Annotated in this window: 54 protein-coding genes and 1 pseudogene (1 of these 55 only partly in view); 28 read left to right on the top strand and 27 right to left on the bottom strand. The window is 36.4% G+C overall.

What is annotated here, in order from left to right; genetic code table 11:
• Together AC52CF_RS06065 and AC52CF_RS06070 are read left to right on the top strand one after the other, a co-directional pair.
• Nucleotides 1–805: the 3' portion of a sulfite exporter TauE/SafE family protein gene (locus tag AC52CF_RS06065; protein ID WP_076396750.1), read on the top strand. Its footprint begins 26 nt before the window's first position; 805 of the gene's 831 nt are visible here — the last part of the coding sequence; the start codon falls outside the window, past its left edge; its stop codon occupies nt 803–805.
• Nucleotides 805–1,188 (top strand): DUF1634 domain-containing protein, encoded by a 384-nt coding sequence (locus AC52CF_RS06070; RefSeq protein ID WP_214590408.1) that lies wholly within the window; start codon nt 805–807, stop codon nt 1,186–1,188. The genes AC52CF_RS06065 and AC52CF_RS06070 overlap by 1 nt, the downstream gene beginning before the upstream one ends.
• Before the next feature lie 2 nt (nt 1,189–1,190).
• On the opposite strand, the pseudogene bla reads toward AC52CF_RS06070, so the two are convergent.
• The 3 genes and pseudogenes from bla to AC52CF_RS06085 form a co-directional block, all read right to left on the bottom strand.
• Nucleotides 1,191–2,055, bottom strand: a pseudogene (gene bla / locus AC52CF_RS06075) (subclass B3 metallo-beta-lactamase).
• 16 nt (nt 2,056–2,071) lie between these two features.
• Nucleotides 2,072–2,449 (bottom strand): SMU1112c/YaeR family gloxylase I-like metalloprotein, encoded by a 378-nt coding sequence (gene gloA2, locus AC52CF_RS06080; RefSeq protein ID WP_214590406.1) that lies wholly within the window; start codon nt 2,447–2,449, stop codon nt 2,072–2,074.
• On the bottom strand, nt 2,449–2,892 hold the full coding sequence (locus tag AC52CF_RS06085; protein WP_375181900.1) for a nuclear transport factor 2 family protein: 444 nt from the start codon (nt 2,890–2,892) through the stop codon (nt 2,449–2,451). Before AC52CF_RS06085 ends, gloA2 begins: the two co-directional genes overlap by 1 nt.
• Before the next feature lie 138 nt (nt 2,893–3,030).
• Here AC52CF_RS06085 and AC52CF_RS06090 point away from each other — a divergent pair, with 138 nt between their 5' ends.
• Nucleotides 3,031–4,116, top strand: coding sequence for an endonuclease/exonuclease/phosphatase family protein (locus tag AC52CF_RS06090; protein WP_214590404.1), 1,086 nt, complete (start codon nt 3,031–3,033; stop codon nt 4,114–4,116).
• 174 nt (nt 4,117–4,290) lie between these two features.
• Here AC52CF_RS06090 and ahcY read toward each other — a convergent pair whose 3' ends face one another.
• On the bottom strand, nt 4,291–5,604 hold the full coding sequence (gene ahcY / locus AC52CF_RS06095) for an adenosylhomocysteinase (protein WP_214590403.1): 1,314 nt from the start codon (nt 5,602–5,604) through the stop codon (nt 4,291–4,293).
• Between the two features lie 243 nt (nt 5,605–5,847).
• Here ahcY and AC52CF_RS06100 point away from each other — a divergent pair, with 243 nt between their 5' ends.
• A complete protein-coding gene (locus AC52CF_RS06100; protein ID WP_214590402.1) occupies nt 5,848–6,462 on the top strand; it encodes a 4'-phosphopantetheinyl transferase family protein in 615 nt (204 codons plus the stop codon).
• On the opposite strand, the gene AC52CF_RS06105 is transcribed toward AC52CF_RS06100, so the two are convergent.
• From AC52CF_RS06105 to porU, 3 genes are all read right to left on the bottom strand, one after another.
• A complete protein-coding gene (locus tag AC52CF_RS06105) occupies nt 6,443–8,725 on the bottom strand; it encodes an FUSC family protein (protein WP_214590401.1) in 2,283 nt (760 codons plus the stop codon). The genes AC52CF_RS06100 and AC52CF_RS06105 overlap by 20 nt on opposite strands.
• Before the next feature lie 483 nt (nt 8,726–9,208).
• Nucleotides 9,209–10,372: a type IX secretion system outer membrane channel protein PorV gene (porV, locus tag AC52CF_RS06110; RefSeq protein ID WP_214590400.1), complete on the bottom strand. Its 1,164-nt coding sequence runs from the start codon at nt 10,370–10,372 to the stop codon at nt 9,209–9,211.
• A 60-nt stretch (nt 10,373–10,432) separates the two neighbouring features.
• Nucleotides 10,433–14,329, bottom strand: coding sequence for a type IX secretion system sortase PorU (gene porU / locus AC52CF_RS06115; RefSeq protein ID WP_496517949.1), 3,897 nt, complete (start codon nt 14,327–14,329; stop codon nt 10,433–10,435).
• Between the two features lie 164 nt (nt 14,330–14,493).
• On the opposite strand from porU, the gene gldJ reads away from it, so the two are divergent.
• Both gldJ and AC52CF_RS06125 read left to right on the top strand, forming a co-directional pair.
• The gene (gene gldJ / locus AC52CF_RS06120) at nt 14,494–16,089 is read left to right on the top strand and encodes a gliding motility lipoprotein GldJ (RefSeq protein WP_214590398.1); all 1,596 of its coding nucleotides are present in this window, start codon (nt 14,494–14,496) and stop codon (nt 16,087–16,089) included.
• A 64-nt stretch (nt 16,090–16,153) separates the two neighbouring features.
• Complete coding sequence (locus AC52CF_RS06125) at nt 16,154–17,425, top strand: UDP-N-acetylmuramoyl-tripeptide--D-alanyl-D-alanine ligase (protein ID WP_214590397.1); 1,272 nt, start codon at nt 16,154–16,156, stop codon at nt 17,423–17,425.
• Here the strand turns inward: AC52CF_RS06125 and AC52CF_RS06130 are convergent.
• Nucleotides 17,418–18,029 (bottom strand): NUDIX hydrolase, encoded by a 612-nt coding sequence (locus AC52CF_RS06130; RefSeq protein WP_214590396.1) that lies wholly within the window; start codon nt 18,027–18,029, stop codon nt 17,418–17,420. The genes AC52CF_RS06125 and AC52CF_RS06130 overlap by 8 nt on opposite strands.
• Nucleotides 18,030–18,069: 40 nt before the next feature.
• Here AC52CF_RS06130 and AC52CF_RS06135 point away from each other — a divergent pair, with 40 nt between their 5' ends.
• On the top strand, nt 18,070–18,459 hold the full coding sequence (locus AC52CF_RS06135) for an SRPBCC family protein (protein ID WP_214590395.1): 390 nt from the start codon (nt 18,070–18,072) through the stop codon (nt 18,457–18,459).
• 35 nt (nt 18,460–18,494) lie between these two features.
• Here the strand turns inward: AC52CF_RS06135 and AC52CF_RS06140 are convergent, their stop codons facing one another.
• The 3 genes from AC52CF_RS06140 to bamG are packed head-to-tail and all read right to left on the bottom strand — an operon-like array spanning nt 18,495 to nt 21,421.
• On the bottom strand, nt 18,495–19,538 hold the full coding sequence (locus tag AC52CF_RS06140; protein WP_214591110.1) for an anhydro-N-acetylmuramic acid kinase: 1,044 nt from the start codon (nt 19,536–19,538) through the stop codon (nt 18,495–18,497).
• A 4-nt stretch (nt 19,539–19,542) separates the two neighbouring features.
• Entirely contained in the window at nt 19,543–20,136 is a 594-nt protein-coding gene (gene lptC / locus AC52CF_RS06145) for an LPS export ABC transporter periplasmic protein LptC (RefSeq protein WP_214590394.1), read from the bottom strand.
• A gap of 1 nt (nt 20,137) precedes the next feature.
• Nucleotides 20,138–21,421, bottom strand: a complete 1,284-nt coding sequence (bamG, locus tag AC52CF_RS06150) for a BamG family beta-barrel-assembly machinery protein (RefSeq protein ID WP_290261078.1) — start codon at nt 21,419–21,421, stop codon at nt 20,138–20,140.
• A gap of 255 nt (nt 21,422–21,676) precedes the next feature.
• Here bamG and AC52CF_RS06155 point away from each other — a divergent pair, with 255 nt between their 5' ends.
• On the top strand, nt 21,677–22,792 hold the full coding sequence (locus AC52CF_RS06155; RefSeq protein WP_290261075.1) for a DNA polymerase III subunit: 1,116 nt from the start codon (nt 21,677–21,679) through the stop codon (nt 22,790–22,792).
• A 37-nt stretch (nt 22,793–22,829) separates the two neighbouring features.
• Here the strand turns inward: AC52CF_RS06155 and AC52CF_RS06160 are convergent, their stop codons facing one another.
• On the bottom strand, nt 22,830–23,057 hold the full coding sequence (locus AC52CF_RS06160) for a hypothetical protein (RefSeq protein WP_214590391.1): 228 nt from the start codon (nt 23,055–23,057) through the stop codon (nt 22,830–22,832).
• Between the two features lie 157 nt (nt 23,058–23,214).
• Here AC52CF_RS06160 and AC52CF_RS06165 point away from each other — a divergent pair, with 157 nt between their 5' ends.
• The 5 genes from AC52CF_RS06165 to AC52CF_RS06185 all read left to right on the top strand — a co-directional run bounded on the left by AC52CF_RS06165 (nt 23,215) and on the right by AC52CF_RS06185 (nt 28,472).
• Nucleotides 23,215–23,841, top strand: a complete 627-nt coding sequence (locus AC52CF_RS06165) for a TetR/AcrR family transcriptional regulator (RefSeq protein ID WP_290261072.1) — start codon at nt 23,215–23,217, stop codon at nt 23,839–23,841.
• The gene (locus AC52CF_RS06170; RefSeq protein ID WP_290261070.1) at nt 23,825–25,135 is read left to right on the top strand and encodes a TolC family protein; all 1,311 of its coding nucleotides are present in this window, start codon (nt 23,825–23,827) and stop codon (nt 25,133–25,135) included. The genes AC52CF_RS06165 and AC52CF_RS06170 overlap by 17 nt, the downstream gene beginning before the upstream one ends.
• Before the next feature lie 20 nt (nt 25,136–25,155).
• On the top strand, nt 25,156–26,259 hold the full coding sequence (locus AC52CF_RS06175; protein WP_214590389.1) for an HlyD family secretion protein: 1,104 nt from the start codon (nt 25,156–25,158) through the stop codon (nt 26,257–26,259).
• A 121-nt stretch (nt 26,260–26,380) separates the two neighbouring features.
• Nucleotides 26,381–26,575 carry a hypothetical protein gene (locus AC52CF_RS06180; protein WP_214590388.1) on the top strand — a complete coding sequence of 65 codons (195 nt, stop codon included), beginning with the start codon at nt 26,381–26,383 and terminating at the stop codon, nt 26,573–26,575.
• A gap of 322 nt (nt 26,576–26,897) precedes the next feature.
• On the top strand, nt 26,898–28,472 hold the full coding sequence (locus AC52CF_RS06185) for a DHA2 family efflux MFS transporter permease subunit (RefSeq protein WP_214590387.1): 1,575 nt from the start codon (nt 26,898–26,900) through the stop codon (nt 28,470–28,472).
• Nucleotides 28,473–28,538: 66 nt separating this feature from the next.
• Here AC52CF_RS06185 and AC52CF_RS06190 read toward each other — a convergent pair whose 3' ends face one another.
• A complete protein-coding gene (locus AC52CF_RS06190) occupies nt 28,539–29,438 on the bottom strand; it encodes a vWA domain-containing protein (protein ID WP_375181533.1) in 900 nt (299 codons plus the stop codon).
• Nucleotides 29,439–29,496: 58 nt separating this feature from the next.
• Between AC52CF_RS06190 and AC52CF_RS06195 the strand changes: the two genes are divergently transcribed.
• Complete coding sequence (locus AC52CF_RS06195) at nt 29,497–30,048, top strand: DNA-3-methyladenine glycosylase I (protein WP_375191083.1); 552 nt, start codon at nt 29,497–29,499, stop codon at nt 30,046–30,048.
• Between the two features lie 21 nt (nt 30,049–30,069).
• Here the strand turns inward: AC52CF_RS06195 and AC52CF_RS06200 are convergent, their stop codons facing one another.
• From AC52CF_RS06200 to AC52CF_RS06220, 5 genes are all read right to left on the bottom strand, one after another.
• Nucleotides 30,070–30,480 carry a glyoxalase gene (locus AC52CF_RS06200; protein ID WP_250902173.1) on the bottom strand — a complete coding sequence of 137 codons (411 nt, stop codon included), beginning with the start codon at nt 30,478–30,480 and terminating at the stop codon, nt 30,070–30,072.
• Nucleotides 30,481–30,641: 161 nt separating this feature from the next.
• Entirely contained in the window at nt 30,642–31,913 is a 1,272-nt protein-coding gene (locus tag AC52CF_RS06205; RefSeq protein WP_214590384.1) for a hypothetical protein, read from the bottom strand.
• Nucleotides 31,914–31,932: 19 nt separating this feature from the next.
• A complete protein-coding gene (locus AC52CF_RS06210; protein WP_214590383.1) occupies nt 31,933–32,235 on the bottom strand; it encodes a hypothetical protein in 303 nt (100 codons plus the stop codon).
• 113 nt (nt 32,236–32,348) lie between these two features.
• Nucleotides 32,349–33,935 (bottom strand): patatin-like phospholipase family protein, encoded by a 1,587-nt coding sequence (locus AC52CF_RS06215; RefSeq protein WP_214590382.1) that lies wholly within the window; start codon nt 33,933–33,935, stop codon nt 32,349–32,351.
• Between the two features lie 405 nt (nt 33,936–34,340).
• Nucleotides 34,341–35,240 carry a magnesium transporter CorA family protein gene (locus AC52CF_RS06220; protein WP_214590381.1) on the bottom strand — a complete coding sequence of 300 codons (900 nt, stop codon included), beginning with the start codon at nt 35,238–35,240 and terminating at the stop codon, nt 34,341–34,343.
• Between the two features lie 71 nt (nt 35,241–35,311).
• Between AC52CF_RS06220 and AC52CF_RS06225 the strand changes: the two genes are divergently transcribed.
• A complete protein-coding gene (locus tag AC52CF_RS06225; protein ID WP_087711319.1) occupies nt 35,312–36,334 on the top strand; it encodes a 3-oxoacyl-ACP synthase III family protein in 1,023 nt (340 codons plus the stop codon).
• 198 nt (nt 36,335–36,532) lie between these two features.
• Entirely contained in the window at nt 36,533–37,816 is a 1,284-nt protein-coding gene (locus AC52CF_RS06230; RefSeq protein WP_290261057.1) for a phage tail-like protein, read from the top strand.
• A gap of 352 nt (nt 37,817–38,168) precedes the next feature.
• On the opposite strand, the gene AC52CF_RS06235 is transcribed toward AC52CF_RS06230, so the two are convergent.
• A complete protein-coding gene (locus tag AC52CF_RS06235; RefSeq protein ID WP_235130061.1) occupies nt 38,169–38,555 on the bottom strand; it encodes a helix-turn-helix domain-containing protein in 387 nt (128 codons plus the stop codon).
• A gap of 176 nt (nt 38,556–38,731) precedes the next feature.
• Between AC52CF_RS06235 and AC52CF_RS06240 the strand changes: the two genes are divergently transcribed.
• Nucleotides 38,732–39,055 carry a hypothetical protein gene (locus AC52CF_RS06240; protein ID WP_235130062.1) on the top strand — a complete coding sequence of 108 codons (324 nt, stop codon included), beginning with the start codon at nt 38,732–38,734 and terminating at the stop codon, nt 39,053–39,055.
• A gap of 68 nt (nt 39,056–39,123) precedes the next feature.
• Nucleotides 39,124–39,915 (top strand): GLPGLI family protein, encoded by a 792-nt coding sequence (locus tag AC52CF_RS06245; protein WP_496517950.1) that lies wholly within the window; start codon nt 39,124–39,126, stop codon nt 39,913–39,915.
• A gap of 58 nt (nt 39,916–39,973) precedes the next feature.
• Here the strand turns inward: AC52CF_RS06245 and AC52CF_RS06250 are convergent, their stop codons facing one another.
• On the bottom strand, nt 39,974–41,143 hold the full coding sequence (locus AC52CF_RS06250; RefSeq protein WP_290261030.1) for a thioredoxin family protein: 1,170 nt from the start codon (nt 41,141–41,143) through the stop codon (nt 39,974–39,976).
• Nucleotides 41,144–41,423: 280 nt separating this feature from the next.
• Here AC52CF_RS06250 and AC52CF_RS06255 point away from each other — a divergent pair, with 280 nt between their 5' ends.
• Both AC52CF_RS06255 and AC52CF_RS06260 read left to right on the top strand, forming a co-directional pair.
• A complete protein-coding gene (locus AC52CF_RS06255; RefSeq protein WP_496517951.1) occupies nt 41,424–42,158 on the top strand; it encodes a helix-turn-helix domain-containing protein in 735 nt (244 codons plus the stop codon).
• A gap of 249 nt (nt 42,159–42,407) precedes the next feature.
• Nucleotides 42,408–43,298 (top strand): phage tail-like protein, encoded by an 891-nt coding sequence (locus tag AC52CF_RS06260; protein WP_214590376.1) that lies wholly within the window; start codon nt 42,408–42,410, stop codon nt 43,296–43,298.
• A gap of 92 nt (nt 43,299–43,390) precedes the next feature.
• On the opposite strand, the gene AC52CF_RS06265 is transcribed toward AC52CF_RS06260, so the two are convergent.
• The 7 genes from AC52CF_RS06265 to AC52CF_RS06295 form a co-directional block, all read right to left on the bottom strand.
• Nucleotides 43,391–43,597, bottom strand: a complete 207-nt coding sequence (locus tag AC52CF_RS06265) for a hypothetical protein (RefSeq protein WP_496517952.1) — start codon at nt 43,595–43,597, stop codon at nt 43,391–43,393.
• A 167-nt stretch (nt 43,598–43,764) separates the two neighbouring features.
• A complete protein-coding gene (locus tag AC52CF_RS06270) occupies nt 43,765–43,974 on the bottom strand; it encodes a cytochrome C551 (protein ID WP_214590374.1) in 210 nt (69 codons plus the stop codon).
• 208 nt (nt 43,975–44,182) lie between these two features.
• Nucleotides 44,183–45,808 (bottom strand): L-glutamate gamma-semialdehyde dehydrogenase, encoded by a 1,626-nt coding sequence (gene pruA, locus AC52CF_RS06275; protein ID WP_214590373.1) that lies wholly within the window; start codon nt 45,806–45,808, stop codon nt 44,183–44,185.
• 142 nt (nt 45,809–45,950) lie between these two features.
• On the bottom strand, nt 45,951–46,337 hold the full coding sequence (locus AC52CF_RS06280) for a hypothetical protein (protein ID WP_214590372.1): 387 nt from the start codon (nt 46,335–46,337) through the stop codon (nt 45,951–45,953).
• 77 nt (nt 46,338–46,414) lie between these two features.
• Nucleotides 46,415–47,518, bottom strand: coding sequence for a DNA topoisomerase IB (locus tag AC52CF_RS06285; protein ID WP_214590371.1), 1,104 nt, complete (start codon nt 47,516–47,518; stop codon nt 46,415–46,417).
• A 12-nt stretch (nt 47,519–47,530) separates the two neighbouring features.
• Nucleotides 47,531–47,698, bottom strand: coding sequence for a phosphatidate cytidylyltransferase (locus AC52CF_RS06290; RefSeq protein WP_214590370.1), 168 nt, complete (start codon nt 47,696–47,698; stop codon nt 47,531–47,533).
• A gap of 29 nt (nt 47,699–47,727) precedes the next feature.
• Nucleotides 47,728–48,165 (bottom strand): DUF6526 family protein, encoded by a 438-nt coding sequence (locus AC52CF_RS06295; protein ID WP_214590369.1) that lies wholly within the window; start codon nt 48,163–48,165, stop codon nt 47,728–47,730.
• A 418-nt stretch (nt 48,166–48,583) separates the two neighbouring features.
• Between AC52CF_RS06295 and AC52CF_RS06300 the strand changes: the two genes are divergently transcribed.
• The 8 genes from AC52CF_RS06300 (at nt 48,584) to AC52CF_RS06335 (ending at nt 57,406) form a co-directional block, all read left to right on the top strand.
• Nucleotides 48,584–50,353 carry an aminopeptidase P family protein gene (locus AC52CF_RS06300; RefSeq protein WP_214590368.1) on the top strand — a complete coding sequence of 590 codons (1,770 nt, stop codon included), beginning with the start codon at nt 48,584–48,586 and terminating at the stop codon, nt 50,351–50,353.
• 265 nt (nt 50,354–50,618) lie between these two features.
• Nucleotides 50,619–51,185, top strand: a complete 567-nt coding sequence (locus AC52CF_RS06305; protein WP_076394791.1) for a Crp/Fnr family transcriptional regulator — start codon at nt 50,619–50,621, stop codon at nt 51,183–51,185.
• Between the two features lie 53 nt (nt 51,186–51,238).
• The gene (locus AC52CF_RS06310) at nt 51,239–52,264 is read left to right on the top strand and encodes a saccharopine dehydrogenase (RefSeq protein WP_214590367.1); all 1,026 of its coding nucleotides are present in this window, start codon (nt 51,239–51,241) and stop codon (nt 52,262–52,264) included.
• A complete protein-coding gene (locus AC52CF_RS06315) occupies nt 52,261–52,839 on the top strand; it encodes an NAD(P)H-dependent oxidoreductase (protein WP_214590366.1) in 579 nt (192 codons plus the stop codon). Before AC52CF_RS06310 ends, AC52CF_RS06315 begins: the two co-directional genes overlap by 4 nt.
• Before the next feature lie 143 nt (nt 52,840–52,982).
• Nucleotides 52,983–54,368: a tRNA uridine-5-carboxymethylaminomethyl(34) synthesis GTPase MnmE gene (gene mnmE / locus AC52CF_RS06320; protein ID WP_214590365.1), complete on the top strand. Its 1,386-nt coding sequence runs from the start codon at nt 52,983–52,985 to the stop codon at nt 54,366–54,368.
• A gap of 167 nt (nt 54,369–54,535) precedes the next feature.
• Nucleotides 54,536–55,675 (top strand): site-specific integrase, encoded by a 1,140-nt coding sequence (locus tag AC52CF_RS06325; protein ID WP_214590364.1) that lies wholly within the window; start codon nt 54,536–54,538, stop codon nt 55,673–55,675.
• Between the two features lie 183 nt (nt 55,676–55,858).
• Nucleotides 55,859–56,143, top strand: a complete 285-nt coding sequence (locus AC52CF_RS06330) for a helix-turn-helix transcriptional regulator (protein WP_027374281.1) — start codon at nt 55,859–55,861, stop codon at nt 56,141–56,143.
• 102 nt (nt 56,144–56,245) lie between these two features.
• A complete protein-coding gene (locus AC52CF_RS06335) occupies nt 56,246–57,406 on the top strand; it encodes a VapE domain-containing protein (protein WP_290260999.1) in 1,161 nt (386 codons plus the stop codon).
• The last annotated feature ends 265 nt before the right edge of the window (nt 57,407–57,671 follow it).

Consider the following 57,671-nt stretch of genomic DNA (forward strand, 5'->3'; position numbering starts at 1 on the left):
TGGAGCAATTTCGGCAGGACTTCTGGGTTCTTTGACCGGATTGGGAGGAGGAGTTATCATTATTCCTTTATTAACGCTGGGTTTTGGCGTTCCTATGCATTACGCCATCGGTGCTTCTCTTATCTCTGTTATCGGAACTTCTTCCGGTGCGGCAGTAGCTTTTGTAAAAGAAGGCTTTACCAATATGAGAGTCGGGATGTTTTTAGAAATAGCCACCACTTCAGGAGCCATCGTCGGAGCTTTGGTTTCGGGTATGCTTAATCCGAATACGATCGGAATTATTTTCGCGAGTATTCTTCTTTTAACGGTTATTTTAAATTTAAAAGGAAAACCGGATCATCAGGAACCTATTATTAAAGGAAGTCTGGAAGAAAAATTAAAATTATTCGGAACTTTTCCGGATAAAGGGGTGGTGAAAAGTTACTCTGCAAGAAATACAGTTCCGGGATTTCTGATGATGATGTTTGCAGGAGCTATGTCCGGATTGCTGGGAATCGGTTCCGGCGCGCTGAAAGTTCTGGCAATGGATAATATGATGAAACTGCCTTTTAAAGTTTCTACGACTACCAGTAACTTCATGATTGGGGTAACAGCGGTTGCAAGTGCGCTGATCTATTTTCAGAGAGGTGAAATTATTCCTGTGATTGCAGCTCCGGTTCTTATTGGGGTTGTGGTAGGAAGTTTTATCGGATCTAAAACACTGATGGTTTCCAAGACCAAAAAATTAAAGACATTCTTTGCCATTGTGATTACGATTCTTTCGGTTTACATGATGTACAACGGTATCAATAAAAGCTTCAGATAATGAGAAAAAATTTCACGGATGTCGATCTGAACCGTTCTGTAGGGAATTTGCTGAGACTGGGAGTTATTCTTTCTGTTGCAACATCGTTAATAGGTTTTATCAAACTTTTTATGGAGGGCTTTAAAATGCCTGAAAAATATACTTCCCTCGATATGGGAGAATCTTCGGAAAAAGTCTGGGGACATTTCTGGCATTCGCTGTGTAAAGGCGAAGGAATGGCGATTATCCAGTTGGGAATTCTTCTTTTGGTATTCACTCCGTTAATGAGAATTATTTTCGCATTGATTGGTTATTTAAAAGAAAAAGACTACATCTACGTAGTCATTTCTTCAATTGTTCTTGCGATTATGGCGATAAGCTTTTTTACGGGGTACGCGCATTAAACTCACTCAGATTTCTTCTTCAGAAAGTCTTTTTCTAAAGAATCGAGTTCGTCCTGATATTCTTTTTTGTTCATAAAGACAGCAGGATTATACGGATCTTTTGGCTTGTGTTTTTCATGAAGATCAAACTGACTCGCGTGAGAAGCAACCCAAATATCGAAATCCAGATTTTTCATTGCGTTTAAAGTATACTCATAATCTTTTTCGATAGAAGGATATGAAGTAACTTCCGAAAACTTTTTATCCACGATAATGGTCGGCATATTCGCAATTAAAACTTTATAGCTTCTTTTGCTGTCCTTTGTTTCAAACAAAAAACTACATGATCCTTTGGTATGACCGGGGTGATGAAGCATTGTTAATTTTGCATCTCCAAGAGTCACCACATTTTTATCTTTTAAAATATAATCAGGTTTTACAGGTTTAAAAGTAACACCGTATTTTCCCAGTTCATAATCCGATTTTCCGCCGCTTTTCAAGACATCTGCATCGGCTTCATCTACATATAATTTGGCTCCCGTTTCTTTTTTAATGTCTGCCATTGCGCCCAAATGATCGTAATGCGCCTGTGTAAGCAACAATATTTTGGTATCCTGATATTTAAAACCAAGCTTTTTAATATTATTTTTAATGATAGGAAGCGAATTGGCTAGTCCTGTATTGATTAAAATATTTCCTTTACTCGTAACGATAAGATACGAAGCAAGATCATATGTTCCTATATAATACAGATTTCCTGCAATTCTGAACGGCTCGTAAGACTGTGACCATTCTTCAGGATGATCTTTCGGCTCATTAACTTTCTGCGCATTGATATGGGTTAAAGCAAATGCTGCAATAATTACGACAATTTTTTTCATGATTAATTTAAGTTTTTTTAAAATTACATTTCATAAAATTCCAGCGGAAGCTGATCCGGATCCTGTGTAAAGAAAAATTCTTTTCCGGTGTATTCGTCTATCCGGATTTCTTCGCATTCCAAACCTTTCTGAATTAATTCTTCCCGCTTTTCTCTCACATTTTCAACCGAAAAAGCAAGATGCCTTAAACCGCACGATTCCGGTCTGGAAGGTCGTTGCGGAGGATTCGGAAACGAAAAAAGCTCAATAACATAATGATCTCCAATGGCAAGATCGAGCTTGTAAGACTGTCTTTCTTCACGGTAAACTTCACGAATAATATTTAAATCTAAAATCTCTGTATAGAATTTTTTAGAAACTTCGTAATCTGAGCAGATGATGGCAATATGATGAATTTTCATTATTTAATTTCTTTACAGTTATCTGTTCTTCGGGTATCAATTACATACTGTATTTTCCACTCTTTCCCTATTTTAATAAGCTGAAAACTGTTAACTCCACAGTGAGAAAATTTTTTCTTGTAATAGAATGAATATGGCGTAAAAACGCTCGCAAGATTTCCGTCGGTATGAATGGCTTCAATGGTAATTTTTTCCTCGAGATCACCTTTTGCCATTTGGGAAGCAGAATTTACGAAAGCTTCAATATCTTCAGTTTTTACACCATCTTTTGTAATGGTCTGAAGAATCGCCGTATCTGCAAAAGCAGATTTCATCATTTCAGGATCAGAATTTTTTATGCCTGCAAATAAATTGCGGATGGGTTTTTCAATTTCTGCATTCTGATTTTGCTGTCCAAAGCAAAGAGTTCCCAGTAACAGGGAAACAGCCCATATTTTGTTCATACGATAGATTTTTTTATCTGAAGGTTTAAAATAACGAAAATTTAAATTTAATTTCAAATGAATTAACAAAGTTTAAACAGCAATCCGTTTGAAAACTTATAAAATTACACTAAATTTATCTGTTATTTAAAAAAATATATGTGGATATTTTACCTGAGTCTCACTGTTTTGTTATTCATCCTGACCATCCTGCCCAAAATTCAACATTCTCACTGGATCTTTCGTGTGCCTGAATTTGGTAAGATACAGATCACTTTTTTTACTGTTTTCACCTTTATTCTAGGTTTTTTTGTCAAAGATTCACCATACTTTTGGTATTTTCAGGGACTTTTAATCCTGATGTTTGTTCATCACAGTATCATTCTGATTAAATATACTCCGCTTTATCCCGTTAAGAAATTTTCTCAGAAGTATAAGTCTTCAGATAAAGTGCATTTTATTTCTGCCAATGTGTATCAGTTCAACACAGAATATGACAGGTTTATTAAGTTGATCGAAAAATGTAAGCCTGATATGTTCCTGACTATGGAAAGTAATGGAGACTGGGAAAAAGCATTGCGAAAACTGGAAAAAGAGTATCCTTTTCAACATAAAGTAACACTGGAAAATACGTATGGAATGCATTTTTATTCGAAATTAAAAATTGAAAGTTCTCAAACGCATTATTTTGTTGCAGATGATATTCCAAGTATAGAAGCGCATCTGAAAACCAAGGACGGATTTTCTTTCGTATTCTTCGGGGTTCATCCGCCACCGCCAAGTCCGACGGAAGAGGAAACTTCCAAAGAAAGAGACGGAGATCTTCTGAGTACCGCCAAAAGGGTAACCGAAATAAAGAAACCGGTGATTGTTGTGGGAGATTTTAATAATGTGGCGTGGTCTAAATCATCCATTCTGTTCAGGAAAACAAGCCATCTTATTGATCCCAGGATCGGGCGTTCTTTTGTTTCCACTTTCCATGCCAAATACCGTTTGCTGAGATTTCCGATCGACCTGATGTTCCACAGTGAAGAGATTTTTATTGAAGACCTGAAAACACTCGATAATTTCGGTTCAGATCATCTTCCGGTTTTCTGTGAATTTTTTATTGATTATGAACAGGAAGAGGAGCAGGAGGAGCGAATTGATTACGCTACGGAAGAAGAGAAAGCTGAAGCCGAAGAAATGATTGAGGAAGGAAAAAAAGAAGACGGAGAGCGTGATGCAGTAGTAACGGAAGGATAACAAGACTGTAATTATTCTTGATGAGTTCTGCGTTTAGAAAAGAGTGTAAAATATGCCCAATATGTAGTAAAAGATATTTTATTGGAGTTTTTTAGATTCCGGCGGCGAAGCCGCCGGAATCTAAAAAACTCTCCTTTTCAGGAGAGTTTCAATATATAAAAGCAAATATGCTTATTAGTATCTGTAATATTCAGGCTTGAATGGACCTTTCACATCCACACCGATATATTCAGCCTGCTCAGGAGAAAGAGTTTCCAGTTCAACGCTTAATTTCTTAAGGTGAAGAGCCGCTACTTTTTCATCCAGATGTTTAGGCAACATATATACTTCGTTTCCATAAGCTTCAGAATTGTTCCAAAGTTCGATCTGAGCCAAAGTCTGGTTAGAGAAAGAGTTAGACATTACAAAACTTGGGTGCCCTGTTGCACATCCTAGGTTTACTAATCTACCTTCCGCAAGAATAATCACTTCTTTACCTTCTACAGTATAGATATCAACCTGAGGTTTTACTTCAGATTTTGTGTGACCGTAGTTTTCGTTTAACCAAGCCATATCGATTTCGTTATCGAAGTGTCCGATGTTACAAACGATCGCTTTATCTTTCATTTTAAGGAAATGTTCTCCTCTTACGATGTTGAAGTTACCTGTTGTTGTGATGATGATATCTGCGTTATCCACTACAGTATCCAATCTTTTCACTTCGTAGCCGTCCATTGCAGCCTGAAGCGCACAAATAGGATCAATTTCAGTTACAGTAACAATAGAACCAGCACCTCTGAAAGATGCAGCAGTACCTTTACCTACATCTCCGTATCCGCATACTACCACTCTTTTTCCGGCTAACATTACGTCTGTAGCTCTTCTTACAGCATCTACTGCAGATTCTTTACATCCGTATTTGTTATCGAATTTAGATTTTGTTACAGAATCGTTTACGTTAATGGCAGGCATTACTAAAGTTCCGTTTTTCATTCTTTCATATAATCTGTGAACACCTGTTGTTGTTTCTTCAGAAAGACCTTTGATTCCTGCAGTAAGTTCAGGGAATTTATCAAAAACCATATTGGTTAAATCTCCACCGTCATCAAGAATCATGTTCAATGGTTTTCTGTCTTCACCAAAGAAAATAGTCTGCTCAATACACCAGTCAAATTCTTCAGCGTTCATACCTTTCCAAGCGTAAACCGGAATTCCTGCAGCAGCGATAGCAGCAGCAGCGTGATCCTGTGTAGAGAAAATATTACAAGAAGACCATGTAACTTCAGCACCTAAAGCTACTAATGTCTCGATAAGTACAGCAGTCTGGATGGTCATGTGAAGACATCCTGCGATTCTTGCACCTTTTAACGGCTGAGACGGTCCGTATTCTTCACGAATCGCCATCAAACCAGGCATTTCCGCTTCAGCAAGGGTAATTTCTTTTCTTCCCCATTCTGCAAGGGAGATGTCCTTAACTTTATAAGGCATGTATTGTGTTGTAGTACTCATATGAATGAATAAGTTTAAATTCAATTGATAATGTGCAAAATTACAATTAATAATTTAGATAAAAAAACGCTGTTCTCTCAGGGATTATATGATATTAAGCATATTATAGTGATTTTTATTGCGTTTTAGATAACAACATTTAAGATAATAGATAATATAAATCTGAATTTAATAATTTTACTAATCACTAAAGTCAAAATACGATTCGCAGGAAATTATTATTTTAGCAGAATAAATTAATACATGCCACTTTACCGCGATTTTTCTGATGATAATGCCACAATTCTTGTATGGAAATATGATGAACAGGAACAATTGGATATCAATGAACTTCTGGAGCCTGAAAATGCCGATAAAGTAAAAGATTATCATCCCAAAAAATTACTGGAGGTTTTAATGGTGAGAAAATTATTAAAATCTCTGAAACCCCAGTCTAAGATTCTCTACAAAGAAAGAGAACCTTTTTTATCTCCGAAAGATGCGGAAATATCCATTACACATTCATTTCCATTTGCAGCTATTGCTATTTCAAAAAATAAGATAGGAATAGATATTGAAAAATTTAATCCTAAAATTTTAAGGGTAATCGATAAATTTACCTACGAAAATGAACGCGGATTTATTCCATCTGATAATGAGGTTACTTTTTACACCATTATCTGGAGTGTTAAAGAAAGTATGTATAAAATTCATCATTCCAAACACTGGTCGCTGAAAAAGCATTATGAAGTGAAGCCTTTTGAACTGAAATACCTTCACCACATCAAATGCAGGGTTCATGATGATAAAATCTCAGATGAATTTAAAGCAAGGGTAGAATTTTTCGACGATTACTGCTTTACGATTGTTGAAGAATAGGATTGCCCTTTTCAACAGAATCTGTTTCATTTCTGTATTTTTCAATTACTTTTCGCTGTTCTTTGGCAACGTCAAAGATCAGTTCCAGAACATCGTGAATATTTTTAAGCTCCGTTAAATGAGAAATTTTATTCGGATCCCGTACATCATACGCTTCGTTTTCTATAAGCTCGGTTTTTCTTTTTAAAATTAAATCTTCCAGAGAGGAATCTTCAGGTTCAATGCGGCTTTCCTTTTTTAGTTCCTCTGTTATGGTATCTCCATGCAAAAGAATAGAAACTTTCTGCATTTCGGCTTCTATTTTTCTGCTCCAGCTTTCTGCATCAATTTCAGGATACTTTTCGTCATCTTTTACATATTGCGAAAGGGAAGCGGTGTAGGCTGTAATAAGATGCGATGTTGCCACAAACTGATGTACCACTTCCAGTTTTTTCTGCTGATTTTTAGGATCGGAAATCATTCTCTGAAAATTGTCGGAAAGATTTGCCAGTGAAATGATGGCATTTTTACGCTTTACTTTATAATCTTCGAGGTCATGTTTTTCTTCCAGAAACTTGGAAATCACGCTTTGAAAATAACTAAGATTAGCTTCGGCAGATTTCTTCATCAGATCCAGATTTTGGGTGTGTTCCCAAACCGGAAGAACAATATAGGCAACCAGAGAAGTAATTATTGCTGCGATAATGGTATCTACAATTCTGTCTTTAAAAATGATGTTGACTTTTCCCGGACTTAAAAAATTGAAGCTCAGAAAGATGTAAATCGTCATAAACAGAACTGCCCAGAAATATTTCCCTTTCAGAAAACTGAAACACATAATCATACTTAATAAAAGAATGGTAAATAAAACTTCATTGATGTGGATGAAGTGCAGAATTCCATATGCAATTACTGCTCCCGCAACAGTTCCGTACAAACGGAGGAGGTTTCTCTGTTTGGTAATGGAATAGGCGGGTTTTAAGATCGCAACAATGGTAATTAAAATCCAATACGTGTGCCCGATTCCTAAAAACTGGAATAGTGAGAACAAATATCCCAATAATAACGCAATCGTAATTCTTAACGCATGTCTGAAATGAGATGAAGAAAGTGATATGTTGTTTCTTAATACTCTGAAATTCAGTTTTTCTTCATTCGGCATGAATTTTTTAAGATCCAGACCTGTAGAAAGACTTTTTGCAAGTTTTACATTCTGGGAGAAAACTTTATAAATCTCATCAATTTCTTTGGTGATTTCGTTAATGCGCATCAGAATCTGGCGCAACACCATAAAATTTTCGAAATTTTCGGGGGATATTTTTTTGTTTCTGAGATCGAAATAATTATGATTTAAATTATTCAGCTCCGAGTCGAGATTGAATAGTGGTTTTGCTCTCGTCCCAACTTGTAGGGCGATTCCGATATTGGTAATTTCTTCAGCAAGAAGATTGAGATAATCGTGAATATCTACCAGAATGGTGGTGTCGTCAAAAATCTGCTGCAGTTTCTGATAATCACTTTCGGAAGTCATCAGTTTTTCGTGAAGATCCATTGAGTTCAGGAACATCAGCATCAATAGACGGCTTGTTGTGGTAGATTCGTTTACGATGGTTCTGGTTTTGAAAACTGTTTCTCTGGTTTCTTCCTGCAGGTTCTTGATCCCGATTTGTTTGGCGATAACCTGCGTAGTCAGTTTGTCAAAATCCGGATTTTTCTGGTAATAATTGGCTTTGATTTTTAAAAATTCGGCTAACTGAAGATAATTTTCTCCAATCATCTGGCTTGCCAGTTTATAAGGCTGAATGGTCGTTACAACAAGAAATATCAATAGAAACCAAGTGCATCCTGAAGCAAAGATCAGTAAGCTTTTAAAAATATTTCCTCCTGTTAAATGTCCGTCGATGAAAATTGCAAGAACTACCAATGATAAAGAACCAACGGCAGCTAATCTCTGTCCGTAAACTCCGATCAGGGAAAAGAACATTCCAAAAACAATAATTTCTGCAAAAACTAGAATTTTAAAGTTCATCACAAGGCTTGCAATCGTTGCTACAAAAACAAAGCAGAATATGGCAAACGTTAAAGCATTTCTTCTTCTGATGAAAGGTCCCGGCTGATCTGTTAAGGCAACAAAGCTGGTTCCGAGCGGAAAAAGAAAATATTCTTTGAGAATTCCGAAGTGGGCGAGAACCAGACAGGGCAGAACAGTAGCCAGTGTAATTCTGATCGCAGAATATACATATTGACTGGTTACGAATTTTTTGAGTTCTGCAGAGTAGTTCATGCTACAAAAATAAGAGTTAAATGTGAATTGTAAGTTTTACTTTGTGCCGTAATCATTAAATTTTTGAAAAATTTTAAAATGAGAACGTCAATTTTACTTCGCCAGTTGAATGTGAATTTTTCATAGCTATGCGCTTTGTAATTCCCCTCCTTTGGAGGGGTGGCGAAAATTCGTAAGAATTTTTGACGGGGTGGTCTTTATATATATTCAACATGTATTACAATATGATTTAAGTAATTTGAATAGGAAAAGACTGGCAATTGTTGTTATTATTCCTAAGTATTGAAATCACATACAAAAACCTAGCCGTGATAGCAGCGGTTACCCCACAGCAGAAATGGAAAGGGTAGGGTTAAGTTTGGAGGGCGCAGGAGCGAGGAGTATGAGCGGATAGCACGAAAAAGCTCCTGAAAAATAGATAGAGTTATAAAAAACAAAAAGTCTCATAATTTATGAGACTTTTGTATGGTATGTTTTAGAATTTTAATTATCTGCGTTGGAAGTTTCGTCACCGATGTTCCATGTAAGCCCGAAACGAAGGGTATTATCCAAAGCGGTATTAATTTTAGACATATTGATGAGGTAAGAAACATCAAGACCGAAAGAACGGTACTTTAATCCGATACCTGCAGTTGCAAACTGTCTTGCTCCCTGTTCTTCACTTTCGTGGAAGTAACCGGTTCTTACAGAAAATGCATTGTCATAAGAATATTCTAATGCTCCACTATACATAATGGAATTTTTGTTTTTGAATGATTTTCCAATTCCCGCCATTACACCTACGTTCGGAACCTGATAGATCGGCTGTCTTGTATTAGGATCTATTCCTACATATTCTGAACCCGGAACCAAGATTTTTGAACCTTCAACACTAATTCCCACTCTGTTCATATCATCAAGATACATATCATAACCGGCACCTAATCTTGCCATCGTAGGAAGGTAAGATCTTGAATTTTCATTTCCTGTATAATCCAGTTTCGGACCTAAGTTCTGAACAGCAAAACCTGCATTGATTTTTCCGTCCATTCCTCCTAAACTCGAAAATCTTGGAGACGTATAGTAACCTGAAACGTCTACCGCAAAAGAGTTCGCAGGTTTTAATGTAGTATCTGTGTTGAATCCTCCGGCTAAGTCTGAACGGATATATCTTCCTGTAACCGCCATGGAATAAGAATCGGATAGTTTAAGACCATAAGCTACATCAATAGAGAATTCGTTTGGTTTTGAGGTTCCCATGGATGTTACTTCGTTTCCTACTAACTGAGTGAGATCTACTTGTCCCATATTGAAGTAATAAATACTTGCAGAGATGGTAGATCTTTCTTCCTGCCCTAAAAATTTGTGGAAGGCTCCGTATAATAAAAACACATCATTGGTAAGTTTTCCCATGTACGGCGTATAGTTAAGCCCCACGGAAGAACTTGATCTGCTGAAAGGATATTTCGCTGCGTTCCAGAATTGTGAAAAAGCATCCGGAGAGGTTACCACACCCTGATCTCCCATACCTCCAGCTCTTGCATCTGGTGCGATTCTTAAGAAAGGAGCTCCGGTTAATACAGGTCTTACTAGACTTAAATCTTGAGAATAGCCTAAAAAACCAGCACTTAACCCAATTCCTAAAAGCAGTTTAGTAGTTAAATTCATATGTTGTCTTTTATATATTATCAGTTTTTTGTTGATATTATTACTGTTATCGTTTTAAATTTATTTCAAAAGTACCATTTTTTCTACAGCTGTAGCACTTCCTTTGCATTTTTCTTGATTTTGACTTTTTGCAAATATCTTAAAAATATACGTACCTTTTGCAACTGTTGCCCCAAAATCGTCTCTTCCGTCCCATTCTATTGCCTGACGTGGCGTTCTAAAGCCCTGTAGGAAAGGTTCCGCAACCACAGACTGAGATAAAGTTCTTACCAATTTTCCTGTAATTGTGTAAATCTGAACGTTCACATCCAGAATATCATCACAATTATGTTCAAACTGAACGTATGTTTTGTTCGTGAAAGGATTCGGCCAGTTTAACGGTCGGTTGATAACCAAATGCTGATCCGCTTCATCCTTAACTTCAAAATTTAACGTAGCAGTTGTAGAATTATTGTTTATGTCCCAAACTTTAAATGTTAACTGATGTTGTCCAACGGCAAGATTTCTGAAAGGATACGTTACATTACCTTTCTGATAATCCGCCAGACCCGGGCTTAAACATCCGTTTCCTTCACCTGAAGCATAAAAATCATTCAGTACAATTGTATTGATAATTTGCCCGTCCAAATATACTGTAATATCATGACCAATACCAGAACCTGTGGAATTAATTCCTGTATCGTCTGTAATACATGCCAGTAACATCGGATTCTGATTTGTAATACCTCCGTCTGCAAAGTTGGTGTTGTTCATATACAATTTTACTTTTGGCGGCTGGTTGTCATTAATACCGTTTGGATTGATATCTCCCACCTGAACTGGCTGGTTATTGAAAACATCCGAAGCTTTATTGTCTGCATATCCTAAAATTCTGCCGGTTCCTACTGCATAGTTAATATCTTTCGGAACATAAAATTCTACAGTAAATACTCCGTTTACAGCCGTTCCGGAAGCTTTTACAATAGCACTTCCTTCCTCGGTATATTTAAGAACAGGAGTTAATCCTCCGTCGTTGTTCAGAGTGGTCTTGTTTAATCTCTTATCAAAAATATTAATTACAACTCTTCCGTTGAACGTTGTGTTTACTGTTCCGTTAGGATTATTAATATGACCTTTTACTTTCACAAAATCAAGTCCTCTGATTAATCCCGGAACCGGAGTTTCAATATTATCAATTACCAGTAATCTTTTCGGTCTGGTAAGTTTCATGGCAGGATCTCCTAAAAAGTTAACTTTTAAATGTTCAGAAGAAGCTCCTCTCTGTTTTTTTGCATTTAAATGTGCATATCCTAAAGTATCAAAATCGTCGTTGGTCAGTTTAAAAATATTTTGTGTAAAAAGGTTAGTGAAATCCACTCCGTAACCTACATCGATGGCACGGCTTGAAGTAATCATCGTTGCTGGTCCCCCTTGTTTAAGCTTTAAAAACTGCTCTCCCGCTGAAGAAACATCCGGATCATCCCAAAGTGTAAACTCACAGGTAATTGTCGATACAAACGGAAATCTGCTGTATACATTAGAGAAGTTATTCGCATTCTGAATTTCAGATAATGTTAAAACTCTTTCCTGCGCCCATCCATTGATTCCTCCATGCCCGAAATAGAAAAGATAAAGACTGTTTCCGATATCATTTGAGATTGCCTGATTTACCTGAGGATATCTTTGTCCGCCTGCTGTACTTTGTGCTTGAAAAGCATCCAGATAAAGTTTTCTTACATTATATTCCTTTAAAGTCGTATTATTTTGCTCAAAAACCGTAGCAAGAGAATTATTCATTACGGTATGGAATGGTGCACCTCCGTCATTATCATCATCCACCACAAAATCCAGTTTCATTTTCCATTCCCCAAAAGGTGTAGACTGTCCGGATAGACTGTTATAGTAAGCTAAAGTCTTATCAATCATAGTGGAAGCTTCCGTTGCATTGGCAGCGGGAATTCTTCCTACAGGAAGATCAGGAAGGTTAGAATCTATATAGTTAGTGGTCTGAGGTTTTGTCATTACAATATAATCATCAGTAACAAATGACCTTACCAGATCCTGAGAAATTTCACTCTGGTAGCCTGATACTACATTCGTATTACCGGATATTCTGTTCTTGTAATCAAAAGAGGTGTCTCCAAGGATCAGCACATACTTCAATGTTCCAAGCGGAGTGTTCAGTTTGGTTACAAAATCTCTTATTGCCGTAAGATCTTTGCTGCCGCTACCGAATTCATTATAGATCTTGTCTGTATCTACCACCTGTACATTAAAATTATTTTTGGTCTGATGATAGTTTGCAATTCTTTGCGCCTGTCCCAGCATTTCAGGAGTTGTTATAATTAAATAATCAACATTTTGCAAAGCTGAAATATTCTGATTGTTGATTCTTCCTACAAATGAAGGACTAAATGCAGCATCTGCCCTGAAAGCCACAAATTCATTATTGAAATTCAGATCAGATGCGGTGTACGCAAAATTAAAGTTTGCATTTCCTGCCGCTTTATTTACTCTTCTGTTGGCGTTGGTAATATCGGTAACATCCCATATCTGTTCTGCTGCAGAAGCATTCGCAAGGCTGAATCCATACGTTGTATTGCTCCCTGTAACCAGTGAGAAATCCCTGAAGCTCATTTGTGTTCCGTTGAAACTCAGATTATCCTTATACTGAATTTCAAAATAATCGGGATAAAAAGTTCCGTTAGGGTTAAGTGTAATATCAGGTTTTATACTGATGGTGATCTGATTTCCGCTTAGTCCGGAGATGATTCCGGAGTAATTTGTAGGATAAAAATCATACGTGGAACTCTGATCCGGAGTTGGAACCGTAAAAGTAATTGGATTTTGGTTGTTGATGCTGTAAAGCAATTTGTTTTTTTGAGATTTATAACCAATTACCTGTGCCTTATACCTGATGTTATCTCCCGTCTGAACCGGAGAAGCCGTAGTAAATGTAACTGTTTTATCTGTTACAAAAGGAGTGTCTTCCACCCAGGTTCTACCCACTCTCAGCAGGTTTTTCTGATCTACATTAATCACCTGATAATTATCAAAACGGGTAATTAACGGACTTGCAGGTAAATTAACATCTACAGGCTGAACTCTCTTTCCGGGACCTTTATCGAAATTGATGAAATAATACGAATAATCTTCATAAATATTCTTCAGATTTTCGCTGGGATAAGTTCTGGATTCTCTTCTTTTAACCCCGCTTCCGTTTGAAGAATTATACAAATTGTATCCGTTTGGTCCCTGTGCGTAGAACAAAGCGTAATCATTATCATTCCATACCCCGTCATCTTCTCCAACTACCTGAATGGCGTTTTCCTGAAGCGCACTGTATCTCGCGTCCTGATTGTTTTCCGGAAGCATGATCCCGCCGTTTCCGTAAATTCTGAAGTTTTTAGGATTTACAGAAGACGGGTTAATTCCGTTATCCTGTAAAAACTGCTTTGTTATTTTAAAAATACCGGATTTATCAACTCTTATTTTGTAAAAAGTTCCTGTTGATAAAGGGTTATTCGTGGTTCCTAGCTTTAAAGTATTCCCCAGACTGTTAGAAACATTGGTCTCAGAAATTTCAAATGAAGAAAGTCTCTGGATCTGTCCCTTTACATTCTTAAAGAGCGATACATTGGCACTGGCATATCTTGCTCCGTCTGCATTGTAGTACACAATATCTTTTATCTCCTGATCGGTGATAAGATCCCTGCTTAATGAAAACAAATCTTTAGCAGAAACATTTTCCCAGATAGGATTAGAAACTTTTAACTGGTTTTCGCCAACTTGTTGTTTAGTTGTTATAAAAATGTTATTTTGGCTGAATGAAAATCCCTGATTTTTAAAATTTGGGAGATTGAGTTTTGTCTCACCAAAGTCTCGAATTTTAGAGCCATCCCATTCGATGGTGATCCTTTGAGCCCAAAGTGTTGATACAAAGCTTAATAAAAATAAAAGAGAAATTTTTTGTTTCATGTTTATTATTGAAATTTCTGAATTACAAAATAAATGAAAATTTTATAATTAAATTATGATACAATAAAATTAATTTGTTAACGTTTTTCAAAAAAATCAACTCTTTACTTGATTTATTGAATAATTTATTTTTTCTTTGTACTTTGAAAATATTTATATCGACTATGAAAAAACTAAAGTTGTTTTCATTAATAGCATTAAGTTCTACACTTGCATTAACCAGTTGCGGAGGATCTAATAATGGCGGCGGTACTAAAAAATTTGTCAGCAAAACAGGTTGGAAACCAAACGAGAAACAAGGTTGGTTTTTTGCAGGAAAGCAACAAAAACAAAAAGGTTGGCCGGGAATGGTATATGTAGAAGGTGGAACTTTTACAATGGGATTAGTGAAAGATGATGTTATGCACGATTGGAATAACTCGCCTCGCAGAATGCAGGTAAGTTCATTCTTTATCGGGGAAACTGAAATTACTAACTACGAATACCGCGAATACCTTACATGGTTGAAGTACGTATTCCCACCAAGCGATCCAAGCTTTAAGGAAATCTACAACGGTGCGTTGCCGGATACCTTATTGTGGGACAACAAATTATCTAGAAATGATTACAACGAGACGTATTTCCGTGCTCCTGAATTCGATTACTATCCTGTAGTAGGAGTATCATGGACTCAGGCAAACAGATATTGCGAATGGTTGTCAGACAGAGCAAACGAGAAAGCCTTAATGCAGGCAGGTATCATTGCAAAAGATTTGTATATCAACGAATCTAATAATCAGGGTGGAACTGCATTCAACATGGATAAATTCAAATCGAATGATCCGGAAATGCAAGGTTACATCAATGAAAAAAGAATGCAGCAAAAAACAGGTTTGAAAACTACAAACCAGAGATTGTTAGCTGCAAACAGAGCTCCGAACGCAGCAATGGTTTCAAAATTCAGACTTCCTACAGAAGTTGAATGGGAATATGCAGCTTTAGGTATGGCTAAAAACAGAGAGTACAATCAGTATATGGGTAAAAAACCTGAAATTGAAAAACTGAGAGGTACTAAAGGAAGAGAAAAAGGAATGTTCCTTGAAAACTTCAAAATGGGAACCGGAGACTACTCTGGTATCGCAGGCTGGAAAAATGATGGTTCTGCAAGAACTTCAGACGTAAGACAATATCCTTCTAATGATTTAGGAATCTACGGTATGTATGGAAACGTTGCAGAATGGACAGCAGATGTTTACAGACCAATCATTGATGAAGATTACAGCGACTTCAACTACTACAGAGGAAATATGCCTCAGGCTATCGTAAGAAACGGTGACGGAACTTACAAAATGGTAGACGAAAGCAGCATTAAATATGATACTTTAGCTGATGGAAGATTAGTTTACAGAAACTTACCGGGTCAGTATGAAAGACAGACAATTGCTGATTACAGAAACTATAGAGATGGAGACAGAATGTCTTCTCTAGACTATAGAACTGCATCAGATTCTGCTTCTTCATATGATATGTACAATTCTCCGAAATCAAGATTTATCGTAGATGCACAGGGTAGAGTAGTACTGCAAAAAGACAGAAAAGAAAGAACTTCTGCTGTTACTAACGATGTAAGAGTAGTAAAAGGAGGTTCTTGGCAGGATACAGCATACTGGCTAGATCCGGGACAAAGAAGATACAAGTCTCAGGATAAAGCTTACGGATGGATCGGATTCCGTGTAGCTCAGGATGCGAGAGCAAATGATAAAGGTAGAACAAGAAGATAATATTTATCAAAATAATTTTCAAAAAACCCTCCGGAATTCTGGAGGGTTTTTTTATTTTTGAAGTATGAATATAGAACAGTTTTATCCTTTATTTTTACAATCTGAAAAAGTAACCATCGACAGCAGAAAAATCGGTAAGAATGATATTTTCTTTGCTTTTTCAGGAGAAAATTTTAATGCAGCAACTTTGGCTGAACAGGCAATTGAAAGCGGAGCTTTAGCCGTAATTGTTGAACAGAAGGAATTCGAAAATAAAGAGAAAAATATTTTCTTTGCTCATTCCACACTGGAATTTTTGCAGCAGCTTGCCATTTATCACAGAAAACAACTGCAGATTCCTGTGATCGGGTTAACCGGAAGTAATGGAAAAACCACCACAAAAGAAATTATTCATGCTGTTCTTTCCGAAAAGTTTAATGTACAGTATACTATAGGAAATCTGAATAATCACATCGGTGTTCCTTTAACCATCCTTTCCATTAAGCCGGAACATGAAATGGCTGTGATAGAAATGGGAGCCAATCATCAGAAAGAAATCGCCCTTTTAAGTTCAATTTCCCAACCCGATTTTGGCTACATTACCAACTTTGGTAAAGCACATCTGGAAGGTTTCGGAGGATATGAAGGTGTTATTAAAGGGAAATCTGAGCTGTACGACTATCTTAAAGATCATAAAAAAACGATTATCGTTAACGAAAATGATCCTGTTCAGGTAGAAAAAACTGAAAATTATTCCCCGAAAATTACTTTTGGAAAAGAAAATTCAGATTATCAGTTTGAATTATTCTCAGAAGAAAATTTTGTAGGCATTAAATATGATAACCGGAAGGCAGTTTCAAAACTGACCGGAGAATATAATTTTACCAATCTTTGTGCAGCAGTGAGCTTAGGACTTCATTTCGGGATTGATTTTGAAAAAATAAAAAATGCCATTGAAGAGTATACCCCAACCAACATGCGCTCTCAGGTTGTTAAAAAAGACGGAAGAACACTGGTTTTGGACACTTACAATGCCAATCCGAGTTCTATGAGCGCTTCTTTGCAGAATTTCATCACTTTTGAGGGTTCAAAAACTATTATAATCGGCGATATGCTCGAGTTGGGGGATGAAAGTGAGAAAGAGCATCAGAATATTTTAAATTTAGCTCAGGAATTAGGTTTTGACCAGATTATTACAGTCGGAAAGAATTTTAAAAAGGTAAATTCTTCGGAAACAGCGTTTGAAAGCACAGCCGAATTAACAGAATATTTAAAACTTAATAAAATTCTTTCAGAAAATATATTATTAAAAGGTTCCAGAGGAATTGCTCTCGAAAAATCAATAGACTTTATTTAGTCTTCATATTTCGGAATTCTTCCACAATCAGTTTAATATTTTTGAATGTGCTTGGAAAAACCTCATCTTCGATCTGAACAGCGTTTTTCCAGGCAACTTCTGTAATTCCTTCTTCAATCTGAGGTTTTGAAGTATCTTCCCCATAGAAATTCATTTCAAACCAATGCGTGCATTTTAAAACCTTATCGCCGTTTCTTTCAACATAAATATGGTACGTTGTATTGATGAACTTCACCAGTTCTACATTCGTAAGCCCGGTTTCTTCTTCAATTTCCCTTACAGCAGACTCTTCACGAGATTCGCCTTTCTCCATTTTCCCTTTCGGAAGATCCCATTTACCTAACCTTTTGATGAAAAGAATTTCACCCGCAGAATTATTTACAATGCCGCCCGCAGCTTCTATAATTCTGAATAATTTCTGAAATTCTGACCAGATTTCATCGATGTTTTCACCAAAAACATTCAATTCTTTTACCGATGTATTTTCCAGAAGATCTAAAGCGATTTCCAGGCTTGTGACGTTTTCGTATCCAAGCGTTTTTTCTAAGTTTTCAGATTGCTTAGACAACAGTAATTTTTTTTCGTTCACAAAAACTTTATACATATATTTGTAAGAATTAAGAATTTAAATACAAAAATAAAAAATGAATTTAGAAGGACGAAAGATTATTGTTAATAAATCATCTAAAGACCTGGTAGAAATCCTGAAATCGCCAGAAAATTACAAAGATTTCATGCCGGACGGTCTTCAGAAATTTGAAACGAGAGAAAATGGATTTAAATTCGGATTGCAGGGAATGCCGGAAATTGCTCTGAAAATTGAAGAAGTTACTGATGAAAAAGCAGTGTTGAAGTCTGCAAGTTCAAGCTTAGATTTTTCTTTAACAGCGGCTTTAAACCCTCTAAATGAAAATCAGACCGAAGTTCAGATGTTATTTGAAGGGAAATTCAACCCTTTTATCAAAATGATGGTGGAAAAACCTCTTCAGAATTTCATCAATACGCTTACCGATAAGATCGAAGTTTATAAATAAATGAAAACCTTCAGCAATGAAGGTTTTTTTATGTTTTAAGCAATAATTCCCGAACTGTGATCCTGTGAGCTTCCCGTCGCAGAAGACAAAACATTAATTTCATTATTATACCGGAGAACTCCCATGAATGCAAAGATTAAAGCCTCTTTGAAATCAATAATCGTTTTTTCCGGAATGATGATCTCAGCATTGGTTTTGGCTTTTATTTTTTCAATGAAGTATTGATTATAAGCTCCGCCACCTGTAAATAAGACGCGCTTAAGTTGGTAATTATTGAAAACTTTTGAAATCTGTTCCGCAGCATGTTCCGTAAAAGTTGCCATTACATCAACGGTTTCAATATCTTCAAAAAGAGGAAAAATATTTTCGTTGCACCATTCGATTCCCAACGATTTTGGATGAGACTGACTGTAAAAATCCAGCGAATTTAATTTAGACAATAAATCTTCATTAATTCTTCCTGTTCTTGCTAAATTTCCGTTTTCATCAAAATTTTTGTTGAATTTCTGAGCTAATTTATTCAGAATAATATTGACCGGAGCAATGTCGAAAGCGATTCTTTTGTTCTGAATTTTCATGGAAATATTAGAAAATCCGCCCAGATTCAGACAGGCATCGTATTCCGAAAACAACAGTTCGTCACCAATCGGGACGAGAGGCGCTCCGTTTCCACCCATCAAAACATCCTGACTCCTGAAATCGTAGACCACAGGTAAATTTGTTTCGAGTTTAACCGCCCTTCCGTCGCCAATCTGTAAAGTAAATTTTTTCTGAGGCTGATGAAAAACCGTATGACCGTGAGAAGCGATGAGATCAACTGTTTTTATCTGATGCTTTTCAATAAAACTTTTAACCGATTTCCCTAAATAAAAACCGTATTCTGAGTTCAGTTCCAGCAGTTCTTCTGCAGAAAGATAAATAGATTTTCTAAGCTTATCTTCCCAGTTTTTAGAGTAGGAAAGTGTTTCTGCTTTCAGTATTTTGAATGTCCATTCATCCTGTTTCTCAAATCTGGCAAAGCAGATATCCAGTCCGTCTAAACTTGTTCCGGACATCAATCCGATCGCATGGAAAACCATCTGATTATTTTTTGTTTTGAGATATTTCAGGCGCGGCAAAATCTCCTGAATTCTGGAAGAAAACATATTCGGAAAAATCATCTTTTGCACGCATTCCGTGCGCGCCGATCAGCGTACTTCCGTCTTTTCTCGTTACGTACACCGTATCTTTTGTATAAATATTTTTCTTTACCTGATCCCAGTAAATACTCTGCATGGCAAATTTGTCGCCTTCATTAGTGGTAATTCTTACGTTTCCTTTCGCTTCGTAAAACTTTTTATAATCGTAGAATTTAGCATATTTAGCTTTAATGGTTCCGGGAATTTTCGGTTTCTTCTTGTCGAAAAACTGAATGTCAATTCCTTTTCTTGCAACCGTATAAGGACTGTCGATCAGTTCATATTTTTCGATGATTGGTGCTTTAGCTCTCATTGTTACAAACCCCGAATCTCTCTGGATGATGTTTGCATTATTAATGATCTGTGAAGGAAAGTTTTTACTCTGCTTACCTTTATTTTTCGTAAGATCTTCTTCACAGGAAGTTATAGCAAAAAATATAGCACAACTAAAAAGGTATGCTATATTTTTTTTATATGATATGTTTCTAAAAAACTTCATTTTAGTTGTATAGAGTCTTTCTGAACCACTTATCCGCAAAATTGAAACCAACTCTCAGGTTTACAAAGTTTTGGTTGATCAGGTTATTTTTAGTAGTTCCTCTTTTTCCGATTTCCAGTCCAAGTTCAAGACCGCTCATTCTTGTTATGCTGCTGTTTTTGAATGGAAGCAGTACTCCTGCAGAAACTCCGAACTTATTGATGTTCTGTCCAGCGATCTGAAGACTTCCTTTCTCATAAAAAGCTCCGTATCTGTAAACAACTCTTGAAAAATAGCTTCTGAAATTATTAAAATTCGGCAGATACCATCCTCCGGCAGAAATTCTGTAGGAATCCTGAAGATCAAGCGTACTTCCGAAATAGCCAATACTCGCACCTTTTTTATAATCCCCCTGAAGAGAAAGGAACCATTTGTTCTCTTCTCCGTATCCTACTCCGATAGAAGCCTGTAAAGGCAGAAGATTTTTAGAGTTTGTACTTTTCTGCTCGATGATGCTTTCATTACTTTTTACAGTGGCAGCGGCATCAGAATAGAAGTAGGTACTGTTTACGTAATCGCTCGTCATATTACTTGTATTTCCGAAAGTAGTAGTCGCCCCGATGGTAAGCTTTCTGTCTGTACTCGTATTCAGATTCTGGTAACTTGCTCCTAAGGTAAAGTTAAAATTGTGGATGCTGTTTTTGGTTTCATATCCGTTAATTAACTCTGCATTGGAATAAGCCAGTTCATTCAGGTCATAAAGATTTCCGAAGTAGTAATTCGCTCTTGCTCCAACAGCAAGTTTGTCGTTCACTTTATATCCTAAAGCCATTTGTACCGTATTCAGCGTTCCGCTTCCTTTAAATCTGTTGGCTCTTATATTGCCGGAGGACAATGTATCTCTGTGGATAATATCGTAGCTTTTTGAGCTGTACGGCTGATAAGAAAACCCCATCTTCAGTTTGGGAGACAGAGGAAAAGCAATTGAAATATTCGATAAATACGTAGAATGTTTGGTAGACTTCGTATTGTTATAGTTTGTTTTAAAGTAATTGTTTTCGTTGGTAGCTTCCAGCTTGATACTTGTAAGCTCGAAATTAGCATTGTTTGCAGGGTTTGCAAAATTGAAATTACTTGTAAAATCACTTATAAAAGCGGTAGATATACCTCCCATTGAGGTAGTTTCGATCGTATTATCATATTTTACATCTCCGATTCCGTAAGTTGCATAAGGAGAGTTACTCAGATTCTGCGCGTTAAGGAAATATCCAACTGATATCAATGATAGTACAAAGATTTTTTTCATTCTTTATTTTTAAAACAATGCGCAAATATCTTAAATATTAATGAATTGTAAAAATTATAAGAGGTTAAAGTTTGTTAAGGGGGATGAATAGCTATAATTATGATGAATTCTTAATTGTAAATTCGCTTTGGTTGTGATTTTTTATACATTATCTATACACTGCATGATAAAATTCACAATAGATCTGCAGCGCAAAATTCACCTACGAAGTAAAAATTCATATTCTGCGAATTACAAATTTCTTATCTTTGAATCATGAATTGGGAGAACATTGCCGGACAGGAAAGTCTGAAAAAACTTCTTAGAGACAGTATCGCCGAAAGCAGAGTAAGCCATGCCCAGCTTTTTATAGGCAGAGAAGGCTACGGAACACTGCCGGTTGCATTGGCGTATGCCAAAGAAATTCTGAGCAGCGAAAATCCACACGCAGGAGCGAAAGTGGAGCATCTCAATCATCTCGATCTGCATTTCAGTTTTCCGGTTTTTACGGATAACAAAAACTCATTAAGCAAAAATAAATTTGATGAATTCAGGGATATGGTTCTTAAATCTCCCTATGCAGGATATGATGAATGGACGGCTGTTTTAGAATCTGAAAACAAGCAGCTTTTTATTTCGGCAGATGAAATTGATGAGCAGAACCAGAAATTTTCTTTAAAAAGTTACGAAGGCGGAACTAAAATTCTCATTGTCTGGAGAGCAGATAAAATGAATGTCGCTGCATCCAACAAATTCCTGAAGTTTTTAGAAGAACCTCCTGCGAAAACAATCATTTTGCTTACCGCAGAATCTACCAACGATATTTTACCTACCATTCTTTCAAGAACGCAGATTGTAGAAGTACCGAGAATAAACGATGAAGATCTTGAAATGTATCTGAAAAAAAACTATAATCTTTCAGAAGACAAGACAGGGGAAATCATCCATCAGGCTCAGGGAGATCTGAATGAAGCCTTAAAACTTCTACAATCCGGAAATAAAACCGATGAGTTTGAAAAACTTTTTGTACAGTGGGTTCGTGATGCATTTATGGTAAAAAAGAAACCTGAATTTCTGCGAAGCATTATTCTCTGGGCAAGAGAAATTGCAGGATGGAACCGTGAAAAGCAGAAAAACTTCTTAAACTATTGTTCCGAAATTTTCAGACTGGCTTTGCTTCAGAATTATCAGTCGGAGAATTTAGTCTATAAAAAGATTGATGCCAATGGTTTCAACTGGATGGGATTCTCAAAATTCATCAGCGGAGCCAATATTGAAAGTATTCTTGAAGAAATCAGCACTGCCGATCTGCATTTAACCCGAAACGGAAATCCTAAAATTGTCTGGACAGATCTTGGAATAAAATTATCAAGATACATCCATAAAAGCTAAATAAAAACTCCGAATATCCTTCGGAGTTTTTTTATTCTTAAGCTGTTTTCTTTACTTTGGCAGCTTTTTTATCAGTTGTTTTCGTGCTGTTCTCTGCTGTTTTGTGCTTAGCATCACAGTCTTTATGATGATCTCCGCAGGCTTTCTTGTCTTTTACAGAACATTCTTTTTTGTCTTTTCCTGCACAGCATGCACCTTTTGGAGTTTCCTGCGCAAAGTTCAGCGTAAACAAAGCAATCGCTAAAACTGAAACTATTTTTTTCATGATCTAAATTTTTAATGAATCCAAATATAGTAAATTTTCTATTCGGAGGAATTTAAGATTAAAAAAAATTAAATTTTAATTAAAAATCAATCAATCGTTTGATTTATGAAAAATTGGTCGTAGATTTGCACCCGAAAAAACAGATACAAGAGTAAAGATGATTTCAAAAGAAGAAAATATATTATTTGCCGCAGAGAAACTTTTCGCAGAGAAAGGTTTTGAAGGAACTTCTACAAGAGAAATTGCCAAAGCTGCAAATGTTAATATTTCTATGATCTCTTATTATTTCGGTTCCAAAGAAAAACTGTACGAGAAGCTGGTAGAATACAGAATGAGCGAGGGACAGTTTTTTTCCAAAGATATTCTCGAAAGAACCGATATCAACGAATGGGAAAAAGTTGAAAAAATCGTAGATCAGTTTGCAGGAAAAGTAAGACACAACAAATGTTTCTACAGGATCATGCAGAGAGAACAGCTCCATGCAGAAAATCCTCAGATCGTAGAATTTCTGAAAGAAACCAAAATGGGATTCATTTCCATGTATTCAAAAATTCTGGAAAGCGGTCTTCAGAAAGGAATTTTTACAAAAAATCCTCCGATCTACCTTCTTCATTCCACGGTGAGCGGAACTTTATTTTACGCTTCTAATGCAAAAGAAATGTATAAAGAATTCCTGAACGACACCAATGAAGAGGAAGTTTTTGATGAAAAATATTACACAGAACTTAATAAACATATTAAATATCTACTAAAAGACCTTCTAGGTTATGAAGAAAATAAATAATTCAGTCCTTGCGCTCGCTCTATTCGTAGGGATTGCAAACGCAAATGCTCAGGAGAAAAAGACCCTCACTCTTGATGACGCTGTGCAGTTGGGAATCCAGAACAGCAAGAATCTTAAGATTGATGCTGCAAAAATAGAAGAAGCCACTGCGAATCTTCTGGAAGCTAAAAACAGACAGCTTCCCGAGCTTAAGGTTTCAGGAAGCTACATGTATCTTCCTTTTAAACCGAATATTGATATTAAACTTCCCGGAGTTTCAGGAGGAGGTCCGGAAGTTCATCAGGTTGCTTACGGATCTGCCAATCTAAGCGTTCCGATCTACAGCGGAGGAAGAATAAAATACGGGATCGAATCTGCAAAATATTTGGTGGAAGCATCCAGATTAACCACTGAAAACGACAAGGTTGCTATTGCTTACAATGTTGCGCAGGCTTACAATAATTTGTTTAAAGCCAACCAGTCCATTAAAGTTTTAGAAGAAAACCTTACCGCTTCTCAGAAGAGAGACGAAACATTCCTTAAACTTGAAAATAACGGAGTGATTGCAAGAAATGACCGTTTAAAGGCAAGTTTGCAGACTTCAAACATCGAACTACAGTTGCTGGAAGCAAAAAACAACTACAATATTGCCAATATCAATATGGATTTATTGCTTGGACTTCCGGAAACCACCGAAATCGAGGTAGATCAAAACTATATTGAAGAAGGAAATGAAGTAAAACCGCTTGATTTTTATTTAAACGAAGCCAGAGAAAACCGTAAAGATCTTCAGGCTTTGGATAAACAGAGACAGGCTGCAGCTTTGGGAACAAAATCCGCAAAAGCAGAAAATCTTCCTTCCATTGCTTTTACAGGAGGTTATGTGGCGGCAGATATTCCGAAGTTTTTAACGATTTACAATGCGGTAAATGTAGGCGTAGGAATTTCTTACAACTTATCGAATCTGTGGAAAGAAAACTCTTCGCTTAAGCAGTCAAAAGCAAAAGAAATGCAGCTGGCTGCAACCAATGAATTGCTAAACGACAACATCAAGCTTGATGTAAACAGAGAATATCAGAACACAGATTATTCTAAAAAAAGAATTGCTGTTTTCGAAAAATCTGCAGAACAAGCTAACGAAAATTACAGAATTACAAAAAATAAATATGATAACGGTCTGGCAACAATGACGGAGCTTCTGGATGCAGATGCTGCACAGATTTCAGCGAATGTAGGGGTAATCAATGCCAAAGCAGATGCCGTTTTAGCCTACAGAAAACTATTGCAGACTACCGGAACTTTAACAAATAAATAAAATTAAGAACTATACCCACAATGGAAAATAATACTACACAAACGACTGAACCAAAAAAGAAAAAAAGTTTAGTTTTCCCTATCATATTAGCCGTAGTTTTAATCGGAGGAGGAATCTACGGTTACAGAACCTATTCTTACGGGCAGGTTCATGAAGAAACAGACGATGCACAGATTGCATCCAATATGGCTCCCGTTATTTCTAAAATTTCAGGATACGTAACGGAAGTAAAAGTAAAGGACAACCAGTTTGTAAAAAAAGGAGATACTTTGGTTATACTGGACAGCAGAGATCAGAAAATGGCTTTACAGCAGGCAGAAGCAGCTTTGGCAACAGCAAAAAGCAGCATCTCTAATGCGCAGGCTTCCACAACGGCAACTTCAAAAAATATAAATTCTTCTGAAGCCGCTGTTACTACGGCGAATGCACAGATTGAAGCCGCAAAAGTAAACGTTTGGAAAACTTCTCAGGATTTAAAAAGATATGCCAATCTTGTGAAAGACCACTCTATTACAGAACAGCAGTATGAGCAGGCTCTGGCAGCAAAACAGTCTGCAGATAAGCAGCTTCAGGTTTTAATCGATCAGAGAAACCAGATTGCACAGCAAACGAATATTGCTTCTTCTCAGACCGCAGCAAGTTCTCAGCAGATCGGAGTGGCAAATTCCGTTGCAAAACAGAGAGAAGTGGATGTAGAAAATGCGAGACTGAATTTATCTTACACGGTAATTGTAGCACCGGAAGACGGATATGTTGGAAAAGTACCGATTCAGGCAGGACAGTATTTGCAGGCAGGTTCACAATTGTTTTCTTTGGTTAAAAATGACCAGAAATGGGTAATTGCCAACTTCAAAGAAACCCAGATTGATAAAATGGTGGAAGGACAAAAAGTGAAAATCGAGATTGATGCTTTCCCGGACAGAGAATTTGACGGTGTGGTAAGTTCTTTCTCTCCTGCAACCGGAGCTACCTTCTCTATACTTCCTCCGGATAATGCGAGTGGTAACTTCGTAAAAGTAGTACAGAGACTTCCTGTAAAAATCGATTTTGTAAATCTGGATAAAAATGTATCCAAAAGATTAAGAACAGGAATGAATGTAAAAGCAGAAGTTTCTTTAAAATAGAAATATAAAATAAGTGAATTGTCAGCAATGCAGAAGCAGATCGGTTATGAGATGTAATGAAGTAGTAGAATTGACAATGAAAGATTGATAACTGCAATTCACTTTTTTCAAAAATATATAAGTGAATTGTCAATTTTTGCAGGAGAAGTCATTTTTTAATGAAAAGAATTTGAAGATTGGCGATGAGGTCGATGCCGGATCAATGAAGCTGAGATCAGCGAAAGATGTGGAAATGATGAAGTTGATCTATGAAGAAGGTTCCGATGTAATGCAGAAAGATCATGAAGAGGAAACAGGAAATGAAGACGATAAATGAAGCGGTTGCCGGATATGAAGAAGAAAATTGATGTTGAAATGATGAAGCTGAACGATGCAGCAGAATTCCGGTTTAATGAAGACAGATCATGCAGAGGAAAATGCAGAAGGTAAAATCTGACAATGGAAGAGGATGATTATTGACAATTCACTTTTTTAAAATTGAGAAATTTAGAGATTTGGAAATACTTTGATGAAATTTTAATCAGCTAAATTTTTCTTAAACCTCATCCCCGTGATGAGAGAACAAAGTTGGTTCGTAAAAACTTGTTCATATTTCCGAATCTCAAATCTCTTGATTTTTAATACAACACTAAAAAACTATGCAAGATTCATTAGTAGAATACGGAGCCCGAAGAGTAATCATTACGATTACGGCAATTCTTTGTGCTTTGCTTGAAATAGTGGATTCCACGATTGTAAACGTTGCCCTGAATGAAATGAAAGGGAATCTTGGAGCCACACTATCCGAAGTAGGATGGGTAATCACCGCATACGCCATCGGAAACGTAATTATTGTTCCGATGACGAGTTGGCTTTCCCAGCAGTTCGGGCGAAGAAACTATTTTGCGGCTTCCATCATTATATTTACCGTTTTCTCCTTTTTATGCGGAAATGCGACCAACATCTGGGAGCTTGTATTTTTCCGTCTTATGCAGGGAATCGGTGGGGGAGCGCTTCTGGTAACTTCACAAACCATCATCACGGAATCTTATCCGCTTGAAAAAAGAAGTATGGCACAGGCAATTTACGGACTTGGTGTAATTATCGGTCCTACATTGGGACCGCCGTTGGGAGGATATATTGTGGATAATTTCAGCTGGCCTTACATTTTCTACATCAATATTCCGATCGGGATTGCGGCAACCTTAATGACGCTTCAGTTTGTAAGAAGTCCGAAGTATGCCGAAAAACGTAAAGTTTCGGATGTAGACTGGATTGGAATTGCATTATTGGCAATTACCGTAGGCTCTTTACAGTTTATTCTGGAAAGAGGTCATGAAGAAGACTGGTTTGCCAGTGGAATGATTGTTTTCTTTACCGTAGCAGCCGTTTTAGGATTTATCCTTTTCCTCTGGAGAGAACTTACCTTTAAATATCCGATTGTAGAACTGCGAGTTCTGAAAAACGGAAACTTAAGAATCGGAACCGTGATGTCTTTCGTTTTAGGATTTGGTTTGTACGGCTCAACATTTATCGTTCCTTTGTATACCCAGAGTATTTTGGGTTGGACGGCGCTTCAGTCGGGTGCTTTAATGATTCCGGCGGCCTTAACAACCGCTTTCATGATGCCGATTATCGGAAGACTGCTTTCGAAAGGAGCCAAACAGCAGATTTTGGTTTCACTGGGATTATTCATCTTCTTTATCTACAGTTTCTGGGGATATAAAATATTAACTCCGGATACAGGAAAAAATGCCTTCTTCTGGATGCTGATTGTAAGAGGAGCCGGATTGGGTTTACTGTTTATTCCGATCACTTCGCTTTCTTTAAGTACATTGAAAGGGCAGGAAATCGGTCAGGGAGCTGCATTTACAGGAATGATGAGACAGCTTGGAGGTTCCTTCGGAATTGCTGCGATAACAACATTTATTGCCAATGCGAGTCAGAAATACAGGGTGAATCTTATTTCGCACCTCGACCAGACCGATTTTGCGGTACAGCAAAGGTTACAGGCTCTGAAAGGCAGTTTTATCGCAAAAGGAATGACTCCCGATGCCGCAATGAACGCCGCCTACAAAATGCTTGATCTTTCGGTAACGAAACAGGCAACCGTACTTTCTTACATGGATGTTTTTCTTTATCTTGGGGTAATCTTTCTTGTCTGTATTCCGTTCATCTTATTTATTAAGGAACGAAAGAGCAAAGAGAAGATTGATCTGAGTGGAGTGCATTAAACATTTTACTTACATAAACTAACCTCCTTTTGTGGAGGTTTTTTTTATGACTGATGAAAGTTGATATTACTTTTGAAATATGATGTTGAGACTGTCATTGGTTTTCTGAATTTGCTTATAAATTTTACTTAATTCGTTATCGTTAATTTTCGGAGAAACTTTTTTATTCTCTTTATGATGGCTTTCGAAGAACTGAATAAAATTGAATTTTTGAATTTCTTGTTTTGTGTAAAATAATTTAAAATTCCCATTTGTCTCTGAAGATATTTTCTTCATAAGTGCACTGTCTGCAGGTTTAGCTTTCATTTTTATAAATTGAAAATTTCCTTTCGAATCTATGGTTAAAGGCAATATTGTAAAATCCTTAGGAGTAATCATTGTGGTATGGATGGTAATATTATTCCTCTTTGCATCCTCCAGAGGAATTTCTAAAGGATATGATTGTATTGTTTCTTTTCCGTCGCTAAATAATATCATTGATCTATAATCAAATTCGCCAGATAAAGAATTGATCCCATTAAGCAAAGCATTGGAAAAATTAGTTCCGGGCTTTAATTTCATTATCCCCCTGTTTAATCCGTTTACAGCAGCAAATAGTTTATTTTTATCCTTTGTTAAAGGACATAGAATATAAGAATTACCTGCAAAAACAACAATTGAAAAGGCCTGATTTTCTTTTTTATGTTCAATTATATTTTTGGTTGTTTCTTTAAGAACCGAAATTCTGTCAGGTTCAAAATCCTTTGCAATCATTGTAAGTGAATTATCAACCAGAAGAGCTATATTTTGTTGAGGAACAGATGGGTTTTTAATTGGTTTTGATTCTTTTTTGCCGCAATATATTAACATAATAAAAATCAGAAGCGAAAGATATTTCATGGTTTCAATTAATTTATTTTGAGCCGAAAATACATATTTTTTAAAGTTAGAAAGAAATCTAACGATATAAAAATTTTCTCCTGCCATACAGTTGTCATTACTCGTGCTTATATTTGCACATAACTATCCACAAAAAATAACAACAATGAGTTATTGCGCGGCAATTGAAGGAATGCAGCCTGAAAGCAGGAGAGAACTGCACAAAAGATACCATGATAAGCATTACGGTTTTCCGATTCATGATGATAATGAGCTGTTCGGGAGACTGGTGATGGAAATCAATCAGGCAGGGCTGAGCTGGGAAACCATTCTCAAAAAAGAAGAAGGTTTCAGAAAGGCGTATGATGATTTTGACATTCAGAAAGTGGCTTCTTACGGTGAATCTGACCGTGAAAGACTGCTGAACGATTCTGGAATTATCAGGAATAAGCTGAAAGTAAATGCTGCCATAGAAAATGCAAAAACCATTGTAGAACTGCAGAAAGAATTCGGTTCTTTTGAAAAATGGCTGGAACATCATCATCCCAAAACATTGCCGGAATGGATGAAGCTTTTCAAAAAGACCTTCAAATTTACAGGCGGTGAAATCGTAAATGAATTCCTGATGAGCATCGGTTATCTCAAAGGCTCCCACGCAGAAAGCTGTCCCGTATATGATGAGGTTTTAAAACATGATCCGATGTGGAACAAACCGTAGTTTCAACAATTATCTATTGATTTATAAAGCTTCGATCTGGCTTTTGATTCTTTCAGAAAGCATATTGATGATTCTTTTATTAAAAGATTTGCTGTCGGAAAGATAGATCGTTATTTCTTCCGGAGTGAGCATCCCGATTGTCATTCCGATGAAGGTGTTTTTCAGGGCAATATCTTTTTGCAGGCTTTGTTCGGTGAAATTTATTTTCTGTTCGTTTTTCAGAGAAGTAAAATCTGACATTTTTCTCATTGCATAGTCTCTGAATATCTGGATGAAAATATCATTCTGTAATTTTAAAACAGGGCGAAGCACATTATTCTGAAATAATTCTGTTTCACTGCTGTTTTCAAATGTCGGAAGGGAAAGGTTTTCCCGAAGGTCTTTTTTGGTGGGCATATTCATTTCTTTAACGAAACGCAATTTAGCAATCATTTTTGAAAGATTTCTTGTAAAGTATGGATAGGAGAGAGAATCAACTCATTTTATAGAAGAAGCTGTTTCAGTTCGGAAACAGCCTCTTGTATTAAAAAGCGACAGAATAATAAATACAGAAGTTATTTTTTATTTCAAGGGAGCCTGCTTATTCTTCATTGCTATTTCGGTTTATTTTTCTTTTCCTGAAAGAAGTCCATCAGCAGACCTATGGAAATAATAGAACCTTGCCTGAAATTAATATCCGATTTTCCGTCTGTATATTTAAACATTGCCTTGAATCCTGTTTTTGGTATTTCAGCTCCCAATGTAATTGAATAATTTCCCTGTATCTTTCCGGAAGGATTTCTTTCTTTGCTGAAATCATAAAACGAGGTTGCTTCTACAATAATGGCATAATTGTTAAAAACAGGAATATAATAATATCCGTCGATATGTGCCATACCGGAGGTAAATGAAGTGATATCATTGGAATAATCATAATATCCTTTAATTCCTGCTGTTATCACTGGTTTCAGCCGTAACCGGTTGGATTCTGCTGTCGTAAGGTTTATGAGATTGGGAACAATCATATTTACTGATGCATCTGCAGCAACACGTTTATTGATGAAGCTCTGATCCGACTCATTTCCCAGTTTTACACTCAGCTGGTAAGGAAGTTTCCCGGAAAAATTCTCAAACAGAAAATTAGCAGGGTATATTTTTATATAGTTTAAAGAATCTTTGAAATTTGTACTTAATCTTGCATCCAGATTCCAATAGACAGGCATTCTCTTCGTATTTTCATTACAGCTCAGAAATCTTTTCCTGTTATAAGCATTCTGAAAACGGAGAGACAGAATGTAGTTTGTTTTAATTGAGTCCCTTCCCGGATTTACCCCAAAATCGACTTTATTCTCATGATAGTAAAAGTTGTTAAGAGAAGTAAGAAAATCTGTACGTTCATCTTCAGTAATTTTCAGTTCTTCATTAATTAGCGTGTTGATTATATCCGCTTTTATAATCCATATTCTTGAGGGATTTCCCCTTTCATCAAAGAGATTTATTCTCACATCCTTGTCAACTCTTATCGTAATCTGATTGTCATGATCTTTGTTTAAAAATCTGTCAAAAGTAGATGGTGTGAACCCTGTGATTTTAAATCCTACTGCATTTCCCGATAGCTGCCGTTTAACGGTCAGTGGGCAATCCAGTTTCTGATCAGCATACTGAAGAGAAAATACGGGCATTTCTGATGGATTGTTGAGCCAGTAATCGAAATTTATTGCATCACTCTCTTTCATTTCTAGCTGAATATCCAGATATACTGCGTTTTCTCCTTCTCCTTTATTAAAGGTAAGGCTGATTCCCTTGGGAACTGCAACAGTCTCTGTCTGTGCAGATAAACCTGACGGAATCATAAGTAAAGTGATAAATAAGAATAGATATTTCATGATAAAGTATCTGAAGTTATTAAAGATAAACGACTCTCTGGTTTTTTTTAATCCAGTTGATACAATCCTTTACAGTAGCCCAGTTATCAGTAGAATCCGGATTTAAGGCAATATCATAATAAGCCATGTGTGTAGTAGTTCCGTCATTCATAAAATAAGGAAGGGCATTTATTTTGCCTTTTAATGTAGACAGAAAAACATGCTTATGAAAATTATTCCATGCGGAAAAATTTGCTTCTTCCGGATTTTCCGGCAGATCTGCAATCGTTGCAAGACTTTCTAAAACTACGGTTTTAATCTTTTCTCTATTTAATAGTGCCATGATTATAAATTTTTTATGTTTTTATTACTGTAAATTTATAATATTGAAAGACGGGAGACAATTGCCCTTTAGGGTTAATTTTAAAGAAGCAGGAAATAATAATAAGCAATTGTTTACCCCACCGTTTTCGTATCCTCTTCATTCAGGATCTTTTTCTCTTTCATTGAAAGCATCATTCTTTCGCATTTGTATTTTTGCCAGTCGAAATTACTCAGGAAATCCAGAGCCGCAGAAAATCCGCGGTTGAAGAGCTCTTCCTTTTCTTCTCTTTGCATAAAGAAATTCAGCCAGTTGCTGGTTCCGCAGTTCACGGTCTGAATGCTGAAAAGATGATAAAACGTATGTTTGGTGAGAAACGTTTTGTCGTTAAAACCTTTTAAAGTATCAATAATATTGCCTGCAAAAGAAAGGGGAGATTTTAAAATTTCTGCGCTGGTCTTTCCTTTTTCAGACTGAATATCGGAGTCGCTCGTTAACTGTACGCCGAATAAAGGCATTCTCGGATAAAAAATATCAGTTGCGTGGAAAAGATCGATCGGAAAATTGGAAATACTTCCGCCATCAATAAAAACTCCGGCAGGGTTGATGTCTTCCTGTTTCGTATTCATCCAGAATCTCCATGCATATTTTACGGAATCATCATTTTTATCAATCTGCTTCTGAAAAGGTTCAAAAAAGAACGGAACCGACATCGAAGCTCTTACAAATTCAGCCGGACTGATCTTTTTCAGCTCTTCTTCCGACCAGTACAGATTCGCCATTGTGGGAAGCTCCACTTTTATTTTGGCGTTAATATCCGTTGTAATCACGATGTATTCCGATTTTAAGGAATAAAAAGGATCTTTTTTATAATATTCGTTGTTAACAACTCCGTCGTAGAATATTTTAAACCGGATTTCATCGATGTGTTCTTTGTTGTTCTGATGAATTTCTTCAATGCTTTCTAAGGCAATATTGTAATATTGTGTTTCGTTGCCATGACGGTAATTCAGGTTGAGGTCTCTGCCTTTTTTTACAAACTTGTCATTCAGCGCAGCCACTGTTTTAATGTCGAAAGCATCCAGAACATCTTTCATCTGATTCAGAAAAGTATTTCCGGGATTTAATCCTGAATTGGCTTTTTTCAGATCATTATATAACTTTCTCAGATACAGATAAGCAATAATGATCGGAATGATGGGAACCAGAAAAAGCAGTTTGGCTCTCAGCGTTGTTTCCGAAGAAATGGCAAAAGGCGCAATCACGAGAATCAGCATAATAATTCCTGCGATAATGGAATTGATCTTCAGGAAGTTTTTGTTATTCAGCATGGAATGGATGGTTGTTTTTACATACGGTTTTCCATCCATAAAGTCGGAGAAATTCCAGTTGAAGAGAATATCTTTAATCACTTCACTTTTAGCTTCTTCTTTGGTTTTACACGCGGCGATCAACATCGTATTAATCGCTCCGGCACTCGTTCCCGCTACTTTCAGAAAACGGATCCCGAAAATTTCCAGTCCGTACAGATAACCCACCAGTGCGCTTCCCCAGACTCCACCTCCTTCCTGCACAAATTCCACATACTGATTGCCTTCCGCATCCAGTAGATCAGAAAATTCTTTCGCCGAAATACGGTCGTGCAACGCGGAAAGTTTTTCTTTGGATTCTTTTGAGAGAACATTTTCCTCAAGAATTTTTTGCAGTATTTCAGGTTTCATGGCTTTTGTTTTTGGTTGTTTTTATTTTTTATTTGGGCGTGTCCCTCCGTTTTCCCTATCCAAACCTTATAGGTTTTTAAAACCTATAAGGTTTCCCCGCATCATCACTTCGGGTCGGGCTTCTGCAGGCTTCACTTCGTTCCGGTTTCAGCGCGGCGCGAAGCGCCGCGCTGAAACTCCTCCTTTCAGTCGGACCTTCCGTATCCCTCACGCGAACGCGGGAAATAAAATATGCCTCTTTTCACTGTCATTCCGACGGAAGGAGAAATCTAATGTTAAATGCTAAAAAACTTTTGGGAAAAGAATTAGCGTATTTAAATTTAACCGTTCTTCTTTTTCGATTTAAAATTAGTGATATTTAAAATATTCAGCCACAGTATTTTCACGATAATTAAAGCGGGAAAATTACCATTGTTTTCTTCGCGCGTAGATAAAGGTACAGATTACAACCAAAAGCATTAAGCCCAAAGTATAAAAGTAACCATGTTTCAGATGCAGTTCAGGAATATTGTCGAAATTCATTCCGTAAACTCCTGCAATAAAGGTGATAGGTAAAAAATACACCGAGTAAATTGCCAGAACTTTCATCACTTGGTTGGCTTTTTGATCCGAAAGAGCAAGAAACATCCCGATAAGGTTGGTGATCTGTGCGTTAAGATGATCGAAATCTGCAACAACGTCCTTGTGTTTGTCTTTTAAATCATACGCTTCAGAATCCTGAAGTCCGAGTAATTTAAATTTATCGATGGCATCTGTGGAAATCGTAAGCACTCTTGAATTCAGCCCCGATTTTCTTTTCAGCTTGTATAACCTTTTAATCTGGTTCGTATGGTTGGTATTTTTAAGAAAAATTTCGTTTTCGATATTGTCCATCGTTTCCAGAAGACTTACCGATTCATCATCAAAACTTTTCATGATGAGCAGTGCGATTTTCAACGCGATATTTCTGGACGTGGTTTCGGTTTTCATGGCAGAAAGCTGTTTCTTGGTTTCTGCAATGCTCTTCGTTTTCATCCTGTGAATTGTGATGATCGTTCTTCCCAGAATAAAAATCCCAATTTTCGTACTGATGTCGCTGATCGTGTTGAGGTTTTTGCGTTCCAGCTCGGTACTTTCCCGCAGAAGGAAGAATTTTACCTCTCCGTCCTCTTCATATTTCGGTAAGTGATTGGGATCTAAGGTATCTTCCAGAAGAAGATTATTGATTTCGTACCGTTCGTGTAAAAATTTCAGGTCTTCCGCTGTGGGAGCCTCTACATCCACCCATTCGCACTGGGAATCTCTGTAAATCGTGTCAATTGGCATGCCGTAAAAATATAATATTTTGAAATACTATGTCTTAAATAAGTTTATCTTTGTCAAAATTAAAAAACTATATGATTAAAAGTACAATAAAAGGAATCGGATTTTATGTTCCAGATAACGTTGTTACCAATGATGATCTAGCAAAATTAATGACCACCAATGACGAATGGATCACGGAAAGGACGGGGATAAAAGAAAGAAGACACCGTAAAAACAGGAACGATTCTCAGGAAACGACAGCTTATTTAGGTTTTAAAGCTTCCGAAAAAGCGATTGCCAATGCGGGTTTAACGGCTAAAGATATAGATTATATTGTTTTTGCAACCCTTTCTCCGGATTACTATTTCCCGGGATGCGGTGTTCTGCTGCAGGATATGCTTGGCTGCGATACCATTGGCGCTTTGGATGTAAGAAACCAGTGTTCCGGTTTTGTATATGCAACGAGTGTGGCAAATGCCTTCATTAAATCCGGAACATATAAAAATATTTTGGTGGTCGGTGCGGAAGTGCATTCTTTCGGGCTTGATTTCTCGGATGAAGGAAGAGGCGTTTCCGTTATTTTCGGCGATGGGGCAGGAGCGATTGTATTGTCGGCAACAGAAGATGAAAACGCAGGAGATATTTTAGCATTCAACATGCATTCTGAAGGGAAATTTGCAGATGAATTATGCACCCAGTTTCCGGGTTCCAAATACGGATGGAGCGACAGGATGAGAAAAGAGCCTGAAAATGTAACGAACAAAGAAGTTTACCCGATCATGAATGGAAATTTCGTGTTTAAAAATGCAGTAACGAGATTCCCTGAAACCATGCAGGAAGCTTTGGATAAAGCAGGAAAAACAATTGACGATGTAGATATGTTTATTCCGCATCAGGCGAATTTAAGAATTGCCCAGTTTGTTCAGCAGAAATTTGGACTTCCGGACGAAAAGGTTTTCAATAACATCCAGAAATACGGAAATACAACGGCAGCTTCTATCCCGATTGCTTTAAGCGAAGCGATTGAGCAAGGGAAAATAAAAAGAGGAGATTTGGTGCTTCTTTCAGCCTTTGGAAGTGGCTTCACCTGGGGAAGTGTTTTGTTTGAATATTAATAACTACGAGAGACAGCTTGTATTTACATAAATGTTTTTTTGAGGGGGATTTATTGAAAAATGATTAATAAATTAGCTTTTATTTTTAATGATTTTTTATTATTTAACGAAAATTAATAAAAAAATTGAAAATAAAATGTTTTTTTTGATTTTATTATACATACCTTAGTAGAAGTTAATAACCTAACTTACCCACCAATGAAAAAAATATTTTTAACAGGGATAACGCTTATCCCTTTATTACATTCTGCTCAAATAGGTATCGGAATAGAAAATCCCTCCTCAACTTTTGATATTGCAGCTAAAAATGCAACAGGAACCGCAACTAATGTTGACGGAATACTGATCCCAAGAATTGATAGGCAAAGAGCCCAGAGCATGACGGGAGTGCCTACGTCAACTTTAGTGTATATCAATAGTATTGCTACAGGAACACAAACGGCATCTGCCGTCAATATTGATAATACCGGATTTTATTATTATGATGGTACAGTATGGTCTAAATTAAGTACACCTCTGAATATTTATAATTCTAACGGGACACTATCCGCTAACAGAATTGTAACAACAGCAGGAAACTCACTTTCTTTTGTGAACGGAACTAATAATGTGGGAATAGGAACTACGGGGATTCAGGGTATTGTTTCAGCAGCAGGATCTTCAAGAGGAGCATTTCAGGCAACCGGCGGTACAGCAGTTTTAAATATGTTTATAGATAACAACTCTGCTGCTCAGATAACGACATCAGGAACCAGCACAGGTATAAATTTGAATGCAATTTCTGCCAATCCTGTAAATATTCTTACCAATAATACCAATAGAATAACGGTAACCGGAGCAGGAAATACAGGGATAGGAACCCAAACGCCGCAGAAGCTTCTGCATGTTAATGGTTCCTTACAGGTTACCAATGAATTAAATGTAGGGGGCGATGGCTCTACGGCAGGAAGTGCAGGAACTTCCGGACAAGTTCTCACTTCAGGCGGAACAGGATCGGCTCCTGTATGGAAAACCTTGAATACAGTATCCGGAACTGTTTCTTCTGCCAATTATGTGCAGGGAACCACTGCTCTTACAATTAATCAGGGGAATACTGCAGATGTACCGGGAGTTACTATTAGTTTAATCGTTCCGGCAGGCGTAACGCAGACTTTTTTATTTACAATTTTAGGATATGCTGTAAATGTTTCTACTGCGGCAGGGCAGGCTACACAAGGGGTATTTAGTTTGCTTCAGAATGGTACAAAAATTTCTTCGGCTTATACATCATCGGGAGATGGAGGAAGTTTGGTTAATTTACCTGCTCCAACTACATTTTTAAAATCAGTAACACTTTCTGCCGGAACATATATCTTTAAAGTTCAATATTCTTCATGGTCCGGAAACCAGAATGTGAATTTCGTTCCTTCGGGATATGCAGGTTACAATGGCGATACAGAGGCAATGCTGACAAAAATGCAGGTGCTGGTTTATAATAATTAATTTGAAAGAAAATAGGAAAGAAATCCGCAGAACAGTCTGCGGATTTTGTTTTTTATGATAGACCTGTTAAAACTTTATGACTGTCCGTAATTTGCCATCATTGAAAAACCTTTGTGGATTTTGCGAAGCATGATGAAATGAAGAATCTTCTGAAAGTTCAGCCGTTTCGGCTGTCCGGATTTATCGTTCTTTTCGGTTTTGCGTTTTCTCGGTCCGAGACGGAGCCAAACTGTTTGGGTTTACACTTTCTCGGAGCGAGACAGTGTGTTTCTCTTTCAGGCTGAACTTTCTCGGAACGAGAAAGCAAGAACTTGTTTGGGTTTTGGTATTCTCGGGTAGAGAATGCTTCTCCCTATTTTTCTTTCAGCATTTTTTCGATCAGTTTATTCTGCATTTCCATAAGTTGGCTGATCTGCTGCTGATTATTAATTACATTTTTTAATAAATCTTCTGAAACGTTGTTAACAATACCATTTGAATTATTAAAATTATTTACCAACATTCCATTATTATTTTCAATATCATTAATAAACGTATCTCCTTCCAAAAAATACTGAGGTTCTACTTTAAAGAACTCAGCCACTTTCTGCATAAAAATAAAGTCTAATTTTTCAATGCTCCCATTTTCAATTTTGCTGAGATAGCTTTGGGAAACTTCAAGCTGAAAAGCCAGATCTTCCTGAGACATTTCTTTCTGTTCTCTAAGTTTTTTTATTTTAAAGCCAACACTGTTATTCATAATTATGGAAATTGAACTGTAAATATACTGTTTTTGGGAGAAAAAATTTATTCCAAACGGAATTGTATTTTATTCTGTTTGGAATAGACGATTAGGGAATGAGATTTTATTTTTGAAAAAAGTTTCGCGAAATACTTTTGATGTAAAAAAATGTTTAATTTTAAATTTCAAATCAAATGAAAAAAATTATTTTATTGGCAGCTTTTGGAGTTGCCGGCTTGGTAAATGCAAAAAACGCAGAAGAAACAAAACCTGCTAAAGAAACAGAAAAAGAGAAAAAAGAAGTTATTCAGAAAAAAAACACGAATGAATCTTCTAAAGCAGAATCTAAAACATTACAATATAATTGTATAGAATACTCAATGTATATTCCCTGTTTAGATATGTTTCTTGACGATCAGGTTTGCTACGGTTCAGGAACGTGTGTTTCAACATGGGATGATGCATGGAATTGTATGACCACAAATGGGACATTGGCAACAAAATTCTTTTGTGGATAAACAATAATAATTTGTAAATAGAAAGTCTCAGTCAGTTTTATACTGAGACTTTATTAAATTTTTAAAACATGATGAGATTATTATTTTTAGTTCTGATATTTTTAGGGAATATTTTATATTCTCAGGAATTGGAAAATTCAAATATTAAATGTACCTATTTGACTAAATTTTTAATAGACACAACAGATGCAAACAGTCAAAAAGAAGAAATGACGAGTCTGTGGATAGGTAAGAAATCTTCTATTTTCAAAAGCGATCAAAAGGCAATTTATGATTCTTTGGCGAAGGAATCAACGAAGAATAGTATCAAAAATCCAATAAACGGAAGAATTATTATTGATTTTTCTAAAATTCCAAAAGCTTATTTTAATCCGGAAGTATTTAAATCTGAAAATAAATTAGAGATTTACGATAAGATTTTTAATGCAACGTATGCTTTTGAAGCAGATCAAAAAATTGATTGGAAATTAGAAGATGATACTAAAATAATAAGTACTTATAAATGCAGAAAAGCAGTAGGAAAATATAGAAATAAAAATATTACCGCGTGGTATACGGAAGAAGTTCCTGTTTCTGAAGGACCTTATACTTTTAAAGGATTACCCAGATTGGTAATTGAAGCTTATGACGATAAAGACTATTTTCACTTTACCTTAATTAAACTTAAAAATATCAGTGAGTTGATAGTGCCTATCAGAAACATCATTGAAACAGATTATCAGAAGTTTTCTAAAAAAAGAGCAGATTTTCAAAATGATCCTGTAGGAGTTTTTTTTATGGCAACCGGAAGAACTTTAACCAAAGAACAAAAAGAATGGGTGGAAAAAAGACACAGAAAAGATAATAATCATCTGGATTAAAATTCTGATTTATGTTCATAAAAAAAGGTTGTCCATTTTAAGACAACCTTTTTATTTTTTACTGAATATTCAAACTCTTCAGCAGTTTCTCCGTATCAGAAGAATCCTGTCCTGTCTTTTTTGCCAGTTCGATGGATTTTTCAGCCCACAGTTTGGCGTTTTTCTTGTCGCCGGTTTTGTTGTAAAGATTGGCTAAAGTATCGGTATTCGCGAAGTTTTCGTCTTTCTTTACAGATTCCTGCGCCCAGACTAATGCCTTTTCCAAAGATGCTTTGTTGCTTACATTTTCAAAGAAATTCCATGCAAGAGAATTCAGTTCTTCGGAGCTTAATGCAGAAGTGTCCTGGTTCAGTTCAAGCGTCAGTTTTTCGTATTTGGCAAAGTCTTTATCTCTTAAAGCTCTTGAAGCCTGTGCTTTTTTCAGGATTTTTTCTGCTTCTTCTTTAGACAAAAATTTCTGAGCTTCCGTCAGGAAATAATTGTCGTCCCACGTTTTCGACTGTGCGTTGTAAGATTTTTTAAAGACACTGCTGATCTTGATATTTTTGTCAATCGCTTCATACTTTTCAGGAGTAATAACCTTTGAGATTTCATCCTTTTTTGCCTGAAAAATTTTGTACATCGGGCTGTCCGGATTCTGTGCAACGGAAAGCAACATCTGAACATCTTCTCTGTCCAGTTCTCTTTTCGAACTGAAATAACGCTCCATTACTCTTCCTGTAAATTCAGCATCATTATACATCGTAAGAGAAGCAAGGTTTTTCAGAAACTCAGGATCTTTTTCGCCGTCTTCGAATTTTTGTTTCAGTGCGGTTAATCTTTTGTTTGGATCTCCTGCATCTTTTGCAAACTGGATGAAGTCGTTTTCTTCCACATATCCTAAAGTTCTGTGTACCAGTTCTCCGTTTCCGTCTACGAAAAGGTAAGTAGGGAAGGCTTTTACGTTGTATTTTTTGGCAATTTCTATTCCTTCGCCTTTCTCCATATCAATTTTTGCATTGATGAAGTGTGAGTTGTAATAATCTCCTACGGTTTTCTGTGGGAAAATATTTTTAGCCATCAGTTTACAAGGTCCGCACCAGGTGGTGTATGCGTCGATAAATACAAGTTTATTTTCTTTTTTTGCTTTAGCAAGAACGGCTGTAAAGTTGGATTCCTCAAATTTTATTCCCTGCGCGAGAGCAAACGCTCCGATGAATAAGGCAGAAACTATCGATAGTTTTTTCATAAATACTTTTTATTGGTTGCAAATGTAATAATTATGTTAATAAATAAGTCTTTTAAGGAGAGAAATAGTTACAACGTTGTTTTGATTATTTTTTTAATTTCAGGTTAAAACAGGAACGGATATCTTATTAAAAACAGTAAATATTTTCGTTTTACCTATCGAATTAATTGGAAGTATTAAATTTTATTAAAAAATAAATTATTCTTAGTTTTGTGAAAAACAAAAAGACACCCCATGAAAATGATGAATTATTATAACAAGGATAATAATTTGTTGAAGTATGTCTAATAGTTTCCACCAGTTTTTATTACTACTGGTCAATATTTTTCCGGTTACCATACATGAGCATCATGAAACAATAAATGTTGCAAAGAATGTTGCAATTATTGTTTTATGTTCTGCATTAATAGGATTATTTCTTCATTTCAGATCCAAACAGAAAAAGCAGCTTGCAAGAATCAGGAATATCCTGAGAAACCATCGGCAGGCTTTTGTTGCGGATGGAGATCTCCCTCCTGAGAATCCTTACAAAGATTTTATCAATATTTCCGTAGAAGAAATTCATCGCAGCGAGAATGAAAAAGACAGAAAAAAAGCAGAATCTCCGATGACTTCCGAAACCGAAGCCAAACTTCTGGAACTCCTGAATGATTTTGAAAAGGGAACTTCCTTCACGAATAAAAATATGTCTCTTTCCTTTCTTGCAGGAGAATTAAATACCAATACGAAGTATCTTTCGCACCTCATCAACCGCCATAAAAATTCAGATTTTAAAACATACATCAATCGTTTACGGATAAATTACATCGTCGATAAGCTTATTAATGACGAAAAATACCGTCAATATAAGATCAGCATCCTCGCTGAAGAGTGCGGATTTTCTTCTCACAGCAAGTTTGCCTCCGTTTTTAAACAGATGACAGATCATTCGCCTTCCGTATATATTAAATTATTAGATTTTGAAAATCAGGAGGATAATATTTTTGGTTTTCGTGAAAATGATCAGTTACGATAATGGGTTTCTTTTCATTTTCCTGAAAACAGATAACCTTTCTTTTCTCAGAAACTATTGGGTGCATTATATTTGCGCCAGTTTTACGGGATAGCTGTTACTACTGCAGTTATCAGAATTTTTTTCGGAAAAATAAAGCCGTACTGCTGCACCTAAACACTAAAACTAATAATGCCGCTAGCAATGTTGTAAAATATGTAACCGATATTTTGCACCAAACCATGAAACATTAACTAGTAACGAATTAAACGGATGAGAACAATTTTTACAGTCGTTATGGCTACTGTAGGATCTAATTTTGCGCTTTCGCAGATCGGGATCAATACAGCTAATCCTATAACGAGTTTGGATGTAGTCGCCAAAAACAGCGATGGCTCCACTGCGGAGGGTATTTTGCCGCCGAGATTAACAGGAGATCAGCTGAGAGCGGGAGATTTCAGATATTCAAGCGCACACGCCGGAACTATAGTGTATGTAACATCACCGGTAACTTCAATCACTTCAAAAACCAACAGGGTAGATTCTCAGGGATTGTATTATTTTGATGGTACAATCTGGCAGAAACTCATGCTTGGTGATGAAAAATCATTAAACAGCAAGAACATCGGGGATATTAAAACTTCTGTAAAAAAGACAGATCACGCAGGTTGGTATCTTTTGGACGGAAGAAGTATTTCTGTACTTTCACCTGCGAGCCAGACAGCAGCGGCAAGTTTAGGATTCACGGATAATCTGCCGGATTCCAGAGACCGGGTTTTAAAATCCAGAGCCAACGGAGAAGTTCTAGGCACAACAGGAGGCGAAAACCATTTCGGAATTCTGCAGTCTAATCTACCGAATATCACCCTTTTCGGACCTGTAAACGGCGTTGCACAAAGTGCGGGATCTCATACCCATTCTTCCACAGAAGGCGGTTTTTTGCTGGGCGGAACTACCGTTAACAACAGTTCAGGAGGTTATGTTCCAGATGGAGGATCAACAGCATGGGGCGGTATCGGAATGCTGAACAATACAGCACCTGCAGGAGCGCATATGCATACTGTGGCAGGAACAGCAACCATTTCTACAGGAGGCGGAGGAAAATCTATCGACAACCGGTCTGCTTATCTGGTGGTGAATACGTTTATTTATCTGGGAGAATAATCTTCCTAACAATACAATCGGGGTGATTGCCCGGTTTTTTTCAGTCAAGTTTTTTTAAGTACAAAACCGCAGATTTCCGCGGTTTTGTTTTTTTATTTCATTTTTGTTGAATCTGAAGCAGTTTTTGTACTGTCTGAAGGTGTTGTATTTTCTGAATTAGCAACGGCAGAATCTCCCATTCTGTTTCTTAAAGAATCTTTATTGTGTTCTTCTTTAAATTCTTCCCTGTTTTCTTTTTTGTCGGCACAGCTTCCTAAAAGGAGCAATCCTAAAATGGCGGAAATCCATAATTTTTTCATAGTAAATTTTTAATGTTTAGTGTATATCAAATATAATGATTTAAAAAGTAAAAAGTAAAAAGTAAAAAGTAAAAAGTAAAAAGTAAAAAGAAACTTTTAAAATTCTGATACAAATAATCCTCAGAATATTTTCCGAGGATTATTAGACTGTACCTTAAATGTTGTTGTTATTTAATAGTGTTAGCTGAATCCATTTTCATCTTCATGCTGTCAGGATTTGTTCTCGCGGTAGACATTGTGTCTGTTGTGGCAGGTGCTGCAGTTCTTGTATTATCTGCTCTTACAGAATCTGAGTTGGTTGTCGACATGGAAGATTCTTTCGTACCGCAGCTTACTGCAAAAATTCCGACTGTTGCCATTAACAATAACTTTTTCATAATATTTTATTTTTGGTGTGAATAGGTTATTTACAGTTCAAGAATTGTTCCGATAAGGTAATATGAATATTAAAGTATCAATAAAATCAATTAAATTTTGTTAATAAATTATTTTGGTACAGGATTTAAATAAATAAAACAGCCCCGAAACCGAAATTCCGGGGCTGTTTTGATATAAGAACAACAATTAGGTATTGTTCATTAATGATTATCCTAAATATGGATATTTGTAATCTTTAGGAGATACAAAAGTTTCTTTGATAGATCTTACAGAAGTCCATCTCAATAAGTTCATTTTAGAACCTGCTTTATCATTTGTTCCTGAAGCTCTGCCGCCACCGAAAGGCTGCTGACCAACAACGGCTCCTGTAGGTTTATCGTTGATGTAGAAGTTTCCGGATGCATTTTCCAATGCTTTGAATGCTTCATTTACCGCATATCTGTCCTGTGCGAAAACAGACCCCGTTAAAGAATATGGTGAAGAAGAATCTACCAACTGTAAAGTTTCAGCCCATTTTGCATCTTCATAAACATAAACAGATAAGATTGGCCCGAAGATTTCCTCAACCATACTTTCGTACTGAGGATTTGTAGTTTCAATAACAGTAGGGTGTACAAACCAGCCTTTAGAATCGTCTGTTTTACCGCCGATTACAACGTTTGCTTCATCTGAAGCATTCGCTCTTTCAATATATCCTTTACATTTTTCGAAAGAATTTTTGTCAATTACTGCATTTACAAAGTTAGAAGGATCTTCAGGAGAACCGATTTTGATGGAAGCGATCTGAGTTTCCATTACTTTTTTCACATCTGCCCAAAGAGACTGAGGAATATACGCTCTTGAAGCCGCAGAACATTTCTGTCCCTGATATTCGAAAGCTCCTCTTACTAAAGCAGTTGCCACTGCTTCTACGTTTGCAGAAGGATGCGCAATTACGAAATCTTTCCCTCCGGTTTCTCCAACAATTCTTGGATATGTTCTGTAATTATGAATATTGTCTCCGATCATTTTCCACATTCCCTGGAACACTTTTGTAGAACCTGTAAAGTGAAGCCCTGCAAAATCTCTGTGTGCCAAAACTTTCTCAGCCGTTTCTTTTCCATCCGTGAAGATCATGTTGATAACCCCTTTTGGAAGACCTGCTTCCGTAAGAACATCCATGATTACTTTTGCGGAATAAACCTGTTTATCAGAAGGCTTCCAAACCACTACGTTTCCAAGCATTGCCATACAGGTCGGTAAATTTCCTGAAATCGCTGTAAAGTTGAAAGGAGTTACCGCAAAACAGAATCCTTCCAATGGTCTGTATTCCACTCTGTTCCAGATTCCTGCGTCAGAAACCGGCTGTTCAGAATACATTTCCGTCATAAATTCTACGTTGAATCTTAAGAAATCAATGAATTCACAAGCAGAATCAATTTCAGCCTGATGAACATTTTTAGACTGTCCGATCATCGTTGCTGCATTAATAACGTCTCTGTAAGGTCCTGCCAAAAGATCAGCCGCTTTTAAGAAAATGGCAGCACGGTGTTCCCATCCAAGCTCGTTCCATTCTTTTTTCGCAGCCAGCGCAGCGTTTATCGCATCATCTACATGCTGCATGGTTCCTCTGTGATAAAATCCGAAATTGTGCGCATGATCCTGAGGCGACTGAAGCTGAACTTTATCTCCTGTTTTTACTTCTTCACCATTGATGATCATTGGGATTTCGATCTTTTCTGCCCACATTTTTTTGTACTGGGCGATCAGACTTTTTACTTCCGGAGTTCCCGGTGCATACGAATTTACGGGCTCGTTTACTGCAAATGGTACTTGCGAAATTGCTTTAGACATATTAGTTGTATATTTTTTATTTGCTAATGATACAAATTTACAACAATTTATTTTAGGGCAATAATGAATATTACTGTGGAACTCTGTGTTAATTTCAATATGATTATTATGATTGAATTATCATAAAAGATTAATGAAAATTCTATTCTTTTTGATTTCGTACTTCTTTAGCTTTTATGAGATAAAATATACTTAGAAAATTTGCAAAGCTAAAGAATGAAAAATATAACAATCCTTGCATTGGGTACTTTGTAGAGCTAACAAAAGCCCAAAATATCCAGCAAAATAATGAAAAATAAGAAATGATAAGTGCAATTTTATTTCGACCAATAAATGCTAAAAAGAATGATATTGATAACATCATTAAGCAAAATATCATAATAATATTTGTGAAAAATACTGCAATTCCTTGGTAGCAAGATCCTCCCTGAATTTTAAATGGTTGCGGTATGAAAATAAAAGTTACAAATGCAGAAATTATAAGCAGAAATAATGTTATAACAAACAGTTTAGGCTTTATAATATTCATCTTTTGCAAACTTTACTTCAGCAAATTTAATACTAAATTATTATTTGCGCGCTGCTTTCAAAATAATTTTTAATTCCCTACATTTTCTCAGTTTCTAAAATTTTTAAAACTAATTTTTCTTCCTGAGTGAGATCTGCTTTACCATCATTTTCCTCTATTTGTTCAAGCTCATCAAGATACTTTTTGATGGTGTTGTTTTCATACAGATTAATAACCAAAGGATGTACATAATATTTTCTGCATACCGTACTTGTATTTCCAAGATGGGAAGCAACTATTTCAAGGGCTTCTTTCACTTTTTTCTTGTATTCTGTATGGGTTTCTGCATAGCCGATTTCCTTAAAAGCAATCAGAGCATTTACGGTTCCCGACCACGTTCTGAAATCTTTCGCCGTAAAATCTTCACCGCTGATTTCTTTAATATAGTCGTTTACCATTCCGGAGTCTACAGTATGGCGGTTTCCTTCATCATCAATATACTGAAAAAGCTCTCTTCCGGGAATGTCTTTGCATTTCTGTACAAGTCTGGAAAGCCTTCTGCTTTTCAGATCAATATCATGCATTACGCCTTTTTTTCCTTTAAAATGAAAAGTTATTTTCTGTCCTTTAACCTGAACATGTTTCTCCTTTAAAGTCGTTAAACCGAAAGAACCATACAATTTTTCATACGCATTATTGCCAATTCTTATGTTGGTTCTCTGCATTAAACTTACGATCAGTGCAAGAATCTTTCTTTTTTCAAAATTTCTTAAGGCTAAATCTTTCTCCACCTGAAGACGGATATCCGGTAAAGCATACCCGAACTGAAGCATTCTGTAAAACTTTGTGTGATTTCTCAGGGCACTCCAAAGCGGATGATAACGGTATTGTTTTCGTTTTTTAACATCGAAACCTGTCGCCTGAAGATGTCCGTTGTCCAGCGCACAGATCCATACATTTTCCCAAGCCGGAGGAATTACCAGTTTGTTAATTCTTGTGATTTCTTCTTTATCCCTGATCTTTTCGCCATCTCTGTAGTAAGAATATTTTTTTCCGGTCTTCTTCCGGGTAATTCCGGCCGTTTCTGCATCGGTGGTATATATAAGATGTACCGCCTTTGCAGAGGCTACCGGATCTTTCATAATTTTTACGATCTTCGAAGGCTTCAGATGTGAGATGAGTTCTAGGTCTGAATTTTCCATACGATGATTTGGTTAAGAGTTCCTACCCCTTGAAAACAGCCATAAGATAATAGCTATTACGGCGACTACTACGATAATTCCCCACCACATTCCTGCTTTAAAGATCGTTTCTACTGCTTCGCAGCTTGTTAAAGTCAGCAGACACAATGCGGTCATGCTGTATAAGCTCCATTTTTTCATGATTAATTTATTATTTGGTGTTTGTTATTTTATACTCTGTGATGATCCGGTCGCCATTTTTTTATAGACCGTTTGATCTCATCGCCCGAAATATTATCATTCAGTGCTTTGTAAAGAAGTTCTTTAAATTCATCGTCGTAAGAAAATCTCAATGCAGCGATCTGGTCAAATTTCAGTCTGCTTTCAACCTCATCAGACCTCTGCTGGAAAAGTTCGTAATACCTCTGTTTAAATTCTAACCGAACCAATCGGTTCTGAAGAACCAGCGCATAATGCTGTCTCAGCATAATGGCAAGGTAGAAAAGAAGAAAGATAACAGCGGAAAACAAAATCCAGATCAGTTGGTTGGTTTCATCTTTAAAGATTTTATAAACTCCGAATATCTCCAATCCCAAGAGCAATGGAAGATAGATGAAATGATGCGGCGGATAAAATTTCCTGTGATTTTTGTAATTCTGACTTTCCATATTTTGTAAGTAAGCAATAACCTTTCCAAAATGTTAAATTTTAACAACAATTGATTTTTGTGGTATCTAAATATTATCGTTTTCTTATCCGTAATTCGAAATTTCTGATTTTTTATCATCATTAAAAGGATTTTTTTTAGGAGCTTTTTCCGGCTTTCCGCACTCGCTGTTTCTTGATTTTTGGATTTGCGGCGGCGAAGCCGCCGCAAATCCAAAAATCAAGAAACGAGCTCAGACAAATGCTGCAATCCGGGCTAGGATGTTTACTGTTCCACAAATATTTGCCATTTCAGGAAATCAAGAATAACATGGAACAGAAAAACGTTCAATCATGCAGAAACGGTTTAAAAACAACAATAATTTCATCTTCAAAACTCAAAAAAATCGTAACTTCACCTCTTTAAAAAATTAAGATAAAATGACTTCAAAGGAAAAAGTAGCTGCGCTTCGTGAAGAAATGCAGAAAAATAATGTTGATGCATTTATAGTATATTCCGCAGATCCTCACATGAGCGAATATCTTCCGGAAGAATGGCAGGAGAGAGCATGGCTATCGGGATTTCTGGGTTCTGCAGGTTTTGTGGTAGTTACCAAAGATAAAGCGGGACTCTGGACAGACGGAAGATATTTTACACAGGCTCCGATCGAGCTGGCTGGTTCAGGAATCGATCTTTTCAAAGACGGAATGGAGGGAACACCTCATTATATCGACTGGATCATTTCCGAAATTCCTTCAAACGGGAAAGTAGCGGTAAATGCTTTGGCAACTTCTCACGCCAACTGGGAACTTTTAACACAGAAGTTAAGTGCAAAAAATATTACCCTTGAAGACCTTCCTTTACTGAAAGAAATCTGGAAAGACAGAGGAACGCCTTCTAAAAATCCGATATATGTACATCCTGTAGAAAGAGCAGGGAAATCCGTTGTGGATAAAATTGCTGCAATACGCCAGAAAATGGAAGATATTGAGGCAACGGTACATATCATTTCAAGCTTGGATGATGTAGCATGGACGCTGAATTTAAGAGGAAGCGATGTAGAAAGCAATCCTGTGTTTTTAGGCTATATCGTCATCACCAAAAACGATGCGAAATTATTCACAGATTTGGATAAACTTGAAGTAGAAGCCAGAAGACAACTGGACGAAGCATGGGTGAAAATGATGCCTTATGAAGAATTCTACAATTGCCTGAAAGAATTTAAAAACGAAAAAGTTCTCGTTTCTCCAAACAGCAACCAGTCGATTTTTGAAGCTTTGAAATCTGAAAACGATTTCATCAAAGCTCCGGTTCCTGGAAATCTGATGAAAGCCCAGAAAAACGAGACCGAACTTGAAGGTTTCAGAAAAGTAATGGTAAGAGATGGCGTTGCAATGGTGAAATTCTTGTACTGGCTGACTCACAACGCCGGAAAAGAAGCCATGAACGAATATTCTATTGGTGAAAAACTGAGAGGTTTCCGTGCAGAAGGAGAGAATTTCGTAGGCGAAAGTTTCGGAAGCATTGTTGGATACAAAGACAACGGAGCCATCATGCATTATTCTGCAAAAAGCGAAGGAAGCAAAGAAGTTACCAATGATGCAAGTATTCTGGTAGATTCCGGAGGTCAGTATCTTGAAGGGACGACCGATATTACTAGAACTTTAGCTTTAGGAGCGGTTTCTGAAGAATTCAAAAGAAATTCTACGTTGGTTTTACAGGGTTTGATCCGTCTTTCCATGGTGAAATTCCCGAAGGGAACAAGAGGGGTTCAGTTGGATGCGATTGCAAGACTTCCGCTTTGGATGGAAGGTAAAGATTACAACCACGGAACCGGACATGGAGTAGGAAGCTTTATGAACGTTCACGAAGGTCCGCAAAACATCAGAAAAGATATGAATCCGCAGGAATTATTGGTAGGAATGGTCTGCTCAAACGAACCGGGGTATTATCTTGAAGGAGAATACGGAATCCGTCATGAAAACCTGATTGCCGTAAAAGAATCTGAAACCACCATTCACGGTACTTTCTACGAATTTGAGACTTTAACATTTTGTCCGTTCTTTAAAGATACCATTGTGAAAGAAATTCTTTCTGAAGAAGAAATCAACTGGCTGAATGCTTATCACAAAACATGTGAAGACAAAATTGCGCCATATTTAGAAGGAGAAGTCAAAAACTGGTTCCTTGAACTGGTAAGTCCTTTGTAAAAAAAATAAACAGATTCAAAAACCGTCCTGCAAGTATTTGCAGGACGGTTTTTTTGTATTACCGTATTTTTACGGAGGTATTTTTAGGGTTTATCCTGAAAAATTAAAATGAAACTTAATTTATCTTTGTATCAACAAAAAGACATCATTCATATCTTCATATAGTAAATTCAAAGCAGGTAATCATCTCATTCCTTGAGGTGATTTTTTTATTTAAGACTGTATCTTTTGCTTACTTTTACCGGAAAATCATATTCAGTCTCAAATGGTAAAGGATTTCTTTCGCAGTTTCAATATATTTTCAGAACAGGAAATTGAAGAATTTTTAAGGCTTTTTGAAGTCCGGAAACTCAACAAAAACGAAATTTTTATAAGAGAAGGCGAAAAATGCAGAGAGATTGCATTTATAGAAACCGGCATTTTCCGTTCTTATTATATTTCCGACGAAGGAAAAGATATAACCTACTGCTTTAGATTTCCAAATGATCTTATGGCTTCTTACTCATCATTTATTTCCGGTACACCAAGTGTAGAGACAATGCAGGCGATTTCAGATGCCGATTTGTTGATTTTAAAGAAAGATAAAGTAGAAGAATTAGTTCAGATTCATCCGAATTGGATGAAATTTTTAAAGACAATCGCCGAACAGGAGTATCTCGAATTGGAAAAACGCTTTTTTCAGTTACAGAGAGATAATGCGACACAGAGATATTCTGTTTTACTAAACGATCAGCCGGAGTATATTCAGAATATTCCGTTGCAGTATCTGGCTTCTTATTTAGGAATTACACAAAGACATTTAAGCAGAATCAGAAAAGAAATTACTTTTTAGACATTTGTCCTACACCTTGAAGTACCGCCTTTATAGTTTTGTAAAAAAATTATATGAAGTCAAACATTTTAATTATTGGCGGAAACGGAACGGTCGGAAAAACCATCGCAAGAATTTTTGCATCAAGAAATCCGCAGGCTGCTATTTTCATCGGAGGCAGGAAACAGGGAAAGACGGACAATGATTTAATAATTGATGTTACCAAACCTCACACATTTCAAGTAATTATTGATAAAAAAATAGACGTGATCATACTTTCTGTGAATGATAAGGAAGATCATGTTCTCCGTTTTGCCATTGAAAACAAGATAGATTATCTGGATATTACGAAACCGACTCCGGATCTTGTGCAAGCCTATGATTTTGCTAAAAAACACACGATAAACAGCAGAATTGTTTTCAGCTCCGGCTGGATGGGTGGAATTGTAAGTGGATTAATCAACGAATTTTCTGATAGTATTGATGATATTGATGAAGCAAAGCTTTTCGTTTACTATTCTGTGAAGGATCTTGCGGGAGAAAGTTCGGCTCATTTTATGGCTGAAAATGTAGCTAAGCCTTTCTTTAAATATCAAAATAATAAACCGGTTTCTATCAAACATTTTCTGGATGCCGAACCATTCAGGTTTTCTTTCGGAATCGGAACAAGACAGGCTTATAATTTTGATGTTCCTGATTTATACATTTTAAATCAGATTGAAAAAATACCGAACGTAAGTGTTAAGATGACTTACAATTCAAAATTTATCACCTGGTTATTGGGAGCATTTCAAAAAATAAGACTGTACAATATTTTATCTTTAAAGGAAAGAAAAATGATTTTCGGCTCCAGCGGAAACGGCGATCAGTCGGTTTTCGAAATTGTTATTAAAACCCATGAAGGATCTAAGAAAATAAGTCTGCAAAGTACGAAAGGGCAGGCTGAATTAACAGCCTTATCCGCTGTTTTGCATGTAGAGCATTTGCTGAAAAATTCTTATGAAAACAAAATTTATTTTAGTCATCATTTATATCAGAATTCTTCATTATTCCAATCTCTCAATGCCTATGAAACCATTCATATAAAAATAACAGAATGAAAAAGATATTGATTATTAACGGTCATCCTAACAAAGATTCTTTCAATTTTGGGATAGCAAAAGCTTATCAGGACGGAGCTTTGCAGTCTGGAGCGGAAGTTAAGGAAATCGTTATTGCAGATTTAAATTTCAATCCGAATCTACAGTTTGGGTATCAGAAAAGAATGGAGCTGGAGCCTGATTTGGTGAAAGCCTGGGAAAAAATACAATGGGCGGATCATCTGGTCTGGATTCATCCGGTTTGGTGGGGAGGTTTACCGGCAATAACGAAGGGTTTTATCGACAGACTTTTTCTGCCTGGTTTTGCATTCAAATACAGAGAAAATTCTGTTTGGTGGGACAAACTGCTGAAAGGAGAAACGGCTCACATCATCACAACATTAGATCAGCCGGGTTTATATTATCGTTTTTTCTTTGGCAGACCGAGCGTGAATCAGCTTAGAAAATCTGTATTGGAATTTTGTGGAGTAAAGCCTGTAAATGTTACTTATATCGGAATTATTAAAACTTCGGATATAAAGCAGCGCAAGATATGGCTTGAACAAATAAGACTGTTAGCAAAAAAACAGAAGTGACGATTTTGAATATCGTTTTAGAACTAAATGAGGTACTTTTTGAAAATATTGCTTTGTATTTTAACTTGGAAAAAAGCAACCGAATATCATGACAATAGATAAAGGATATTTTTGTTTGCGGTTAAAAACCGTAAATTTGCAGCATGAATAACGATACCATTTGTGCGTTGGCAACTGCCAATGGAGTAGGTGCTTTAGGAATTATAAGAGTTTCGGGAGTTGAAGCTTTAGCTGTTGTGCAAAAGTCTTTTCCGGCGAAAAATTTGGCCAAACAGAAGTCTCACACCATTCATTACGGATATTTTATGGACGGGGAAGAAGCGATTGATGAAGTGATGCTTTCTATTTTTCTGGCTCCGAAAAGTTTTACCACGGAAAATTCTGTGGAAATAGCCTTTCATGGCTCTCCGCACATTGGGAAACGTATTCTTGAAACGCTGATTAAAAACGGCGCAAGAATGGCAAAAGCCGGAGAATTTACGCTTCGTGCTTTCATCAACGGAAGAATTGATCTTTCTCAGGCTGAGGCGATTGCCGATGTTATTGCGTCTGAAAATGAAGCTTCGAGGAAAGTGGCAATTAATCAGTTGAAAGGAGGAATTACGAACGAAATTTCTTTCCTGAGAACCGATTTGCTGAATTTTGTTTCATTGATTGAATTAGAGCTTGATTTTGCAGAAGAAGATGTAGAATTTGCAGACCGGTCGGCTTTGGTTGAGCTTTTAAATAAGATCGAAATAAAGTTAAATTCCCTTATTGAAAGTTTCCGGTACGGAAATGCCATCAAAAACGGAACTGCGGTTGCCATTATCGGAAAACCGAATGCCGGAAAATCTACCCTTTTAAATGCTTTGCTAAAGGAAGAAAGAGCGATTGTAAGCAACATCGCCGGAACAACGAGAGACACGATAGAGGAGATTCTTCATATAAAAGGTCATGCTTTCCGATTAATTGATACGGCAGGATTGCGTGAAACAATGGATGAAATTGAAGCAATTGGTGTGAAAAAAGCCAAAGAAAAAGTAGAAAATGCCAATATACTGGTTTATTTAGCCGATGCTGCAACAGAAGATTTTTCCGAAGACATTGAAATGATCCAGTCTCTGCAAAGAGATGATCTGAAACTGATTATTTGTGCAACAAAAATTGATGAGGTTTTTCCTGTAACATATGAAAAAGTTGAAGATATTTTCAGAAATGCAATATCTCAGGAATTTGATTTTATTAAAATTTCTGCTGTTGAAAATCAGAATATTCAGGATCTTAAAAATGAATTGTCTTCTTACGTAGAACAGTTAAAAGCTTCTGAAAACAATGTTGTGATTACCAATCAGCGCCATTTTGAAGCACTACAGAAATCTTTGGAAGCCGTACAAAAAGTAAAAGAAGCAATTACTTTCCAAATTTCCACCGAGCTTTTAGCTTACGAATTACGAAACGCACTGGAACATCTTGGTGAAATTTCGGGCGAAGTCACAAATGATGAGGTTTTGGGGAATATTTTTTCGAAGTTTTGTATCGGGAAATAATTTAGCTTTTCTTTGTTTTCTTTTTATTTCTTTTGTTTGATTATCAATCATTTATAAAAATTTTATTTTCTCTTTTTGGAGTTTATTTATATATTTGTACTACTTCTGTACCACTTCGGACTATCAAAATAGTGAAAAGTAGTACAAAGTAGTACAAATCCAAAGTTATGAAAATATCACTTAGTCAAAGAAAATTGAAAGATGGAAGAATCAGTCTGTCGATTGAGTTTTATCGTGGTTCCGAAATTACTGAAGACGGAAAAAGGAAACATCTGAGGACTTTCGAAAATCTAGATTCTTATTTAATTTCAGATCCAAAAACAGCAAAGGAGAAAAAGGAAAATAAAGAAGCTTTAGAATTTGCAGAAAACGTACTTGCAATTAGAAAGGCTGAATATGCGCAAGGGAGATTTGAATTAAAAAACACTGCAAAATCCAAAAGAATATTTCTAAATTATTTTGCTGAACTGACAGAAGAAAAGCAAAAGCAAGATACTTCTAATAATTATGGTAACTGGTTTTCTACGCTGCAACATCTCAAAAAGATTGTTCCAAAAAATATGACATTCGAAGAAATTGATGAAAGCTTCGTCAAGAAAGTTCACCGATATTTTGAAAAAGATGCTCTTACTAAAAGTGAGCTGCCACTTTCTCAAAACTCAAAATATTCATATTTCAACAAGTTTAAAGCTGCTCTACGGAGTGCTTTCGATAATGGATATTTGACGATTAATTATGCATCAAAAGTCAAATCCTTCGAACAAGCTGAAAGCCAAAGAGAATATCTGATTTTTGATGAATTGCAACGTTTAGCAAAAGCGGAATGCAAATACCCGGTTTTGAAAAAAGCATTTCTTTTTTCGTGTTTATCAGGACTACGTTGGTCGGATATTAATACTTTGACCTGGAAAGAAGTTCGTGATGAAGGTGATGTTTCCAGAGTCAATTTCCGACAAGAAAAAACTGAGGGTGTAGAATATCTTTATATTTCAAAACAAGCCAGAGAATTGCTGGGCGAAAGACAAGATCCGCAGGAAAGAGTTTTCAAAGGATTGAAATATGGAATGACCTACAATAGTGAAATTATTCGCTGGTGCAATCGTGCTGCCGTTCCTAAGCATATTACTTTTCACTCAGCCAGACATACGAACGCCGTTCTTTTGTTAGAAAACGGTGCAGATATTTACACGGTTTCCAAAAGACTGGGACATCGGGAATTAAGAACAACACAGATTTACGCAAAAATTGTGGATAGCAAAATGAAAGAAGCTGCTGAGATTATTCCGGAATTAAATATCGAGTTATGAAAATCCGTTTTCTATTTTTAAACTCAATGAAAATCGCTATTTAATCCAGATTAATCTTTTTTAATCTTTTGACAGATAAAATCAATCCAGAGTAGTCTTATTTAGCCCACAAGCTACTGATAATCTTTTATTTATGGTTATTATTGTTGACTTTTGTTTCGTTAAATCAATTAAAAGAAACACATGGAAAATAATGAAATCATCATTCATAAGCTCAACCGAATTGAAAAGCATATTTTCGGACTAAAAGCAATTCTAAATGTAGAAGAGCTTTCAGATTATACAGGATTTAAGAAATCCTATATCTACAAATTGGTTCATACCAACTCTATCCCATTTTCAAAACCTTCCGGAAAAATTCTATTCTTTGAACGAAAAAAGATTGACGAATGGCTGTTGAAAAACAGTCATAAATCAAATGACGAGATCCAACAAGAAGCAATAGAATTTTCTTTACGCAAAAAATAAAACCTAACTACTGCCATAGTTAGGTTTAAATGTTTGTTTTACTGGGAGTAAAGAGCAAATATAAAAATTATTTGCGACTCCTTCCAAAATCAAGAATGCTTTATGGAAGAGAATAAAATTCTGTATCAAATCGAGACAGAAACGAAAACCATATTCGACAGAGCGATTAATTACTTGAATTCAAAATATTCAATTAGATTCAATACAATCTCTCTTGAGCTTGAAATTAAACTTGTTTCGGATAAAAAATGGTCAGCACTCAATTTAAATTCTTTATTTATAGAACTTGTCAGATCCGGAATTGATATTCCGATTAGTAAATTGGAGATTCTGGTCAGAAGTCATTTAATCCAGCAGTACAATCCGATTCGAGAATATTTCGAAAAATTGGAAAATTGGGACAACGATAACCATATCAGTAAGCTTTGCAGTTATGTAAAGACGACCGATGATAAATCCTTCCAAAAATATTTCGAGAAGTGGATAACCAGGACTGTAATTTGTGCGTTGAAGCCTGGCTACATCAACAAACAGTGTTTTGTTCTGTTCAATACTAAGCAAAATAGTGGAAAGACAAGTTTTCTGCGATTTCTCATTCCTGCAAATCTTGAACAATATTATACAGAAGACATTGGTGTTGATAAGGACGGCTTAATTTCTTTATGCAAAAACCTTCTGGTCAATATTGATGAGCTTTCGGTAATGTCAAAAACGGATGTCAATATTCTTAAGTCTTTCATTTCAAAAAATACCGTCAATGCACGTTTGCCTTACGATCGCAAATCATCATTGATGCACAGGACGGCTTCATTTTGTGGTTCTACTAACCGGTCGGATTTTTTAACTGATGAAACCGGAAGTGTACGTTGGCAGATTTTTGAAGTTTTGGAGATTGATTTCGATTATTCAAAGGAAATCAATATTGAAAAAGTTTGGTCACAGGCATACTATAATGCTTTTGAAAGAAAAAATTACAATCCGGAACTCACCGCTGAAGATATCCAGGAAAATGAAAATCGGAATGAAAAATTCAAACAAGTATCCCTGGAACAGGAAATTATCCTTAGTCATTTCGAAAAATCCAAACTACAAAGTGAATTTTTGACGCCTTCGGACATTATGCTTGCGATGAACAATGCGCTTGGTGTACGGCTGAACATCATAAAAATTGGTAAAGCCTTGACCGCAATGAACTACGAAAGAATAAAACATCCCAAAAGACAAGTCTATGGATATTTGATTCGAAGAAAAATTGACGAATGATATAATCTAAAATTACTTACCTCTTACCTGAAAACTTCGGAAACCATCATTTACAAAAAGTTTACGATAAGGTAACTGAATAAAATTAAGCTTACCTCTTACCTGAAAACTTCGGAAACTATCATTTACAAAAAGTTTACGATAAGGTAACTGAATAAATTAAGCTTACCTAATTACCTGAAATAAATGAAGGTAACCAAGTAATAAAAGGTAGGACGTAAAATCCGTAGAAATTTCGATGAATAAAGGCATAGGTAATAAGGTA

Source organism: Chryseobacterium sp. 2P (assembly GCF_059579425.1).

What these genes read in the sequence shown, in the direction of transcription:
- AC52CF_RS06315 (WP_214590366.1), top strand. Translation starts at nt 52,261, where the DNA reads ATGAAAAAGATATTGATTATTAACGGTCATCCTAACAAAGATTCTTTC.
- AC52CF_RS06230 (WP_290261057.1), top strand. Translation starts at nt 36,533, where the DNA reads ATGAAAAAAATATTTTTAACAGGGATAACGCTTATCCCTTTATTACAT.
- AC52CF_RS06240 (WP_235130062.1), top strand. Translation starts at nt 38,732, where the DNA reads ATGAAAAAAATTATTTTATTGGCAGCTTTTGGAGTTGCCGGCTTGGTA.
- AC52CF_RS06265 (WP_496517952.1), bottom strand. Translation starts at nt 43,597, where the DNA reads ATGAAAAAATTATGGATTTCCGCCATTTTAGGATTGCTCCTTTTAGGA.
- AC52CF_RS06330 (WP_027374281.1), top strand. Translation starts at nt 55,859, where the DNA reads ATGGAAAATAATGAAATCATCATTCATAAGCTCAACCGAATTGAAAAG.
- AC52CF_RS06245 (WP_496517950.1), top strand. Translation starts at nt 39,124, where the DNA reads ATGATGAGATTATTATTTTTAGTTCTGATATTTTTAGGGAATATTTTA.
- pruA (WP_214590373.1), bottom strand. Translation starts at nt 45,808, where the DNA reads ATGTCTAAAGCAATTTCGCAAGTACCATTTGCAGTAAACGAGCCCGTA.
- AC52CF_RS06100 (WP_214590402.1), top strand. Translation starts at nt 5,848, where the DNA reads ATGCCACTTTACCGCGATTTTTCTGATGATAATGCCACAATTCTTGTA.
- AC52CF_RS06270 (WP_214590374.1), bottom strand. Translation starts at nt 43,974, where the DNA reads ATGAAAAAGTTATTGTTAATGGCAACAGTCGGAATTTTTGCAGTAAGC.
- porU (WP_496517949.1), bottom strand. Translation starts at nt 14,329, where the DNA reads ATGAAACAAAAAATTTCTCTTTTATTTTTATTAAGCTTTGTATCAACA.
- porV (WP_214590400.1), bottom strand. Translation starts at nt 10,372, where the DNA reads ATGAATTTAACTACTAAACTGCTTTTAGGAATTGGGTTAAGTGCTGGT.
- AC52CF_RS06125 (WP_214590397.1), top strand. Translation starts at nt 16,154, where the DNA reads ATGAATATAGAACAGTTTTATCCTTTATTTTTACAATCTGAAAAAGTA.
- AC52CF_RS06325 (WP_214590364.1), top strand. Translation starts at nt 54,536, where the DNA reads ATGAAAATATCACTTAGTCAAAGAAAATTGAAAGATGGAAGAATCAGT.
- AC52CF_RS06215 (WP_214590382.1), bottom strand. Translation starts at nt 33,935, where the DNA reads ATGAAACCTGAAATACTGCAAAAAATTCTTGAGGAAAATGTTCTCTCA.
- mnmE (WP_214590365.1), top strand. Translation starts at nt 52,983, where the DNA reads ATGAATAACGATACCATTTGTGCGTTGGCAACTGCCAATGGAGTAGGT.
- AC52CF_RS06300 (WP_214590368.1), top strand. Translation starts at nt 48,584, where the DNA reads ATGACTTCAAAGGAAAAAGTAGCTGCGCTTCGTGAAGAAATGCAGAAA.
- lptC (WP_214590394.1), bottom strand. Translation starts at nt 20,136, where the DNA reads ATGAAGTTTTTTAGAAACATATCATATAAAAAAAATATAGCATACCTT.
- AC52CF_RS06155 (WP_290261075.1), top strand. Translation starts at nt 21,677, where the DNA reads ATGAATTGGGAGAACATTGCCGGACAGGAAAGTCTGAAAAAACTTCTT.
- AC52CF_RS06070 (WP_214590408.1), top strand. Translation starts at nt 805, where the DNA reads ATGAGAAAAAATTTCACGGATGTCGATCTGAACCGTTCTGTAGGGAAT.
- AC52CF_RS06310 (WP_214590367.1), top strand. Translation starts at nt 51,239, where the DNA reads ATGAAGTCAAACATTTTAATTATTGGCGGAAACGGAACGGTCGGAAAA.
- AC52CF_RS06220 (WP_214590381.1), bottom strand. Translation starts at nt 35,240, where the DNA reads ATGCCAATTGACACGATTTACAGAGATTCCCAGTGCGAATGGGTGGAT.
- AC52CF_RS06200 (WP_250902173.1), bottom strand. Translation starts at nt 30,480, where the DNA reads ATGATTGCTAAATTGCGTTTCGTTAAAGAAATGAATATGCCCACCAAA.
- AC52CF_RS06290 (WP_214590370.1), bottom strand. Translation starts at nt 47,698, where the DNA reads ATGAAAAAATGGAGCTTATACAGCATGACCGCATTGTGTCTGCTGACT.
- AC52CF_RS06295 (WP_214590369.1), bottom strand. Translation starts at nt 48,165, where the DNA reads ATGGAAAGTCAGAATTACAAAAATCACAGGAAATTTTATCCGCCGCAT.
- AC52CF_RS06195 (WP_375191083.1), top strand. Translation starts at nt 29,497, where the DNA reads ATGAGTTATTGCGCGGCAATTGAAGGAATGCAGCCTGAAAGCAGGAGA.
- bamG (WP_290261078.1), bottom strand. Translation starts at nt 21,421, where the DNA reads ATGAAAAAAATCTTTGTACTATCATTGATATCAGTTGGATATTTCCTT.
- AC52CF_RS06140 (WP_214591110.1), bottom strand. Translation starts at nt 19,538, where the DNA reads ATGGTTTTCCATGCGATCGGATTGATGTCCGGAACAAGTTTAGACGGA.
- gloA2 (WP_214590406.1), bottom strand. Translation starts at nt 2,449, where the DNA reads ATGAAAATTCATCATATTGCCATCATCTGCTCAGATTACGAAGTTTCT.
- AC52CF_RS06335 (WP_290260999.1), top strand. Translation starts at nt 56,246, where the DNA reads ATGGAAGAGAATAAAATTCTGTATCAAATCGAGACAGAAACGAAAACC.
- ahcY (WP_214590403.1), bottom strand. Translation starts at nt 5,604, where the DNA reads ATGAGTACTACAACACAATACATGCCTTATAAAGTTAAGGACATCTCC.
- AC52CF_RS06165 (WP_290261072.1), top strand. Translation starts at nt 23,215, where the DNA reads ATGATTTCAAAAGAAGAAAATATATTATTTGCCGCAGAGAAACTTTTC.
- AC52CF_RS06235 (WP_235130061.1), bottom strand. Translation starts at nt 38,555, where the DNA reads ATGAATAACAGTGTTGGCTTTAAAATAAAAAAACTTAGAGAACAGAAA.
- gldJ (WP_214590398.1), top strand. Translation starts at nt 14,494, where the DNA reads ATGAAAAAACTAAAGTTGTTTTCATTAATAGCATTAAGTTCTACACTT.
- AC52CF_RS06255 (WP_496517951.1), top strand. Translation starts at nt 41,424, where the DNA reads ATGTCTAATAGTTTCCACCAGTTTTTATTACTACTGGTCAATATTTTT.
- AC52CF_RS06130 (WP_214590396.1), bottom strand. Translation starts at nt 18,029, where the DNA reads ATGTATAAAGTTTTTGTGAACGAAAAAAAATTACTGTTGTCTAAGCAA.
- AC52CF_RS06185 (WP_214590387.1), top strand. Translation starts at nt 26,898, where the DNA reads ATGCAAGATTCATTAGTAGAATACGGAGCCCGAAGAGTAATCATTACG.
- AC52CF_RS06135 (WP_214590395.1), top strand. Translation starts at nt 18,070, where the DNA reads ATGAATTTAGAAGGACGAAAGATTATTGTTAATAAATCATCTAAAGAC.
- AC52CF_RS06160 (WP_214590391.1), bottom strand. Translation starts at nt 23,057, where the DNA reads ATGAAAAAAATAGTTTCAGTTTTAGCGATTGCTTTGTTTACGCTGAAC.
- AC52CF_RS06285 (WP_214590371.1), bottom strand. Translation starts at nt 47,518, where the DNA reads ATGGAAAATTCAGACCTAGAACTCATCTCACATCTGAAGCCTTCGAAG.
- AC52CF_RS06280 (WP_214590372.1), bottom strand. Translation starts at nt 46,337, where the DNA reads ATGAATATTATAAAGCCTAAACTGTTTGTTATAACATTATTTCTGCTT.
- AC52CF_RS06260 (WP_214590376.1), top strand. Translation starts at nt 42,408, where the DNA reads ATGAGAACAATTTTTACAGTCGTTATGGCTACTGTAGGATCTAATTTT.
- AC52CF_RS06105 (WP_214590401.1), bottom strand. Translation starts at nt 8,725, where the DNA reads ATGAACTACTCTGCAGAACTCAAAAAATTCGTAACCAGTCAATATGTA.
- AC52CF_RS06175 (WP_214590389.1), top strand. Translation starts at nt 25,156, where the DNA reads ATGGAAAATAATACTACACAAACGACTGAACCAAAAAAGAAAAAAAGT.
- AC52CF_RS06225 (WP_087711319.1), top strand. Translation starts at nt 35,312, where the DNA reads ATGATTAAAAGTACAATAAAAGGAATCGGATTTTATGTTCCAGATAAC.
- AC52CF_RS06205 (WP_214590384.1), bottom strand. Translation starts at nt 31,913, where the DNA reads ATGAAATATCTATTCTTATTTATCACTTTACTTATGATTCCGTCAGGT.
- AC52CF_RS06170 (WP_290261070.1), top strand. Translation starts at nt 23,825, where the DNA reads ATGAAGAAAATAAATAATTCAGTCCTTGCGCTCGCTCTATTCGTAGGG.
- AC52CF_RS06085 (WP_375181900.1), bottom strand. Translation starts at nt 2,892, where the DNA reads ATGAACAAAATATGGGCTGTTTCCCTGTTACTGGGAACTCTTTGCTTT.
- AC52CF_RS06090 (WP_214590404.1), top strand. Translation starts at nt 3,031, where the DNA reads ATGTGGATATTTTACCTGAGTCTCACTGTTTTGTTATTCATCCTGACC.
- AC52CF_RS06210 (WP_214590383.1), bottom strand. Translation starts at nt 32,235, where the DNA reads ATGGCACTATTAAATAGAGAAAAGATTAAAACCGTAGTTTTAGAAAGT.
- AC52CF_RS06190 (WP_375181533.1), bottom strand. Translation starts at nt 29,438, where the DNA reads ATGGCAGGAGAAAATTTTTATATCGTTAGATTTCTTTCTAACTTTAAA.
- AC52CF_RS06305 (WP_076394791.1), top strand. Translation starts at nt 50,619, where the DNA reads ATGGTAAAGGATTTCTTTCGCAGTTTCAATATATTTTCAGAACAGGAA.
- AC52CF_RS06250 (WP_290261030.1), bottom strand. Translation starts at nt 41,143, where the DNA reads ATGAAAAAACTATCGATAGTTTCTGCCTTATTCATCGGAGCGTTTGCT.